This is a genomic window from Nocardiopsis sp. LDBS1602 (assembly GCF_035818715.1).
GTDB lineage: Bacteria > Actinomycetota > Actinomycetes > Streptosporangiales > Streptosporangiaceae > Nocardiopsis > Nocardiopsis alba.
Map to the genome: position 1 here is coordinate 1 of NZ_JAYLVW010000008.1, position 56417 is coordinate 56417.

Sequence of the window (56417 nt, forward strand, 5' to 3'; positions counted from 1 at the left end):
CCGATCGGGGTAAAGCCCGATTTCGCTTTTCTTTCGAGTTCCGCGTTTCCGCGTCCCTTTTCGGAAGAAGCGACTCTGCGAGTTTACATGCTCCGAGCACTGCTCGAACCAGGCTTGATCGAAGAGGGTGTCGAAGAGCGCGGCCCGGGTCCGAGTCGATCATCGAAGACCGCTCACCGTTCCGCAGCGACTCGGTGAGTCTAGGCAACCGGTTCGGAGACGTCAAATCCGCCCGAACCCCTGGAGGAGAACCCCGTCGTGCCCGGACGTCCCGCGCGCTGACGCGGTACGGCGCCCCGCTTCCTCCGGTCTCACGAGTACCGAGGTCGCATGCGCTCACTGGTCGTTCGACAGTCATCCTGCCCGGCGGCGAACCCGTCAAACACGATCCGGCGGATTTTTCTCAGGACCGTGGAACGCCCCGGGGGCGACGCGGAGTGAACTCCGCGTCGCCCCCGGATGGAACGATTCAGACCAGTGCCGCCAGCTCACGGGCGAGTGCTCGGAAGGCGATCCCCCGGTGGCTGATGGCGTTCTTCTCCTCCGGGGACAGCTCCGAGGTGGTGCGCTCCTCCCCTTCGGGGACGAAGACCGGGTCGTAGCCGAACCCGTTCTCTCCTCGACGCTCCCTCACCAGGCTCCCGCGGAGCACGCCCTCGGTCTCCCGCTCGGTGCCGTCGGGCATCACCAGCACGGCCGCGCAGACGAACTCCGCCCCTCGACGTTCGTCGGGGGTGTCGGCCAGCTGATCCAGCACCAGGTCCAGGTTGGCCCGGTCCTGGTCCCCTTCACCGAAGCGCCCCGCCCAGCGGGCGGAGAGGACACCGGGCATCCCCCGCAGTTCGTCGACGCTCAGACCGGAATCGTCGGCGACCGCCGGCAGCCCGGTGTGCGCGGCGATCGCCCGGGCCTTGAGCCGGGCGTTGCCGACGAAGGTGGCCTCGGTCTCGGGGACCTCGGGCGCGTCGGGGAAGGAGTCCAAGGCCAGGACCTCGGCCGTCACCCCCGCGTCGGCGAGGATGGCGCGCATCTCCGGCACCTTCTTGGCGTTGCGCGTGGCCAGGACGAGTTTCACGGTCTCTCCCCCTACTCCGCCAGGGCCTTCTTCTGGATACCGGACAGTTCCTCGCACCCGGTGGTGGCCAGGTCGAGGAGCTTGTCGAGCAGGGCGCGGTCGAAGGCCGCCCCCTGCCCCTCGGCGGTGCCCTGGATCTCGATGAACCTTCCATCCCCGGTGATCACGACGTTCATGTCGGTATCGGCGACCGAGTCCTCCAGGTAGTTCAGGTCCAGCCGGGGCTGGCCCTGGACGACGCCGACGCTCACCGCGGAGAGCGAGCCGGTGAGGGGGTTGTTCTTGAGCTTGCGCTTCTTGCGCAGGTACTTCATCGCGTCGGCGAGGGCGACGTAGGCACCGGTGATCGCCGCCGTACGGGTGCCGCCGTCCGCCTGGAGCACGTCGCAGTCGAGGGTGATGGTGTGCTCGCCCATCGCCTTGAAGTCGACCACGGCGCGCAGCGAGCGGCCGATGAGTCGGGAGATCTCGTGGGTGCGGCCGCCGATCTTGCCGCGGACCGATTCGCGGGCGCCTCGGGTATCGGTGGCGCGCGGGAGCATCGCGTATTCGGCGGTGACCCACCCTTCGCCGGTCCCTCGACGCCAGCGGGGCACACCGTCCTCGACGGTGGCGGCGCAGAGCACTCGGGTGTCTCCGAACTCGATGAGTGCGGATCCTTCCGCCTGGCGGAGCCAGTTGCGGGTGATGTTCACAGGGCGGAGTTGGGTCGGAACGCGTCCGTCAGGTCGGGCCATGGGTACGAGCGTATATCCGGACCGGGGCCCGCGCCGCTCAGGCGCCGACCCGGTGCACCTGTCCGCCTCGCGCCAGTTCGATGGCGCCGTCGAAGGTGGAGCGGGCCTCGGCCAGGGTGATGTCGTCGTCGTTCCACGGGACCAGGTGGGTGAGCAGGAGCTTGCGCGCTCCGGCCCGGTTCGCGTGCTCGCCGGCCTCGCTCCCGGTGAGGTGCATGTCCTTGGGGTGTTCCGTGTGGTCGTGGAAGGCGGCCTCGCAGAGGAACAGGTCGACGTCGCGGGCCAGTGCGACCAGGGAGTCGCAGGAACCGGTGTCGCCGGAGTAGGCGAGGCTGACGCCGTCGTGTTCGAGGCGGATCCCGAAGGCGTCGACGGGGTGGTTGACCCGGTCCACGCGCGCGGTCATCGGACCGATCGAGAATTCGCCCGGGGTGAGTTCGTGAAAGTCGAAGACCTCGGTCATCCCGGGTTCGGGGTCCAGGCCGTAGATCTCGGCCAGGCGGTCGGCCACCCCTCGGGGCCCGTAGACGGGGATGCGCGGTTTGGTGCCGTCGGGCGCGTACATGCGGGCGACCCAGTAGGCGCACATGTCGGCGCAGTGGTCGGTGTGCATGTGGCTGAGGTAGACGGCGTCGACGGAGTAGAGGTCCACATGACGTTGGAGGGCGCCCAGGGCTCCGTTGCCCAGATCCAGCAGCAGCCGGAAACCGTCGACCTCGACCAGGTAGCAGGAGGCCGGGCTGTCCGGACCGGGGAAGCTCCCGGAGGACCCGATAATCGTGAGTCGCACGTCGTCGTCGCCTTCTCGGTCGGCCGCGCTGCTTCCGGGCCCCGTCGGAGTGCTCGGGGAGGGCGGATGGCGGCTGGTTCTGCGGATGTCCCGTTGTTACGGGTGTACCCCAATGGCCGCCCGGGTGGTACAAAATGTGTCCTGCATCTCAGGCGACGTGCATCACGTGTGAATTTTTCACACCAAATGATCACATATGACCGTTTTGCTTGGTCCGAGTTCAGGACACTCCCCCACACTCAGACATGACCGGTTCGGGTGAACGAGACCTCTCGTGGGACTTCCGGGCACGACGAAGGCCGGTCGCGCGACGCGACCGGCCCCGTGTCGAGTGCTCTCTCGGCCTCAGGCCCAGAGCTGCCCCTCCAGCCGTTCCTCGGCCTCTTCGAGGGTGCCCTCGTAGGCGCCGGTGGACAGGTACTTCCATCCGGCGTCGGCGATGACGAACGCGATGTCGGCGGAGCGCCCCTCCCGTTCCGCCTTGCGGGCCATCCCCAGAGCGGCGTGCAGGGCTCCTCCGGTGGAGACCCCCGCGAAGATGCCCTCCTGATCCAGGAGTTCCCGGGTCCGTTTGAGGGCGGCGTCGGCGGGCACGGAGAAACGGGTCGTGAGCAGGGACTCGTCGTAGAGCTCGGGAACGAACCCCTCGTCGATGTTGCGCAGACCGTAGACCAGCTCGCCGTAGCGGGGCTCGGCCGCCACGATCCGCACGTCGGGCTTGTGCTCGCGCAGGTAGCGGCCCACCCCCATGAGGGTGCCCGTGGTGCCCAACCCCGCCACGAAGTGGGTGATCTCCGGGAGGTCGGCCAGCAGTTCGGGCCCGGTGGTCTCGTAGTGGGCCCGGGCGTTGGCCGGGTTGCCGTACTGGTAGAGCATCACCCAGTCGGGGTGGGCCTCGGCCATCTCCTTGGCGACGCGGACGGCCTCGTTGGAGCCGCCGGCCGCGTCGGAGAAGTGGACCTGGGCGCCCCACATGGCGAGGAGCTGTTTACGCTCGGCCGAGGTGTTCTCCGGCATCACGCAGACCATGCGGTAGCCGCGCAGCTTGGCGACCATGGCCAGGGAGATACCGGTGTTCCCCGACGTCGGCTCCAGGATCGTGCACCCCGGAAAGAGCAGGCCGTCCTTCTCCGCCTGCTCGATCATGAAGAACGCGGCGCGGTCCTTGATCGAACCGGTGGGGTTGCGATCCTCCAGCTTCGCCCACAGCCGGACCTCGGGCGAGGGTGACAGCCGCGGCAGACCGACGAGCGGTGTGCCGCCGAGGGAGTCGAGTAGGGAGTCGTAGCGCATGGCGTCCCTAGAGGCTTCCGCCGGCGACCGCCGGCAGGACGGTCACGTTGTCGCCGTCCTTGAGTTCGGCCTCCAGACCACCGACGAAGCGGACGTCCTCGTCGTTGAGGTAGACGTTGATGAAACGGCGCAGCTTGCCGTTCTCCACGATGCGGGCGCCGATCCCGGGGTAACGGCTGTCCAGGTCGGTGAAGAGCTCGGCGAGCGTGTCGCCCTTGCCCTCGACGACCTTGGCGTCGTCGGTCAGGTTGCGCAGGATGGTGGGGATGCGGACCTCGATGGCCATGAAGGTGACTCCGTATGACGGTCGTTGTTGTGCGTTCATGTCCAACAGGCGTCCCACCGCCGTCATTCCGGGCGGTGGACCTGCCGGGGGCGTTACGGGCGGGCGTCGGTCCCGACGATCTCCACCGGCTCCTCGGTGACCTCGCCATCGACGATCCGGTAGGAGCGGAACTCGACGGTGTCAGCCTCCCTGGTGGAGACCAGGACGTAGTGCGCGTTGGGCTCGGAGGCGTAGGAGATGTCGGTACGCGAGGGATAGGCCTCGGTCGCGGTGTGGGAGTGGTAGATCACGACGGGTTCCTCGTCGCGGTCGTCCATCCCGCGCCAGACCTTGAGCTGTTCGAGCGAATCGAAGCGGTAGAAGGTCGGCGACCGTTCGGCGTTGAGCATCTCGATGAACCGCTCCGGGCGGTCGGACCCCTCGGGTCCGGCGACGACACCGCACGCCTCGTCGGGGTGATCGCGGCGGGCGTGGGCGACGATCTGGTCGTAGATCGAGCGGTCAATCCTCAGCATGGCTCCAGGGTACCCGCGCACTCTTTTCTACCAACCAAGTGGGTATTGTTGCGTCCGCCTCTCCTCCGGACGGGCCCCGACCCTGGTGGGGCGACCGCCGACCGTCACTCCGCAACGCATAGGCTCGCCCCTATGAGCGAGGACAGCAGCAGCGCGCTGCTCACCGACCACTACGAACTGACGATGCTCCAGGGGGCCCTCCACAGCGGAGCCGCCGCACGCCGGTCGGTGTTCGAGATGTTCGCCCGACGCCTGCCGGAAGGCCGCCGATACGGGGTCGTGGCGGGCACCGGACGCTTCCTGGACCTACTGGAGCGCTTCCGCTTCGGCCCGGAGGAACTGGACTTCCTGGCCGAGAACGAGGTCGTGGACGAGACCACCCTGAACTGGCTCGCGGAGTACCGCTTCTCGGGGAACGTGTGGGGCTACGGCGAGGGCGATGCCTATTTCCCGGGATCACCGATCCTTGTGGTGGAGGCCACCTTCGCCGAGGCCGTGATCCTGGAGACACTCGCGTTGTCGGTGTACAACCACGACAGCGCGATCGCCTCCGCGGCCAGCCGGATGTCGGTGGCCGCGGGCGACCGCCCCCTCATCGAGATGGGGTCGCGCCGCACCCACGAGCGCTCCGCCGTGGCCGCCGCCCGCGCCGCCTACGTGGCCGGGTTCGCCACCTCCTCCAACCTGGAGGCGGGGCGCACCTACGGGGTGCCGACCGGCGGGACGGCCGCGCACGCCTTCACCCTGCTGCACGACAGCGAACGACACGCCTTCGAGACCCAGCTGGAGTCCATGGGCACGGGGACCACCCTGCTCGTGGACACCTACGACGTCGAACGCGCGGTGCGACACGCGGTGGAGCTGGCCGGCCCCGGCCTGGGCGCCGTGCGCATCGACTCCGGAGACCTGTCCACGACCGCCGCCCGGGTCCGTGCCCAACTGGACGGTCTCGGCGCCACCGAGACCCGGATCCTGGTCACCGGCGACCTGGACGAACACTCGATCCGCGCCCTGGCGGTGGCACCCGTGGACGGTTACGGAGTGGGTACTTCACTGGTGACGGGTTCCGGGGCGCCGACCGTGTCCCTGGTGTACAAGCTGGTCGCACGCGCGCGCGGCCTGGACCACGACGCCCCCTTGGAGCCGGTCGCGAAGCGTTCGGTCGGCAAGCCCAGCCGGGGCGGCCGTAAGTGGGCGGTCCGCCGACTGGACGAGAAGGGGATCGCGACGACCGAGGAGGTGTACCCCCACGACCCGGGCCGGGTGGTCGGAGGACGACCTCTGCTGCGTCCTCTCGTGGCCGACGGCGAGATCGTGGGGCGCGAGACGGTCCAGGACGCCCGCGAGCGTCACAGCGCGACCGTGGCCGAGCTTCCCGAGGAGGCGCTGCGCACCTCCCGAGGGGACACCGCCCTCCCGACGATCTTCCTCTGACCCGTGAACCACAGACCGACGTTCCGAGAAGGACGAGGTGTCCCGACATGACCAGAGCACTCATCGTGGTGGATCTACAGAACGACTTCTGTGAGGGGGGAAGCCTCGGGGTGAACGGTGGGGCCCGCACCGCGGCCGCCGTCACCGAGTACGCCCGCACCGGTGGCTACGACCACGTGGTGGCCACCCGCGACCACCACATCGACCCCGGGGACCACTTCTCCGAGAACCCCGACTTCGTGGACAGCTGGCCGCGTCACTGTGAGGCGGGCACCCCCGGGGCGGAGTTCCACCCCGAATTCGACTCCTCGGTGGCCGAGGAGGTCTTCAGCAAGGGGATGTACTCGGCCGCCTACAGCGGTTTCGAGGGCACCGCTTCGGACGGCGAGACGACGTTGGCGGCGTGGTTGCGCGACCACGGCGTGGACGAGGTGGACGTGGTGGGGATCGCCACGGACCACTGTGTACGTGCCACCGCGATGGACGCCGCCGAGGAGGGCTTCCGCACCCGGGTGTTGCTGGAGCTGACCGCGGGGGTGTCCGGCGCCGGCGTGGAGACCGCGCTGGAGCGACTGCGCGACGCGGGCGTGGCCCTGGAGGGCCGGCCGCCGGTCGGCTGAGCGCGGAGCCCGTCCTCGTGAACGGCCGTGTCCCTCGGGGCACGGCCGTTCGTGGTCCCACCGCCCGGGGTCATCCCCGGGACGCGGCCCGCCGTTCGAGCAGGGTGCGCAGGATCGACTCGGCGTGGGTCCACAGGACAGCGCCGCCGATCCCGGGAACGACATGGCGCACGGCCCCGGGTACACGCTCGGTGAGCGTCGCACCGAGGTCCGGGGAGTGGGACGCGTCCTGCTCTCCGTACCAGACGTCGACCGGAACGGTGATCGCGGAGAGGTCCAGGTTCCAGGGGCTCATGGCCAACACGGTGTCCCTCGCGTAACCCGCGCCGCCCTGGACGAAGGCCTCGGTCATCGCACTCCGATAGGCGTCGGCGAACATCGGGGCCTCGTAGACCTCCCGGTCGGACTCGGCGCTTCCCGCCAGGACCATCTCCTCCATGGCCGCGGGGTCGAACTCCGCGAAGAGCGCCTCGGCCCGGTCGGGGGCGGAGGCGGCCAGGGCGACCATGTCGCGCGGCCCCGGGGGGAGCACGTCGGCGAAGACGGGGGCGGCCACCTCGTCGGCGGCCGAGACCAGGGCGAGCGCGTCGGCCGCGCCCGAGGCCGCGCAGGCCAGGGCGAACGGCGCTCCCTGGGAGTTCCCGACGACCGCCGTACCGTTCAGGTCGCGCAGGGAACGGAGCTCGCGCACGTCGTCGGCGAAGTCGGCGAGGCTCCGCCCCGGCCGCGGGGAGGAGGCTCCCAGTCCGGGCCGGTCCACGGCCACCAGGCGTACACCGAGTTCGGCGAGCAGGTGCGTACCGAATCCGAGACGGCCGCTCGTGGCCGCGCCCGGGCACAGCAGGACGGGCACGCCGTCGGGCGCGCCCCACTCGCTCCATCCGAGAGAGCGTCCGTCGGCCAGTGTGCTCCGACCCCGACGTTCCGGGGCGGTGACTCCGAGTTCCATTCCCCGAACCCTAACGAAGGGTCCGGGGAGGGTGCCATCGATATTCGTCGAGGTCGGACCTGTTGATCAGTCGATGCCGATGGCGGAGCGGACGTCGCTCAGCACACGGCGGGCCCGCGAGCGGGCGCGCTCGGTGCCGGAGTCGAGGATCTCGTCGAGTTCGGTCTTGGAGGCCATGAGCTCCTCGTAGCGCTCGCGCTTGGGGCCGAGCTCGGCGTTCACCGCCTCGAACAACTCCTTCTTGAGGTCGCCCCAGCCCATACCGCCGGCCTCCAGACGTTCCCGCACCTCGGCGACCTTGGCGGCATCGGCGAAGTGGGTGAGCAGCTGGAAGGGGATCGAGGAGTCCGGGTCCTTGGGGTCCTCGACGGGGGTCGAGTCGGTGGGGATCCGGTTGATGGCCTTGCGGAGCCTCTTCTCCGGCAGGAAGAGGGGAATGTGGTTGTCGTAGGACTTGCTCATCTTGCGACCGTCGGTGCCGGGCAGGATGCTCGCGTCACTGTCGTCGATGACGCCCTTGGGGATCGGGAAAGCGTAGGAGTCCCCGTAGCGGTGGTTGAAGTATCCGGCCAGATCGGCGGTGTACTCGATGTGCTGGGACTGGTCACGGCCGACGGGGACACGCTCCCCCTCCATGATGAGGATGTCGGCGGCCATGAGGATGGGGTAGTTGTACAGCCCCATGTTGATCCCGGCGTCGAGGTCGGTGTTGCCGGCCTCGGTGTTGCGGTCGCGTGCGGCCTTGTAGGCGTGCGCGCGGTTCATGAGCCCCTTGGGGGTGAGGGTGCTCAGGATGGTGGTGAGCTCGAAGGTCTCGGGGATGCTGGACTGGCGGTAGATGACGGTGCGCTCGGGGTCGAGCCCACAGGCCAGCCAGGTGGCAGCGCCCGACCGGATACTGTGCCGGAGCTCGTCCGCGTCCTTGATGATGTTGAGCGCGTGGTAGTCCGCGATGAAGTAGAACGTCTCGGACGCCTCGGCCGCGGCGGCGGCGAGGGCCGGCTTGATCGCGCCGATGTAGTTGCCCAGGTGGAAGTCACCGGTGGGCTTGATCCCGGTCAGGTAGGTGTTGGCTGCCATGGGCCAAGCCTATCGGCGTCATCCACCCTTTTTCCGCCCGCCGATGAGCTCGACCAGCGCCGCCGCGCGGGCCTCGTCCTCTCCCGGCCGCAGCCGGTGGTCGCGCCGGAGGGTGACCAGACCGTGCACCGAGGCCCAGACCACCTCGGCAAGGGTCTCGGGGTCGCGGCCGTCGGCGTGGGGGGCGACGACCTCCAGGATCACCGCGAACGCGGCCTTCAGCGGCTCCGGGGTCTCCTCCACCGCGAAGGCCAGTGGGAGGTCCCTGCCGAACATGGCCTCGTAGACCGCGGGGCCCGCCTCGGCGAACCTCATGTAGGCGCGGACGACCGCGGACAGTTCCGGCTCTCCCTCGGGGACCTCGGACCGGGCCTCGTCGAGGACGTCGGCCAGTTCCGCGAAGCCCTCGACGGCGATGGCGGCGATGATGGCGTCACGGTTGCGGAAGTGGTCGTAGAGCACCGGTTGGCTGTACTCGATGAGGGTGGACAGGCGCCGGGTGGTGACGGCGTCCCACCCTTCGGTCTCGGCCAGGGCCCGGGCCTTGTCCAGGATGAGTCGGTGGCGCAGTTCTCGCTCACGCGCTCGGCGGTCCGTCGTGCTCACCCCTGAATCCTAGCGCCGCTGGATTTCCCCCTCTCAGGGATCTAGCATCGCTAGGAATGCTGTCGTCGCTAGGAGAGAGTCATGGGTCCACGGGACCTGGCGTGGTGGGTCGCGATCGTCGCGGCCGCCTGTATGTCCGCGGCCATCATCGTGATCGGAGCCCGTTTCCTCCTCGCCCCGGAGAGCGGAGCAGAGGGCTTCGGGCTTCCGTCCGAGGCGGGTCCCTTTCTCGCGGCGAAGGGGGTCCGCGACATCGGAACGGGTCTCGTGGGGGCGGTCCTCCTCACGACCCGGAGGTTCCGGGCCGCGGGGTGGGCCCTGATCGCCCTGGCCTGGATCCCCTTGGGCGACGCCGTGGTGGTCCTGGCCTGGGACGGACCGGAGATACTCGCCTACGCGATGCACGGGGGCACGGCCGCGGCCATGATCGTGGTCGGCACGATCCTCGTACGCGGGCGGGCGCGGGACCGGAGCCCTTCGACGGCCCGGGAGACGTCCGCGGACGCCGAAGGGTGAGCCCCGACGTGAGGACGGCGCCTCGCGGGGTGCGAGGCGCCGTCCTTCGAGCGGTGTGCCCGATCAGGCCCGGGCGGAGCCGCCGCGGAAGGCGGTCCAGTGCTCGGCCATGCGAACGGCCTGCCCCTGGGTGAAGTGGGTCATGCAGGCGTCGTCGCTGTAGTTCATGAAGTTGGTGACCGGGTCCTTGCCGGGCCGGTCTGGGCAGGTGTCGCGTCCCACCGGACAGCCGGAGGCGGCCTCGCGCTCGTAGGGGGTGTCGTCCACGTAGTCCCCCGGGCTCTCGCACCCGTTCTGGAACGTGTGGAACAGCCCCAGCCAGTGACCGACCTCGTGGGTGCCGGTGTGCCCCTCGTTGAAGCGGTCACGATCGCCGCCCGGAAGGGTGTCGTGGGCGATCGCGACCCCGTCCCGTTCCGGCGCCGCCCGATAGTCCTGCGGGAAGGTCGAGTAGCCGAGCAGTCCGCTGCCCAGGTCGGCGGTGTAGATGTTCAGCGTCTCGGGTCCCCCTTGACGCAGTTGGGAGCGGATCGTGTCGTCGTACTGCCTGAACCGGTGGAACCAGTCGTCGTTCACGCTCCGGGTGACATCGGAGAGTTCGAACCGGAAACCGGTGTCGGTGCCCTCCGACCCCTGCGCGTAGTCGCCCCGGTAGGCCCGGTTCATGACGTCGATCTGCTCGCGGACGCGGGCGTCGGTGACGTTCCCGCCGCCGTCCTCGGCGGAGATGACGTGCACGACCACCGGAACCGTGTAGGGCGGCGCGATCTGCCGGTCCCGTGAGGGACCCAATGCCTCACGGAGGCGTTCCTCGTACTCGGCCGCCTGTTCGGGGGTGACCTCCACCTCCCCCTCGGCGCCCACCCCCGGGTCGGCCACACGCATCGCGGCGGTCGACTCGGAGACGGGCTCCGTCCCGGGCGGACAGTGGGCGGCCTGCGCGACCGCCCCCGTCCTTTCGGGCTCCGCGCCGGTCGATGACACGGTCGGATCGGGCGGTGTGCCCACCACCAGGCCGGTCAACGCGAGCGCGCACAGGGACAGGCCGGACCAGAGCGCGGCTGAGCCGCCGCGAGAGCTTCGTCCAATCACCTCACGGACTGTAGTTATGTCAGAACGCAACGAAGTCGAACCCAACGCGGTCTTGCGAAGTATTTGCCCGATTCGACCGATCAGTGACTATTTCTGCCCTACGGCCCAGGCACGGAGCTTGGCGATCCTCTCCCGGATCTGAGGCGGGCTGGCCTGCGCGACCGGCGGCCCGCCACAGGCGCGCCGCAGTTCGTTGTGGATCACCCCGTGCGGCTTACCCGTCCGGTGGTGCCAGGCCCCCACCAGGCCACTGAGCTCTCGACGCAACTCGGCCAGGACCTCGTGCGTGGGACCCGACTCCTCCTCGGGCTCGCTCTCCCGCCTGGCCTTGGCCTTGAGCTCACTCGCCCGGATGTCCGCCTTGCGCTTGCGCAACAACTGCGAGACCTGGTCGGGTTCGAGCAGCCCCGGCAACCCGAGGAAGTCCTCCTCCTCACTGGAGCCGGCCGCGCCACCGCCGTACTCCAGACCGTCGTAGAGCGCGCGGTCGAACTCGGCCGCGGACTCCATCGTCTCGAAGGGGAGCTCCTCCCCCGCGTCCGGAGAGTCCTTCTTCTTGTTGGCCTCCCGGAGAAGGTCCTCCTCCGGGTACTCGTCGTCGGAGGGGGTCTTGTCCAGGACGTGATCGCGCTCGCGCTCCATCTCCCCCGCGTACTCCAGGAGCGTGGGGACCGAGGGCAGGAAGACCGAGGCGACCTCTCCCCTCTTGCGCACACGCACGAAGCGACCGATCGCCTGGGCGAAGAACAACGGTGTGCTCGTCGAGGTCGCGTACACACCCACCATCAGGCGGGGCACGTCCACACCCTCGGAGACCATGCGCACCGCGACCATCCACCGGTCGTCGCCCGCGGCGAACCGGGAGATCTTCTTGGAGGCGGTCGGGTCGTCGGAGAGCACCACCGTGGCGCCCTTGCCGGTGATCTGACGCAGGATGCGCGAATAGGCCCGGGCGTTCTCGTGGTCGCTGGCGATGACCAGGCCGCCCGCGTCCGGATGCGTCTTGCGCACCTCGGTCAGACGCCGGTCGGCCGCCTGGAGCACCTTCTTGATCCAGTCGCCCTTGGGGTCGAGCGCCGCCCGCCAGGCCTGGGAGAGGGCGTCCTGGGTCAGGGGCTCGCCCAACCTGGCCGCGAGCTCGTCACCGGCCCGGGTCCGCCAGCGCATCTCTCCGGAGTAGGCCATGAAGATGACCGGCCGCACCACCCCGTCCTCCAGCGCCGGCGCGTAACCGTAGCTGTAGTCCCACGAACAGCGCCGCACCCCGGCCCCGTCCTGGACGTAGTCCACGAACGGGATGGGGTTGATGTCGGAGCGGAAGGGGGTGCCGGTCAACGACAGACGGCGGGTGGCCGGGTCGAAGGATTCACGGACCGCGTCGCCCCAGGAGAGGGCGTCCCCCGCGTGGTGCACCTCGTCGAAGATCACCAGGGTCTTGCGGGCCTCGGTGCGGTTGCGGTGCAGCATCGGATGCGCGGCGACCTGGGCGTAGGTGACGGCCACACCGATGTACTGACGCCCCAGCGCCCCCTGCCCGTTCTTGAAGTCCGGGTCGATGGCGATACCGAAACGGGCGGCGGCCTCGGCCCACTGCTTCTTCAGGTGCTCGGTGGGACACACGATGGTGATGGCCCGTACCGCGTGCCTCTGCAACAGCTCGCTCGCCAGGGTGAGGGCGAAGGTGGTCTTGCCCGCGCCCGGCGTGGCCACCGCGAGGAAGTCGCGCGGCTGCCTCCGGAAGTACTCCTCGAAGGCCTCCCGCTGCCAGGCCCGAAGGCCGCTCAGGCGGTCCTCCATCGTGGTCTGCGTCACCGTCATGCGTCCTGTCCCCCGTTACTCACCTGCTCGAGATTAGCGGCCGTCGGGCACCACGCCGGGAGCACCGAGCGTGGTGCCCCGCACAGCCGACCACCATCTCACCGACCCACGACAAGCGGCACGGTGCCCCTCGCACCGCGCCGCTCCGAGATTCTCCGTTAAAGCCCCTCCTCCGACACCGGGGCCTCCTCGGCCCCGGTCCCGTCCTCGGTCCCGGGAAGCCCTCCGTCCGCGGGAACACCCTCCTCGGGTGTTCCGGCCGGCTCTTCGCCGCCGAAGCTCGACGTGTCCACCGCGCCGTCGTTGAAGGGCATGTGCGGGGAGATCGCCGGGAAGGCGAAGAACCACAACAGGGCCGCGGCCCCCGCCAGCAGGCCCAGCGCCATGATGAACTTCGAGATCCAAGGGCCCGGCAGAATCCGCCAGATCAGACCGTACATTCGCGTCCCCCTCCTAGGCTTCCGGCGCCATGTGCGCGATGGAGTCCGGCATGCCGTCGGACTTGGGCGTGGTCTCGGTCAACTCGGCCCAGACGATGAGTCGATGGGTGTTGTTGAGCTTGGGCGCGCAGGTGGTGAGGGTGAGCAGCGCACGTGCGGGGTCCTCCTCGGAGGCCTCTTCGAAGGGGTCGGGGGTGACCACCCAGAAGTCCTCGGGCAGGACGGTCTCCTCACGGAAGACCTCGTAGGTGTAGAAGTTCTCGCCGTCCTCCAGGACCATGACGTCGCCCTCGGCGAGCAGGTCCAGGTCCCAGAACAGGCCGGGGGTGCGGTGCGCGGCGATGCCGTAGTTGCCCAGTCCCCCGGGAGAGCTGTCGAACTGGGTGTAGCGGCCCGGGCTGTACCGGATGTCGTCGGGCTCGGTGCCGTTGACCACCACCCAGTCCAGGTCGAGGCTCGGGACGTACAGACGACTGTCCGCGCTCCCCGGGAGCGGCTCGGAGTCGGGCCCCCGCTCCTCGGACCAGGCGTCGTCGAGGCCGTCCGCCAACTGCTGCTGCTCGCGATCGGTCTCCCATTGAGAGCCGTACACCTCATAGGACGCGTAGAAGAGCATGAGCAGGCCGGCGGTCAGAAGGATCTCGCCGAAGAACCTGACGAACCCGCGGGCCACGTCTGCGCCCGTGGCCCTGCGTCGAGGGGCGCGCCGTCTTCCACCGCGTGACGGGCGGGGGCGGCGCCCTTCGTCCCCGGGACGGGGCTCGTCTAGCGACTGCCGTTCAGTTCTGGACACCAATACGACCTACTCCCGTGGACGCTTTCGTGCATCCGGGTGACCGGAGGGGGACGAGGAGCGGGACCCCCGAACGCGGATGCGGCAGGACTTCGACCTCATGTCGGATACACGGCGCCGGGCGACGGCACGGTGGACACGGGGTGTGGGGGCGCCCTGCCCGGCTACCTGTTCCTCCGGAGAGTACCGTCACACGAGGGGCGTACGCGGCGACGCGCCCCGAAACGCACGAGAACGCGGGGACCGTCCGCTCTCGTCCACGGCCGTCCCGGAAACGGAGCGGAACGGGCTCCCGAGGGAACGACCTCGACGAACGCCCTTCTCGGACACGACGAAGGCCCTGGCTCACCCGTGAGGGTGGGTCAAGGCCCCTCGTTCGCGATCACGGGGACCGCGATTACTTCATCATCTCCTCGTAGGCCTTCTTGCACTCCGGGCACACGGGGAACTTCTTCGGGTCGCGGTTGGGCACCCAGACCTTGCCGCACAGGGCGATCACCGGGTCGCCGGTCACCGCGCTCTGGGTGATCTTGTCCTTCTGCACGTAGTGGGCGAACCGCTCACGGTCACCATCGTCGTGCGAGACATCCGGCCGGGTCTCACTGTCCGGAAGCACCTTGTTCAGGACGTCCATCGACATCGTCCTCACACCTTTCAACGTCTGTTGTCCACGGTATAGGGTGCCGCGATCCGTCTCATCTCGTCACGTGGAACCCGTCAGTTCATCGTGGGATCGTCCGGATAGGTCGACAGCAGCGCCAGACGACCCCCTTGACGACGCAGCACCCGCGGCCACAACCCCTCGGGCGTCTCCCCGAAGAGGTCGCCGAGGTGGGCGTCGACCACGAACCAGGCACCCTCCTCGATCTCCCCGGCCAACTGTCCCGGCCCCCAACCGGCGTAGCCGGCGAAGACGCGAAGCCCGCTCAGGGAGGGGCCGAGCACCTCGGGGGGCGCGTCCAGATCCACCACGCCCACACCGTCCAGAACGCTCCGCCCGCCCGGGGCCTCCAACGGGACCCAGCCGGGAGGGGCCTCGTCGGGTGCGGCCCTCCCCAGCGCTATACCGGAGTCGGTACCCACCGGGCCGCCGGAGAACATCACCGCGGGAGAGCCGGCGTGGTCTCCCCAGCCCTTCATGACCTCGTCCACGGGCAGTTCCAGCGGACGGTTGAGGATCACCCCGAGGGCGCCGTCGGTGGCGTCATCGACGATGAACACCACCGAACGGCGGAAGGAGTCCTCCTGGAGCAGGGGCGCGGCCACCAGAAGGCGCCCGGTCAGTGTCGACTGGTCCATGCTCCACCTCTACCCGAAAAGAGGGGCGTGGGAGGCCCCTTCTCCTCGAAGGACGGGTACGGGATCAGTCCTGGTCGGCGACGCCGCGCTGGGCGACCTCGCGCACCGCGTTGGCCACGTGGTTGGAGAGGTCCGAGTGGAAGACGCTCGGGATGATGTAGTTCGGGCCCAGCTCGTCGTCGGTGACCACGTCGGCGAGGGCCTTCGCGGCGGCGACCATCATGTCGGAGGTGACGTTGTGGCTCTGGGCGTCCAGGAGACCGCGGAAGAAGCCCGGGAACACCAGGACGTTGTTGATCTGGTTCGGGTAGTCGCTACGACCGGTCGCGACGACGGCGGCGTGCAGGTGGGCGACGTCCGGGTCGACCTCGGGGTCGGGGTTGGCCAGCGCGAAGATGATCGAGTCCTCGTTCATCTCGGCGATGTCCTCGCCGGAGAGCAGGTTCGGGGCCGAGACTCCGATGAACACGTCCGCGCCGGCGACGGCGCCCTTGAGGTCACCGCTGTAACCGGTGGGGTTGGTGTTCTCCGCGATCCACTGGAGGTTGCTGTCCAGGTTCTCGCGACCCGCGTGCACGGCTCCGTGCACGTCGCTGACGATGATGTCGCGCGCGCCCGCGTGCATGAGCAGCTTGAGGATCGCGGTGCCCGCGGCGCCCGCGCCGGACATGGCGATCCGCACCTCGGACAGCTTCTTGTTGACCACGCGCAGGGCGTTGCGCAGGGCGGCCAGGACGACGATGGCGGTGCCGTGCTGGTCGTCGTGGAAGACCGGGATGTCCAGGAGCTCGCGCAGGCGGGCCTCGACCTCGAAGCAACGCGGGGCCGAGATGTCCTCCAGGTTGATGCCGCCGAAGCCGGGGGCGAGCAGCTGCACGGTGCGGACGATCTCGTCGACGTCCTGGGTGTCCAGGGCGATCGGCCAGGCGTCGATGTCGGCGAAGCGTTTGAACAGGGCCGCTTTACCCTCCATGACGGGCATGGCGGCCTCGGGGCCGATGTTGCCCAGGCCCAGGACCGCGGAGCCGTCGGTGACCACGGCGACGCTGTTGCGCTTGATGGTCAGGCGGCGGGCGTCGTCCTTGTTGGCCGCGATCGCCTGGGAGACGCGGGCGACACCCGGCGTGTAGGCCATGGAGAGTTCGTCGCGGTTGCGCAGCGGCACCTTGGACTTCATCTCGATCTTGCCGCCGAGGTGCATCAGGAAGGTGCGGTCACTGACCTTGTGGACCGTGACCCCGTCGACCGAGCCGAGGGCGTCGACGATGGCCTGGGCGTGCTCGGTGTCGCGGGCCGCGCAGGTGACGTCGATGCGGATGCGCTCGTGTCCAGCGGCCGCCACGTCCAGAGCGGTGATCATGCCGCCGACCTGCTCGACCGCGTTGGTGAGGCTGCCGACCGCGCTGCCTCCGGCGTCCAATTCGAGGCGGACGGTGATGGAGTACGAAACGCTGGGAAGGGTGGCCACGTATTGCTCCTTGGCTTTTGCTGGTGTCATGCGTCCGCGGGGCGCACCGGCGGCCCCTCCCGTGGACGTACCGGCCGACTGTCACCCCGGGTCCGGGGACGGCCTGCACTCCGTGGCCCGCCCGTCGGGTTGTCGTCGGCGTCCGCGCGCCGGTCCCGTGACGGTGGCGCATCCCGCCGAGAACGCCCGATGATCGGGTGTTCTGAACGCGGGCTCGGCTGACGGCCGGGGGCTGGCCGGGATCCCACAACCGAGTCGCCTCACCTTACCCGAGTCAAGGGAGTGACGTCAGCACAAGGTGACAATTACCGCCATCGGAAAAAATCGCATAAATTCCCGACTATTCCGCAGGGGTTTACCCCGCGAACCTCGCCACCCGATCGGTGGCCGCGCGCACCACCAGATCGGCGCAGGCCCCCGTGGACAGCGCCGTGGAGTCGATCACCAGGTGGTAGTGGGCCGGATCGGCGGCGTCGGCCCGGTAGAAGCGGCGGACGTAGGCGGACCGGGCCCGGTCGTTGTCGTCCAAGAGGCGTTCCGTGGGAGGCCCCTCCTCCCGGGCACCGACCGAGAGGCCCTCCCCGTTCCCGTCCTCCCACAGCCGTCGGGCCTGGAGCAACCGGGCCTCGCGGTCACCGTCCAGGCGGACGTGCAGAGCACCCGGGCGCTCGGCCAGGACCACCGCGGCCGCCCGGCCGAGGATCACGCCGCCCGTGCGGGCGACGTCCTGGATGACGCGCTCGGTCTGCTCCACGAACTCGTGGTCGTAGAGGAGTCGCCCTTCGGCGTCCGTGGCCCCCACGTACGGGGTGTCGACGCTGCCGAAGGTGACCGTGGGCAGCCGGGCCGCGCCGGCGAGAAGACGTTCGAAGCCGCCCGCGGAACGATCGTCGCGCTTGAGCGCCTCGGCGAAGGAACAACCGATCCGCGAGGCCACGACCGTCGGGATCGCCCGATCGAGGAAGGGGAGCTCCAAGGCGGCCGCCACGGCCGGACCGATCACGCTTCCGCCCGCCCCATAGGTGGCCGAGATCGTGACCACGGGGCCGTTCCCGTCGTTCGTCACCATGGGACACCTGCCCGATCACCACGCGGACCGCGCCTGCCGCGGGCCGCTGTCGTTGCTCTCCTACCCGGTGAGGCGACCACCACCCCACCCGTCTTCAAAACAGTAAATACGTGACGATTTATCACTCTTGGGCAGGAAAGACAGCAGATAACCAGCGGGTTTCCATCCACCAACATCTCGGTCGGCCGCGCGGACGGATCGACCCCTCGGGGTGAGGAAGGCCCTCACCCCGAGGGGTCGTGAACGATCGGACCTACGCTCCCGTCAGAACAGAGCCGAGGTCAGCCTGCGGCGGGCCGCGCCGACCCTCGGGTCGCCCGGGGGAAGGAGGTCGAACAGGGAGAGCAGGTGCTCTCGGACCTTGTTCCGATCATCGTCGGTGGTGCGCTTGACCGTGGCGATCAGACGGTCGAACGCCGCCTCGTAGTCACCGCCGTACAGGTCGATGTCGGCGACGGTGATCTGGGCGTCCACGTTCGCGGGGTCCTTCTCCGCCTCCTCACGCACGGCGGGCCCGTCCACGTTCTGAAGACGACCGATCAGCCGGATCTGGGCGATCTGAGCCTTGATCTCGGCGTTCTTCGGGTCCTCTTCCAGAGCCTTCTCGAAGACGCCGGCCGCGCCCTCGAAGTCCCCCTGGTCCAGGAACTCCCTGGCCCGCGCGGCGATCGGGTCGGCCTGAGGCTCGGGGACCTGCTCGTCCTCCTCCGGCAGGGCCGAGGGGTCGCCGTCGACCGTGCCGGGGTGGCCGGGGGGCAGCATGCCCTGCTGGGCGAGGGCTCCGAAGACCTGGGAGAGGCCGTCGCGGAGCTGCTCCTCGGTGGCGGGCCCCTGCATCAGGGGCATGACCTGCCCTTGGATGGCGATGATGATGGTCGGGGCTCCCTGGACACGGAGCGCCTGGACCAGCTGTGGGCTGGCCTCGCTGTCGATCTTGCCCAGGATCCAGTTGCCACCGGAGCTCTTGGAGAGCCGGTCGAGGGCGGTCTCGACCTGCTTGGACTGCTCGGACCAGCCGGCCAGGACCGCCAGCACGACCGGAGCGGACAGCGATTGCTCCAGGACCTGTTGGAAGTTGGCCTCGTCGACGTTGACGGCGTAGGGGTTCGTGCGACCGGCCGACTCGTCGGCACGCTGCTTGGCCTCGCGTTCCAAGGCCGCCTTACGCGCCGCGAGGTCGACCGCACTGTTCGGTGAAAAGTCCGAAGGCTGCATACCTCTATCCTGCCGTATTCCGGGGAGGTACGGAGACCCCGTACCTCCCCGGACCGACCGGCGCTAGAAGCGGGGATCCTCGGTATAGGTACCGAACTCCTCGCCCATGGTGCCGCAGATCTCGCCCAGGGTGGCCTCGGCGCGGGCCGCGTCCATGATGAGCGGGATGAGGTTGCCGTCGCCGGCCCGCACCCCTTCGAGGAGGCGGGCGAGGGCGCCGTCGACCGCCTCGCGGTCACGTCCGGCCTTGCGTTCGGCGAGGACGCGCTTCTGCTCGTGCTCGACCTCGTGGCTGATCTTGAGGATGTCGAGTTCACCGGAGACGGTGTTGGTGTGGCAGTTGACGCCGACGATGCGCTTGTCGCCCTTCTCCAGGGCCTGCTGGTACTGGAAGGCGGACTCGGCGATCTCGGAGCTGAAGTAGCCGTTGTCGATACCGGCGAGGATGCCGGAGGTCATCGGGCCGATGGGGTGTTCGACGTCGTCACCGCCGCCCATGTACCGGATGTGTTCGAAGACGCGCTCGGCCTCGGCCTCGATCTCGTCGGTGAGGGCCTCCAGGTACCAGGAGCCGCCGAGGGGATCGGCGACGTTGACGACCCCGGTCTCCTCCATGAGGACCTGCTGGGTGCGCAGGGCGATCTCGGCGGACTGTTCGGTGGGCAGGGCGAGCGTCTCGTCGAGGGCGTTGGTGTGCAGAGAGTTGGTGCCGCCCAGGACCGCTGCGAGAGCCTCGACGGCGGTGCGCACCACGTTGTTGTAGGGCTGCTGGGCCGTGAGGGAGACCCCGGCGGTCTGGGTGTGGAACCGCAGCCACTGGGCCTTCTCGGTCTTCGCTCCATAGACGTCGCGGATCCAGCGGGCCCAGATACGGCGGGCGGCGCGGAACTTGGCGATCTCCTCGAAGAAGTCGATGTGGGCGTCGAAGAAGAAGGACAGCCCCGGGGCGAACCGGTCGATGTCCAGCCCTCGGGACAGGCCGAGTTCGACGTAGCCGAACCCGTCGGCCAGCGTGTAGGCCAGTTCCTGGGCGGCGGTGGCCCCGGCCTCGCGGATGTGGTACCCGGAGACGGAGAGCGGCTTGAAGGCGGGGATGTTCTCGGCGCAGTACTCCATCAGGTCGCCGATGAGGCGCAGATGGGGTTCCGGCGGGTACAGCCACTCCTTCTGGGCGATGTACTCCTTGAAGATGTCGGTCTGGAGCGTGCCGTTGAGGGTGCCGATGTCGACGCCCTGGCGTTCGGCGGCCACCAGGTACATGCAGAAGGCGGGGATGGCCGGTCCACTGATGGTCATGGAGGTGGTGGTCTCGCCGAGCGGGATCCCGTCGAAGAGCAGGTCCATGTCGGCGACCGAGTCGATCGCCACGCCACAGTGGCCGACCTCGCCGAGGGCGTGCGGGGAGTCGGAGTCGTGGCCCATGAGGGTGGGCATGTCGAAGGCCACCGAGAGTCCGCCGCCGCCGGAGGCGAGGATCATCTTGTAACGCTCGTTGGTCTGCTGTGCGTTACCGAAGCCGGCGAACTGGCGGATGGTCCAGGCACGGCCTCGGTAACCGGTGGGGTAGAGCCCTCGGGTGTAGGGGTACTCACCGGGCCAGCCGATCCGCTCGAAACCGGGCACCTCGGCGCCCGGGCGGGGCCCGTAGACGGGTTCGAGGGTCCGTCCGGACAGGGTCGTGAAGTCGGCGTCACGTTTGCGGGCGGAGTCGTAGCGGCGCTGCCAGCGATCGCGGCCGGCCTCGATCTCCTGTGCTCCGCCACCGCCGGTGGGGTCGCCTGTGGTTGTCGCCATATCAAGATAGTAGGACGTCCAACTAATGATGTACAGCAGCGCGGGGCGCCGCCCCCGCCGCCGTGACCGCCATGGCCGGGGACGGTGACGCACCGTCAGGACGGACGCGCCCCCTCGGCGACCGGGGCCGGGAAGTCACCGAAGTCCACCCGGAGCCGCACGAACATCTCGTGCATGTTCCAGAGCTCCTCGTCGGAGTAGCAGCCCAACCCGAACTCCATGTCGAGCAGGGCCCGGGTGGCCTCCTCGGTGACCCGGCGCCCCGACTCGGTGATCTCCGCGAGCACACCGCGACCGTCGCTGGGGTTGGGGCGGCGGAGCACCAGCCCCTGCCCCTCCAACCGGTCGATGGTGTTGGTGACGCTGGTCGGATGCACCATGAGCCGCTCGCCGATCTTGCCGAGCGGAAGGGCTCCGGAGTTGCTGAAGGTGAGCAGGACCAGCGCCTCGTAGCGGGCGAAGGTCAGACCGAAGGGCTTGAGCGCGCCGTCCAGTTCCCCGATGAGGATCTGCTGCGCCCTCATGAGGGAGGTGACCGCCGCCATCGCGGGCGAGGCCCCCCATCTCTGGCTCCAGTTGTCATGAGCGCGTTCGATCGGGTCGAACGGAAGGTTCAAAGGGTTTCCCACGCCGTCACTCTAGGCCTTCCTCCCACCCCCGGAACCCGCCGTTCCGCCCTACCCCGGACGCTCCCCCTCGTCAACGGCCCGAACGTGGCCACAAGGGGACGCGACCTCGGAAACGGGTGGTCCGGTCCGCCAACTCGACAAAGCCGGTCGCTCCCCGGGTTCCGAGCCGGGAACACGAAGAAAGTCGCCTTGGGCTCATTGACGACCCAAAAACGGATAGTTAAGTTTCCTAATAATTTAATGGCCCACGTCACAGGCGCGATGATGCACTCTTCCCCCTCCTCCGCGCACGCCCGTGCCCCTCCCTTCCTCCGTCGCCCCGTTCTCTCACGGCCCGGCCCTTCGGCTCGGCCACCATCCCCCCTTTCTCCCCCACAGCGCAGGAGAACATCGACATGAGAGCACGACCCCTCCGACGACGGCTCGCGGTCCTGGCGACCGCCGCCCTCGCCCTCCCCCTCGCACTGGCACCCACCCCGGCCGCGGCCGAGTCCTCCGACGTCACCGTGACCTACGTCGAGACCAGCCGCTGGGACAACGGTTACGCCGGACAGCTCACCATCGAGAACGCCTCCGCGGCCGCTCTCGACGACTGGACCGTGGAGTTCACCCTCCCCGCGGGCACCTCCATCACCACCGCCTGGAACGCGACCCTGTCCGTCTCCGGCGGCGTCCACACCCTCAGGCCGCCCTCGTGGGGCGCCGTCGTCCCCGCCGGAAGCGGTTACTCGATCGGCTGGAACGGCGTCCACTCCGGAGGAGAGACGACCCCCGAGAACTGTCTGATCGACGGCTCACCCTGCTCCGGCGGCTCCGGCGAACCCGACGGGGAACCGCCCACCGCACCCGAGGGCCTGACCGTCACCGGGACCACGGCGACCAGTGTGTCGCTCTCGTGGGGCGAGGCCACCGACGACGTCGCCGTGGCCGGGTACGAGATCCTCTCCGAGGGCGGGGTGGTCCGCGCCGTCGACGCCGACACCCTCTCCGCCACCGTGGCGGGCCTGAACCCGGAGACCTCCTACTCCTTCACCGTCCGCGCCTATGACACCTCCGGCAACCGGGGGCCCGAGAGCGGCGCCGTCCAGGCCACCACGGAGGCGGACGACGGCGGGCCCTCCCTGCCGGCCGAGGACCTGCGGGTCGCCTACTTCACCCAGTGGGGGATCTACGATCGCGGCTACCTCGTGAACGATCTGGAGACCTCGGGCAGCGCCGAGAAGCTCACCCACATCAACTACGCGTTCGGCAACGTCAACGCGGGTGGCGAGTGCTTCATGGCCAACCAGGCCGGCCAGGGCGACGCCTGGGCCGACTACGGCCGCTCCTTCACCGCCGCCGAGAGCGTGGACGGGGTCGCCGACCAGTGGAGTCAGGACCTGCGCGGCAACTTCAACCAGCTCAGGAAGTTGAAGGAGATCCACCCCGACCTGAAGGTCAACCTCTCCCTCGGCGGCTGGACCTGGTCGGAGCACTTCTCGGACGCGGCTCTCACGCCCGAGTCGCGTGAACGCATGGTCTCCTCCTGCATCGACCTGTACCTGCGCGGCAACCTGCCGATCTTCGACGGCGCCGGCGGCCCCGGCTCCGCGGCGGGGATCTTCGACGGCATCGACCTGGACTGGGAGTGGCCCGGCTCCGAGGGGCACGAGCACAACACCGTGCGCCCCGAGGACAAGGAGAACTTCACCGCCCTGGTCCGGGAGTTCCGCGAGCAGCTCGACGCCCTGGAGGCCGAGACCGGGCGCGGGTTCGAGCTGACCGCCTTCCTGCCGGCCGACCCCGAGAAGATCGACCTGGGCTTCGAGATGGACCGGCTCATGCCGGACTTCGACTTCATCACGGTCCAGGGCTACGACTACCACGGAGCCTGGGAGGACACGACCAACCACCAGTCCAACCTGCTGCCGGACCCGAGGGACACCGGGGCGAACGTCTTCTCCACCGAGACCACCGTCCAGGCCTACCTCGACCGCGGGGTGGACCCCTCGGACATGGTGCTCGGGCTGCCCTTCTACGGCCGCGGGTGGACCGGCGTCGCGCCCGGCCCGGAGGGAGACGGCCTCTTCCAGCCCTCGACGGGTCCGGCCCCGGGGAGTTACGAGGACGGCATCGAGGACTGGAAGGTGATCAAGGACCTGCCCGGGTTCGATCTGTACCGTGACGACGACCTGGGCACCGCCTGGCTCTACGACGGGAACACCCTCTGGACCTACGATGACGAGGTCTCCATGGGTCAGAAGACCACGTGGGCCGTGGACAACGGCCTCGGCGGCGTCATGATCTGGTCCATCGACGGCGACGACACCTCCGGCAGCCTCATCACGGCGGTGGACGCGGCGCTCCGTTAGAGCCTTCTCGCACCGTTACGGGCCCCGGCCGCACGGCCGGGGCCTTTTATCTCCCCCGAAGTGAGGAGTCAATGGGTCGCCGTGGCCACAAGGGGACAATGTCCCCGCGGGCACTGGTCCGGTCCGTCAACTCGAAAGATCCGTCGTCCGCCCGGCGGCCTCGGCCGCTCCCCCAGAAACTTCCTCACGGGGCGTTGACGCCGCCGGTAATTATTAGTTAAGTTTCCTAAAAATTTATCCCCCCACGTCAGTAGGGCCCACCCCCGGGCCCGGCGCCTGACTCCGCCCCCTCCAGGAGACCCCCGACGTGAGCGCACGACGACTCAGGAAGACCCTCGCGGTACCCGCCGCGGCAGTGCTGGCGGCACCGCTCGCCCTGGCCGCCCCTCCCGTCGCGGCCGAGACGGTCGACACCGGCGACCTCACCGTGACCTACGTCGAGTCCGCCCGCTGGAACACCGGCTACAGCGGAGAGATCACCGTCCACAACGCCTCCGGCGCGGACCTCACCGACTGGACCCTCGAATTCGAACTGCCCGAGGGCGGCCGGGTGCACGAACTGTGGAACGCCACCGTCGAGGGCACCGCCGAGGAGGGATACACCGTCACGCCGCCGCGCTGGGGCGCCGTCGTCCCCGCCGGAGGGAGCTACGTCTTCGGCTTCAACGGCGTCCACGAGGGCGGCAACACCCACCTGCTCGACTGTTCCATCAACGGCGCGAACTGCGCGGGCACCCCTTCCCAGGGCCCCGAGCACGACGAGCTCAGTGTCGCCTACTTCACCCAATGGGGGGTGAAGGAGCGCGACTACCACGTCCGCGACCTCATCGACTCGGGCAGCGCGGACAAGCTCACCCACATCAACTACGCCTTCGGCAACGTGGGCTCCGACGGTGAGTGCTTCATGACCAACGACCCCGAGGACGGCGACGCGCTCGCCGACTACGGTCGCGCCGTCCCCGCCTCCGAGAGCGTCGACGGAGCCCCCGACGGCCCCGGCCAGCCGCTGCGCGGCAACTTCAACCAGCTCAGGAAGTTGAAGGAGCTCTACCCGGAGCTGGTCATCAGCATCTCCCTGGGCGGCTGGAACTGGTCGGAGCACTTCTCCGACGCGGCGCTCACCCCCGAGTCACGTGAACGCATGGTCTCCTCCTGCGTCGACCTGTACCTGCGCGGCGACCTGCCCGTCATCGACGGCGCGGGCGGCGAGGGCGCGGCCTACGGGATCTTCGACGGCATCGACCTGGACTGGGAGTGGCCCGGCTCCGAGGGCAACCCGCACAACACGGTGCGCCCCGAGGACAGGGAGAACTTCACCGCCCTGGTCCGGGAGTTCCGCGAGCAGCTCGACGCCCTCGGCGAGGAGACCGGCCGTCACTTCGAACTCAGCTCGTTCATGCCCGCCGGCGCCTGGCGTCTGGACAGCGGCTACGAGCTGGACGAGATCATGCCGGACTTCGACTTCATCACGGTCCAGGGCTACGACTACCACGGCACCTGGGAGACGACCACCAACCACCAGTCCAACCTGCTGCCCGACCCGAACGACCCGGGCGAGGTGATCTCCACCCTCACCAACGTGGAGGCCTACCTGGAGCGCGGCGTCGACCCGGAGAAGATCGTCCTGGGCGTGCCCTTCTACGGACAGGGATGGACCGGCGTCGAACCTGGACCCGCCGGAGACGGACTCTTCCAGTCCGCCTCGGGCCCCGCCCCCGGCCTCTACGCCGACGGGACCGAGGACTGGAAGGCGCTCAAGGAGCTGTCCGGTTTCGAGGTGCACCGTGACGACGACCTGGGCACCGCCTGGCTCTACGACGGCGAGACCTTCTGGACCTACGACGACGAGATCTCCATGGACCAGAAGACCACGTGGGCCATGGACAACGGCCTCGGCGGCGTCATGATCTGGTCCATCGACGGCGACGACGCCGACGGAAACCTCATCACCGCGATCGACGCGGCGTTGGGCCGGTAGGAAAGACCTCCGTCCGGCCTTCGGGGCGGACGGGAGAGAACGGCGTCGGTGCTCTGATCCGGGGAGCACCGCCGCCGGGGCGGGGTGGACCGACGTGCGACGGTCCGCCCCGTCCGCCTTGTGTCCCGGCCCCCTCAGAGGCCGGAGGTCGCGCCCAGCTCCTTGAGCAACAGGTCGGCCGCGCCGTAGGGGTCGCGCTCTCCGGAGGCCACCTCGCGGGCCAGGGAGTCCAGACCGCCGTCGGTCTCCACCCCGCCCAGACGGGAGCGCAGCAGGTCCAGCACGATCGCCTGGACCTCGTCACGGGCTCGGGCGCTCCGGCGCGCGGCGAGCTCCCCGGAGGACTCCAGGTGGGCGAAGTGTCCGTCGATCCGCTCCCACAGCTCGTCGACGCCCTTGTCCTCGGCGGCCACCGTCATGACGATCGGCGGCTTCCACTCCTCGTCGGTACGGTCCTTCATCGCGATCATCTGGCGGAGTTCGCGCAGGGTCACCCTGGCCCCGTCCCGGTCGGCCTTGTTGATCGCGAACACGTCCGCCACCTCCAGGACACCGGCCTTGGCCGCCTGGACCGAGTCGCCCATACCCGGCGCGCACAGGACCACCGTGGTGTCCGCCTGGCCCGCGATGTCGACCTCCGCCTGGCCCACGCCCACGGTCTCCACCAGGATGACGTCGAAACCGGCCGCGTCCAGGACCCGGAGCGCGTGCGGGGTCGCCCACGACAGCCCGCCCAGGTGGCCGCGGTTGGCCATGGAACGGATGTAGACGCCCGGGTCGGTGGCGTGCTCCTGCATACGGACCCGGTCGCCCAGCAGGGCGCCTCCGGTGAAGGGCGAGGAGGGGTCCACCGCGAGCACGGCGACCGTCCTGCCCTGGGCGCGCACCGCACGCACCACGGCGTTGGTGGTGGTGGACTTGCCCACCCCCGGGGAACCGGTGAAGCCCACCACCCGGGCCCGACCGGTGTGGGGCGCCAGCCCCGCCATGATGGGGCGCAACTCCTCGGCGCCGTTCTCCACCAGGGTGATCGCGCGGGCCAGCGCCCTGCGGTCACCGCCGTGGACCCGTTCGACCAACTCGGGGGCGTTCATGTGACTCCTCGACTCGACCGCTCGGGGCGGGGGCTCATGGCCCCCGCCCCGTGGGTTCAGGTGCGTCGTGCCCCTCCGGGGGTCTCCCGGAGGCACGGTGTTCTTCTCGGTTGGTGGGTGCTGCTCGGTCCCGGCCGCCTCTGCCCGGGCGGCCGGGGTCGTACTCGGGTGTTCGGCGGCTACTCGGCGGGCACCGAGAACAGCAGGGCGTCGCCCTGGCCACCGCCGCCGCACAGGGCCGCGGCACCGAGGCCGCCGCCACGACGGCGCAGTTCGTGGATCAGGTGCAGGGCGATGCGAGCCCCCGAGGCGCCGATCGGGTGACCGATCGCGATGGCGCCGCCGTTGACGTTGACGATCTCCTCGGAGACGCCCAGGTCCTTGGTGGACTGGATGCCGACCGCGGCGAACGCCTCGTTGATCTCGATGAGGTCCAGGTCCTCCACCGAGCGGCCCGCCTTGGTCAGGGCGTGCTTGATGGCGTTGGAGGGCTGGGAGTGCAGCGAGTTGTCCGGGCCGGCGACGTTCCCGTGCGCGCCGATCTCGGCGAGGACGGGCACGCCCAGCTCCTCGGCCTTGGCCCGGCTCATCACGACCACCGCGGCGGCACCGTCGGAGATCTGCGAGGAGGAGCCCGCCGTGATGGTGCCCTCACGGTCGAAGGCGGGGCGGAGCCGGCCCAGGCTCTCCTCCGTGGTGTCCGGGCGGACACCCTCGTCGTGCGAGAACACGATCGGGTCGCCCTTGCGTTGGGGGATCTCGACGGGGACGATCTCCTCGTCGAAGAGGCCCTTCTCCGCCGCGGCGGCGGCGCGCTGGTGGGAACGGGCGGCGAAGGCGTCCTGTTCGGGACGCAGGATGCCGAGCTTCCCGTTGTGCCGCTCGGTGGAGGCGCCCATGGAGTCGCCTTCGAAGGCGTCGGTGAGGCCGTCGTGCGCGGTCGCGTCGATGACCTCGATGGAGCCGTACTTGTAGCCCTTGCGGGACTTGGGGAGCAGGTGCGGGGCGTTGGTCATGGACTCCATGCCGCCCGCGACCACGATGTCGAACTCACCGGCGGCGATGAGCTGGTCGGCCAGGGCGATGGCGTCCAGACCGGACAGGCACACCTTGTTGATGGTCACCGACGGGACGTCCATGGGGATGCCGGCCTTGACCGCGGCCTGGCGTGAGGGGATCTGGCCCGCGCCGGCCTGGAGCACCTGCCCCATGACGACGTAGCCGACCTGATCACCACTGATACCGGCGCGCTCCAGGGCGGCCTTGATCGCGAAACCGCCCAGGTCTGCGGCGGAGAACCCGGCGAGGGAGCCGAGGAGTCGGCCGGTGGGGGTCCGTGCCCCACCGACGATGACGGAACCGGGCATCTTAACTGGCCTCCAAGTGATGGGTGACGCACCTGGTCTGCAACGATACCCACACAGCCCTCATCGACGTTCGGGAGGTTCGCCCCGTGAGCAACGCACCCAGCCCCACCGGCCCGTTCTCCGGCCTGACACGACTGGACCACGTCGGCATCGCCTGCCGGGACCTCGACGCCTCGATCGAGTTCTATCGGAGCACGTACGGCTTCGAGGTGGAGCACGAAGAGGTGAACGAGGAGCAGGGCGTGCGGGAGGCGATGCTCCGGATCAACGGCACCGACGACGGCGGCGCCACGTATCTGCAACTCCTGGAACCGACCCGGGAGGACTCTCCGGTGGCGAAGTTCCTGGCCCGGAACGGCGAGGGCGTGCACCACCTGGCCTTCGGCACGGGCGACGTCGCCGCGAGCGCCGCCGGGATCGGTGAGCGCGGGGTCCGGGTACTGGACTCCGAGCCCCGTACGGGGACCGCCGGTTCCCGGATCGTCTTCCTCCACCCGAAGGACTGTGGGGGTGTCCTCACCGAATTGGTACAGAGCGCACATTGAGGACACGCTGAGCCGTCGAACGGTCTCTCCACGTCACGAGATCATTCCGGACGGATCACATCTTGCACACTATAGGCGTGGTTGACCTTCGACCCCACCGGAAGTTACCCGAAACCCCCTCCCCCAGGGGCCTGTGCTTGATAAAGTCGGCTAGCCGCCGGATGTCTTTCCTCCGGCGTCGATCCGTGTCCCGCGGTCCGGTCGTGAACCGGGTCGGTCGCGCCCACCGATGTCATCACACGGGGGCGACCCATTGGAGGCGATCAGGGTCCTACCGTCGTATCGACCGCCCGTATCCCGGCTCTCACGTCCCGGACTCACCCGCCCGTCCACCAGGGGCGTGCAGCCGCCCTCCCGCCGCCTCCGGCAGTTCGCAAGTAGCCGTCTCGCACCCGTTCAGGATTCCGCCACATGTCGTCAAACAACATTGACACCCAGCTCAACAACATCTTCGACGAAGACAACACCCCTCAAGAATTCGACGTGGTGCTGCGTGGCTATGACCGCACCCAGGTAGACGACTACGCGGCCGGCCTCCGCAACGAGGTCAAGCAGGCCAACAAGAAGGTCGAGAAGCTCAACTCCGAGCTCGCGGCCAAGGACCGTCAGCTCCAGGAGCGCGAGCGCCCCTCCTACTCCGGCCTGGGCTCGCGGATCGAGGAGCTGCTGCGTCTGGCCGAGGAGCAGGCCAACGAGCTGGTCCAGAGCGCCCAGATCGACGCCAACGACATCCGCTCGGCCGCCAAGATCGAGGCCGCCGAGATGCGCGCCGCCGCCGAGTCCGAGGCCACCGAGGTGCGCACCCTCGCCCAGCGCGAGGCCGACGAGCAGCGCCAGTCCGCCGAGTCCGAGGCGGAGGAGATCACCACCACCGCCCGCCGTGAGGCCGACGAGCTGGCCTCCACCACCGAGCGCGAGGTGCAGAAGAAGCGCTCCGCCGTCGACCACGAGATCGCCGAGAAGCGCGCGACCTTCGAGGGCGAGATCGCCAAGCTGCGCACCACCACCGAGCGCGAGTGCGCCCAGGCCCGTGCCGCCGCCAAGCGCGAGCGCGACGAGACCATCCAGGCCGCCAAGAGCCAGGCCGAGGAGCTGCGCAAGAACGCCGAGCGCGCCTACGCCGAGTCCGAGGCCCGCCGCACCGAGGCCGAGGACCAGTTCGAGCTCCAGCTGGCCGACCGCCGTGCCGAGGTCGAGCGTCAGGACGCCGAGCGTCTGGCCGCCGCCCAGGCCGCCACCCAGCAGATGGTCAACGAGGCCGAGGAGCGGGCCCGCAGCGCCGAGGACCGCGCCACCAAGGCCAGCCAGCAGGCCGAGCAGACCCGCCGCGAGGCCGAGAACCACGCCAAGCAGCTCCTGGGCAACGCCAAGAAGAACGCCGCCCAGATCGAGGCCGACGCCAAGTCCAAGGCCGAGCACCAGCTCAACGACGCCAAGTCCGAGGCCAACCGGATCATGACCGCCGCCAACAAGGAGGTCGACGAGCTCAACCGCCAGCGCGACAGCATCCAGTCGCACCTTCAGCAGCTCCGTCAGCTGCTCGGTGGCGGTGCCGCTCCGGCCGCGGCCGCCCCGGCCGCCCCCGCGGCCATCCAGCAGGAGTCCGCTCCGGCGGCCCCCGCCGCTCCGGCCCCGGCCGCCGAGGAGCCGAAGCAGCCCGCGCACTCGGGCAAGGGCTCCGACGACGAGGACTGGTGGCAGGAGTAGGCACGGCCGACCCGGCGGTGTCCCTCCGACACATCGAAGGGCCCGGCACCCCGCGTGGGGTGCCGGGCCCTTCGGCGTACCGGGCCGGGGAGACCCTCGTCGAGGGTGCCCGGGCTCCGGGAAGGGTCAGACGACGTCCTTCTCCCAAGGGCCGTCCCACTCGGTGGGCAGCGGGTAGGCCTTCGGGTTGACCCGACGGACGATCTCGTCGAGGACCCGACGCACGTACGGCTCCCCCACCCACAGGTGCTTGGCCCCGTCGACCGCGATGATCTCCGCCTGGGTGAGGGGCGCGAAACGCCGCCGGGCCTCGTCGGGCTTGAGGTAGTCGTCGTGTTCGGGCACCAGCGCCACCACCGGCTTGCCCGAGTCCGCCCAGACCTTCATGTCGGCCTCTCCGGCACGGTGCAGCGGCGGCGACAGCAGGAGGGCGCCCATCACCTGGGGGTCGCAACCCCACTTGAGCGCCAGTTCGGTTCCGAAGGACCAGCCCAGCAGCCACGGGTTCGGAAGTTCCTCGAACTCGGTGAACTCGATGGCGGCGTGGACGTCGAACCGCTCGGTCTCCCCCTCGCCGAACTCGCCCTGGCTGGTGCCGTGACGTGAGGTCGTGCCTCGGGTGTTGAAGCGCAGTACCGCGACGTTGGCCAGGGCCGGCAGGCGGAACGAGGCCTTGCGCAGGACGTGGCTGTCCATCATGCCCTCGGCCGTGGGCAGCGGGTGCAGGCACACGAGGGTGGCGTCGGGGCGCCCGCCCTCGGGCATCGCCAGCTCACCGACCAGCTCCAGCCCGTCGGCGGTGTGCAGTGTGATGGGGCGGCGCTCGGCGGGCAGCACCGTGGTGGCTCGGATCTCCATGGCTCTTCTCTTCAGTGCGGGGATCAGTGACGGGGTGCCCGGGGCGAACGTCGCGAGCGCCGTTCCCAACAGGAGGAGTGCCAGTGCCGTCGGTCCTCGCCGTCGCCGTAGGGGCGCCAGGCGACCACGTGCGCCATCCCGGTGGGGATCTCCTGGGCACAGCCCGGGCAACGATAGGTCTTGGTGGCGGCCGCGCCGGGGATGCTGCGTATGACGTACTCGCCGTCGGGCCCGGTCTCTCGACGCTGGCCCCCGGTTATGCGCAGCATGAGGGCGTCCTCGTCGGCGGGACCGGAGGCGTCTTTGCGGCCTCGGGCGGACTTACGGCGTGAACTGTTACGGCGCGGACTCACCCTTCAAGGGTAGGAGAGGAGCACCAGTGCCCACCGCCGCGCCCCGGCCGCCGGGAGCGTGACCTCGGCGGCCCCGGCCCGTGTGGTCCTCCGGACATCGATCGGGCGCCGGCGGGATCACGTCCCACCGGCGCCCGGGTCCGGTCCGAGGAGCTAGTGTCCCTGGCAGGCGCAGCCTCCGCCGCCGTGCGAGTCGGACTCGTCGACGTCGGGCAGCATGTCCATGAGCAGCGGGGCGGGCACGGCGATCGTGGTGAGGCCGTACTCCGACATGGCGACCAGTGTGGTGATCACGGATTCGGCGCCGCGCTCCTCCAGCAACTCGGAGGGGCCCTTCGGGTAGCCGCAACCGAACCGCATGGCGGTGTCGACGTCCTTGGCGGAGGCGTACCCGTCGCCGATCATGCGCAGGGCGTCGTCGATCTGCGGGGCGATGAGCATCTCGCCGAGGTCGAGGGACTCCTCCTCGCGCACCATCTCCGCGAGACGGCCGGTGGGGAGCGGCTCGGGGGCGTCGTCGGCGGAGGTGTAGAAACCGCCACCGGTCTTGCGCCCCAGGCGGCCGGCGGCGACCATCCGGCGCAGCAGCGGGGAGGCCGAGTAACGCGGGTCGTGGAACTCGTTCCAGAGCACGTCCATGACGGCCAGGCACACGTCGAGCCCGACCAGGTCGGCCAGGGTGAGCGGGCCCATCGGGAGACCGGCGGCCTTCTTGACCGCCTCGTCGATCTCCTCGCGGGTGGCGATCCGGCGCTCGTAGAGGCGGATCGCGTCGTTGATGTAGGGCACCAGGAGGGCGTTGGCCACGAACCCGCCGCGGTCGGCGATGGTGATGGGCGTCTTACCGACGCGCTTGGCCACCTCGGTGACGACATCGACGGTCTCGGCGCTGGTGGAGACGGTGGTGACGACCTCGGCCAGCTTCATGACCGGGGCCGGGTTGAAGAAGTGCAGACCGACGACCTTCTCGGGACGGTCGGTCAGCGCGGCGATCTCGGTGACCGACAGCGACGAGGTGTTGGTCGCCAGGATCGTGCCGGGAGCGCAGATCCGGTCGAGGTCGCCGAACACGTCACGCTTGATGTCCATGCGTTCGGGGACGGCCTCGACAACGAAGTCCACGTCCGAGAGGTCCTCCCGGGACGTGCTGAACGTGAGGCGGGCGTCGATAGCGGCGCGCTCGTCCTCGGTGATCTTGCCCTTGTCGACCGCCCGTGTGAGGGACTTGTCCACGTGGCCCCGGCCGCGGTCGAGGGCGGCCTGGTCGATCTCGACCCCGACGACGTTGAAGCCCGCTCGGGCGAACACCTCGGCGATGCCCGCACCCATCGTGCCCAGTCCAACGACGCCGACCTTGTCAAATTCCTGCACCATGAGCCCCACCTTAGACGCCCGGTCCCCCCACGTCGCGCACGGGGACCGGGACTCCACCGCCGTCGGATCACACGTTCCCCCTTCCGTTCCGGTGCCCGACGGGGACGACGGCGACCGCGGCGGCCGCGAACAACGCGCTCACCGCGAACACCCAGGGAAGACCGGCGAACGTGATCACCACCGCCATGAGCAGAGGGGTGAGGGTGGTACTGACCGCCTGGAGCCAGTTCTGGACCGCCAGGGCCCGCCCGGCCCAAGAGGTGCCCGCGATCTCCGCCACCGAGGTGAAGGTGAGCCCGTTGTGCCACATCGTCAGGACCAGGCAGAGCGGGAGCAGCACCAGGGCGCTCCAGGGCAACGACGCGGGCAGAAGCGTCAGCAGGAGCAGGGCGACGGTGGCGACGATCGCGAGGAGACGGACGGGACGCATCCTCTCCCCGTCGCGGTCGGAGACCGCGCCCAGGATCAGACGGCCCACCGCACCGGGCACCTGTGCGACCGCGACCATCACACCGGCGGCGGGAGGACTCCAGCCCTGTTCCTGCACCAGGTAGAGCGCGGCGTAGGTCATGAGGGTGATCTGAGGAACGCCCAGGAGCATGCTCACGCCGTGCACACGCCAGATCGGCCACCGACGGTAGGGAGAACCGGTCTCCGTCTCCGAAGACGCCTCGGGCCCCTCTCGCGTCGGTCCTCGGTCCGTCATGATCGCGGGCGGTCGCGGCGGTGACGCGGGCACCGCGGCCACGAGCGGGACGGCGAGGAGCGCGAGGATCCCGGGAAGCGACATCGCCCCCACGAACCCCCACGCCTCGGCCGCCCGGGGCAGGACCAGCGCCGCCAGCCCCACCCCCAGGGGAAGCCCCGACTGGCGGATCCCCATCGCCAGCCCGCGTTCCTCCACCGAGAACCAGGTGAGGACCAGACGACCGCTGGCCGCGTTGACCGGGCCGCCGACCGCGCCCAGGAGCGTCAGAATCGCCGCCACCCCCCACAGGCCGGGCGCGACCCACAACAGTGCGAGCGTGACCGTCGTCGACACCAGGCTGATCACCATGGTGGTGCGTTCGCCCACCCGATCGATCACCACGCCCCAGAGGAGGAGGGTGAGCAGCAGCCCGAACGACGGGAGTCCGGCGAGGATCCCCGCCTGGGCCGTGCTCACCCCGAAGTCCTCGCGCAGGCTCGGCAGGACGACCGGGATCCCGAAGATCGCCGAGACCCCGGCCACCTGCGCGACCATGCCGATGGACAGGACCACCCAACGATTCCGCACGAGCATCCGGTCAGCCTAGATCGTCTCTGTCCGGGGAACCGTCGCCGGGATCCCACCGGAGGAGGTAACGTGACCTCCCGTGCGTCTCGTCATCGCGCGGTGCAGCGTCGACTATGCCGGCCGGCTCACCGCCCACCTGCCCATGGCCCCCCGTCTGATCCTCATCAAGGCCGACGGAAGCGTGTCCATCCACGCCGACGACCGGGCCTTCAAACCCCTGAACTGGATGAACCCCCCGTGCAAGCTGCGCGAGGAGATCGTCCAGGACGGACCCGACGTCTGGACGGTCACCCACAGCAAGTCCGGTGAGAAGCTCGTGCTGACGATGGAGGAGATCATGCACGACTCCTCGCACGAGCTCGGCAAGGACCCCGGCCTCCAGAAGGACGGGGTCGAGGCCCACCTCCAGGAGCTGTTGGCCGAGCACATCACCACGCTCGGCGAGGGCTACACGCTCATTCGGCGCGAATACCCCACGGCGATCGGCCCGGTCGACATCCTGTGCCGTGACGGCGAGAACAGGACCGTCGCCGTCGAGCTCAAGCGTCGCGGTGAGATCGACGGGGTCGAACAGCTCACCCGTTACCTCGAACTCCTCAACCGGGACCCCTCCCTGGCCCCCGTGACGGGCGTGTTCGCCGCCCAGGAGATCAAGCCGCAGGCCCGGGTCCTGGCCGAGGACCGCGGTATCGCGTGCGTCGTCCTGGACTACGACGAACTGCGCGGTATCGAACCCGACACGCTCCGGCTGTTCTGACCCCGACCCCTTCGGCGGGGGTGTGCGACCCCGACGTGTCCGCACGCCCCCGGGCGTCCTCCGATCGGAGGACAACGGTCGGTCTCCCCGACGGATACCCCCCGTGCCCCGGGCCCGGAATCCTGGGGGCATGAGCGGAACAGTCATCGAGGTCGAAGGCCTCACCAAACGCTACGGCGACAACGACGCGGTCGCCGGCATCGATCTGAGCGTCCCCCGAGGAGAGGTCTTCTCCTTCCTCGGTCCCAACGGAGCGGGCAAGACCACCACGGTCGAGATCCTGGAGGGCTTCCGTACCCGGACCGGGGGCTCCGCCCGGGTCCTGGGCCGGGACCCCGGCACGGCCGGTGCGGACTGGCGCGCCCGGATCGGGATCGTGTGGCAGAAGGAGACCATGGTCCCCAAGCTGCCGGTGCGCGACGTGGTGCGACACTTCGCGGGCTACTACCCGCTCGCCCACGACCCGGACGAGGTCGTGGAGATGGTCGGACTGGCCGAGAAGGCCAAGGCCATGCCGGACTCCCTCTCCGGAGGTCAGCGCCGCCGCCTGGACGTGGCCCTCGGCATCATCGGCCGTCCCGAACTGCTCTTCCTCGACGAGCCCACCACCGGTTTCGACCCCCGGGCCCGACGCGAGTTCTGGGAGCTGATCCAGGGGCTGGCCCGAGAGGGCACCACCATCGTCCTCACCACCCATTATCTGGAGGAGGCCGAGTTCCTCGCCGACCGGGTGTGCGTGATCGCCGCCGGCCGGATCAGGGCCCTGGACACCCCCGCCTCCCTGGGCGGGCGCGCCTCCGCGCAGGCCACGGTGGCCTGGTCGGAGGAGGGTGCGCGTCGGGAGGTCCGGACCGAGGAGCCCACCCGGACCGTCGCCGAGCTGAGCGCGCGCTTCCCCGGGGAGATCCCGGAGCTGAGCGTGCACCGCCCCACCCTCGAGGAGATCTACCTCGGGATGATCGAGGACGCCCACGTGCCCGAGGAGACCGCGGTATGAGCACCCCCACGACCGAGACCACCGCCGTCCCCTGCACCGAGGGGACGGTGGCCGACATTCCGCGAGGCCGTCCCGTGGGAGCGCTTCGCATCGGCCTGTCCCGGGGATGGATGGAGATCCGATCCTTCGGCCGTGAGTGGGAGAGCGTGGTCTTCACCTTCTCCCTGCCGACACTCATCCTGATCATGTTCGCGGCGATCTTCGACGGCATGTTCGACATGGGGATGCCCGCCGTCGACTACTACCTGCCCGGGATCATCGCCATGGGGCTGATGTCGGTGAGCTTCCAGACGCTGGGCACCGCGATCGCCGCCGAACGCGACCACGGGGCGCTGCGTCGTGTGCGCGGCACCCCGATGCCGCCGAGCTCCTACTTCATCGGCAAGACCGTCCTCATCATGTTCCTCGCGTCGGGGCAGCTGATCCTGCTGTTGGGCGTCGCGGCGCTGTTCTTCGACGCCTCCCTGCCCACCGACGCCTCCTCGTGGGCGACCATCGTCTGGGTGTTCGCTCTCGGCACCGTCGGCTGCGCCCTTCTGGGGATCGCCGTCAGCTCGCTGGCCCGCTCGGCCCAGGCCGCCTCCGCCGTGGTCGTCGTGCCCTTCCTCGTCCTTCAGTTCACCTCGGGCATCTTCGTCCCGGTCATGGCCCTGCCGGACTGGGTGCTGACCGGCGCCTCCCTCTTCCCGCTGCTGTGGATGGCCCAGGGCATGCGCGCCGGTTTCTTCCCCGACGCCATGGCCGAGATGGAACGCAACGGGGCCTGGGACCTCCACATGGTCGCCATCGCGCTGGGCGCCTGGTGTGTGGTGGGCTTGGTCGTGACCCTGGCGACGTTCCGTTGGAAGACCCGGAAGGACGGCTGACCACCATGACCGCACAGGCCCCGGAACACGGCACCGTGCCGGACCGGGAGGGGGAACACGACCCGCTCTCGGCCCCTCCGGAACGGCACGCCTGGGACGTGGGCCTCTGGTGGGACCTGTACTTCACCGGGACGATGCTCGCCATGACGGTGCTGGCTCTGCTGACCGGTCCGGAACGGTGGCGGTGGGCGACCGCGGGACTCATGCTCGCCGTCATCGCCCTCCACTACGCCCTGGTCCGGCGGTACTTCCAGACCGGCGGGGCCGAGCCCTCCTGGGTCGGTCCCTTTCCTGTGGCGCTCCTGCTGCTCCTGCCGACCCTGCCGGCGGTGATCCTGAACCCGGCCCTGACCTTCCTCCTCATCGCGCTCTCCCCGTTGGCCTTCATGACCCTGGGGAGCATGCTCGCCGTGCCGACCGTGGGGATGATCCTGATCGTCCCGACCCTGTGGTCCGGTCTGCTCGGCCGACAGGAATGGGGGGACGTCGGGATCTCCCTCCTGATCAACGGCACGTTGCTGGCCTTCGCGTTCTGGTTCGGGAGCTGGTTCGAGCGGATCGTGGAGCAGAGCTATGAGCGCTACTCCCTCATCGAACAGCTCCAGCACAGCCGGGAGGAGGCCACCCGCCTCTCAGAACAGGCGGGGGCGATGGCCGAACGGGAACGTCTGGCCCGGGAGATGCACGACACCCTCGCCCAAGGGTTCACCAGCATCATCACCCTGGCCCAGGCGGTCGAGTCGGAGATGGACACCGACCCCGACACCGCCCGCCGTCACCTGGTGCTCATGCGCGAGACCGCGGCGGAGAACCTGGCGGAGGCGCGGGCGATGGTGGCCGCCCGTCAGGCGGTCGGGGTGGAGGGCGGCGACCTGGGCTCGGCCCTGACCCGGATCTGCGGGCGGCTGGGCAGGGAGCTGGGCATCGAGGTGACCCCCACCGTGACGGGGACCCCCGAGGAGCTCCCCAACGACCTCCAGGTGTGTCTGCTGCGCACGGCGCAGGAGGCCCTGGCCAACGTCCGCAAGCACGCGGACGCGGACCGGACCGGGGTCTGTCTGGCCTACACCGACGTCGGTGTCTCCCTGAGCGTCTCCGACAACGGACGCGGCTTCGACACCGCCCTCCCCGGTCACGGCAACGGGCTCGCGAACATGCGGCACCGGGCCGAGTCGGTCGGTGGGACGCTCGACCTCGAAAGCGTTCCCGGGCAGGGCACCACCGTCCGTCTGACCATTCCGAGCGAGGAGACCTCGACATCATGATCAGAGTCCTGTTGGTGGACGACCACCCCGTGGTCCGCGAGGGCATCCGAGGCATGCTCAGCACCGAGCCGGACCTGGACATCGTCGGAGACGCCGGTTCCGGACCCGAGGCCGTGGTCCGCGCCGCCGAGCTGGCCCCGGACGTGATCCTGATGGACCTGAGGATGCCCGGCGGCGACGGCGTCGAGGCCACCGAACGGATCCGCGCCGCGCACCCCGGTGTCCATGTGCTCGTCCTCACCACCTACGACACCGACACCGACATCCTGCGCGCGGTCGAGGCCGGCGCCACGGGCTACCTGCTCAAGGACACCCCTCGGGGGGAGTTGGCGGAGGCGGTCCGGTCGGCGGCGCGCGGCGAGACCGTGCTCAGCGGACACCTGGCGGGGAAGCTGCTGACCGGGGTGCGTCGACGTTCCGAACCGGAGGGCCCCTCGCTCTCCCCTCGGGAGGTGGAGGTGCTGCGCCTGGCCGCCGACGGGCACACCAACGCGGTGATCGGGCGCACCCTGCACATCAGCGCCACCACGGTGAAGACGCATCTGATGCGCATCTACGAGAAACTGGGTGTGGGAGACCGCACCTCGGCCGTGACCCGGGCTCTCCGACGCGGACTGCTTCCGGAGCGTTAGGAAACCCCGAAATCAGGGCACTCTCAGGGATTTCCCGGGGTTCTCCAGGCCGTTTTCCACGGAAGAATCGTCATATGATGAAGCCGATGAGCGAGATCACCCCCAGCGATGACCCGAACCACCTGATCCGGGCCTCCGACGCCGACCGCGACGCCGTCGCGCACCGTCTGCGCGAGGGACTGGCCGAAGGCCGCCTGGACCCCGACGAGCACGGAGAGCGCCTCGACGCGGTCTACCGGGCCAAGACCCTCGGTGAGCTGGTGCCGCTCACCAAGGATCTACCGGACACCACCTCCGCCTCCGGTTCCGCCCCCGTCCCCGCCGACTTCCGTTCGCCGCGCCCCGTGTACGGGGCGGGACGGGTCGTGAACGGCTCCTCCACCAGTTCGTTGGCCGTGGCCTTCGTGGGCGGCGCCGACCGTTCCGGGGACTGGGTCCTTCCGAAGAACTTCTACACCTCCGCGGTGATGGGCGGCGTCGACATCGATCTGCGCGAGGCCCGGTTCACCCATCGTGAGACCACCATCTGGATCTGCGCGACCATGGGCGGGGTCGGGATCATCGTGCCCGACGACATCCAGATCCGCGTGCACGGGCTGCCGATCATGGGCGGCTTCGGGATCGAGGAGGGAGCTCCGCCCAGCGTCGTGGATCCGGAGGCTCCGATCGTGCACATCCGCGGTCTCGCGTTGATGGGCGGGGTGGGGATCAAGTATCGGCCTCGCCGCTACCAGGGTGAGAAGTAGTCCTCACGACCGGCACTCGGAATCGGACTCGAAGATCAAGACGATCCGTCCATTCCGGACCTAATATCCAATCACAGTGTGCATCACCACGTAAGACCTGTGGCTGATTGTGGCAATGTCCCTCGGACTCCCTTGCCGCCCTCCGCGGTGAATGCGAGGCTTCTCCGGTACCTCGTCCACCCCTGCGTCCATTCCCCCGCCATGGCGAGATGGACCCTTCTCAGCGGAGGAAGCATCGTGCGTCCGAGCCACCCCGGACCTTCCCTCACCGGCTCGTCCCCCAGACGTCGACGTACCACCACGGCGGGACTCACCGCCCTGGTACTGGCCGCCGGCACCCTCGCCGGCGGCCCGGCCCACGCCGACGAGATCCCGCTCTCCGAGCGGGTGACGGCCGAGGCGATCGAGGCCCATCTGCTGAACCTCGACACCATCGCCTCCTACAACGGGGGCAACCGGGCCAGCGGCACCCCCGGCTACGACGTCGCCGCCCAGTACGTCGAGAACCGTCTGGAGCGGGCCGGCTACGAGCCCTACCGTCACGAGTACGAGTACGAGGCCTGGCGGGCCGAGAGCCCCACCGTCCTGTCCCGTGTGGCCCCCGACGAGAACCCGTACCGGGAGGGGGAGCACTTCGAGACCATGTCCTACTCCGCCTCCGGCTCCGTCCGCGACGGCGAGATCGTCCTCGTCTCCACCGACACCGACGACAGCGGTTGCGCCCCCGAGCAGTTCGCCGACTTCCCCGAAGGCCGGATCGCGCTGATGAAGCGCGGAAGCTGCGCCTTCGGTGAGAAGGTGCAGAACGCCGCAGACGCCGGAGCCTCAGCCGCCCTCATCTACAACAACGAGGACGAGCTGCTCATGGGCACCGTCGAGCCCGGCTCCGAGATCCCCGCCCTCGGGCTCACCCCCGCCCTCGGTGAGGAACTGGCCGGCCAGGCCGACGAGCTGCGTCTGGACATCGAGGTGGACACCAGCCTGACCACCGAGCGTTCCTACAGCATCCTCGCCGACACCCCCGGTGGCAGCGACGACAACGTGGTGGTCGTGGGCGCCCACCTCGACAGTGTCGAAGAGGGCCCCGGGATCAACGACAACGGCAGCGGCTCGGCCTTCGTCCTGGAGAGCGCCGTCCAGCTGGCCCAGCAGGAGGACCCGAACAACAAGGTCCGCTTCGCCTTCTGGGGCACCGAGGAGTCCGGCCTGGTCGGCTCCAACGAGTACGTCGCGAGCCTCGACGAGGATCGACTCGACGACATCGCGCTCTACCTGAACTTCGACATGATCGGCTCGCACAACTACGGCCGTTTCGTCCTCGACGGCAGGATGGAACTGCCCGGTTCCGGCGGAGCGCCCTCCGGCTCCGGCGCCATCGCCAAGATCTTCGAGGACTACTTCGCCTCCCAGGGCCAGGTCAGCGAGCCGGGCGTACTGAGCGGACGCAGTGACTACCTGGCCTTCATGCAGGCCGGTATCCCCTCCGGCGGTCTGTTCAGCGGGGCCGACGGCACCAAGACCGCCGAGCAGGTCGAATGGTACGGCGGTACCGAGGGCGAGCTGTTCGACCCGTACTACCACACGGCCGAGGACACCCTGGAGAACATCAACATGGACTCCGTCGCCGAGCTGTCCGCGGCGGGCGCCCACGGCATCGAGTTCCTCGCCGAGAACACCCTGCCGGTCAACGGCGTCACCCCGCTCTCGCAGCCCGTCGTGGATCTGCCCCGTCTGGGCGATGCCTGGGTGAGGTAGGAGGAGCGGCGTCCGGCACGTCCTCTCGTTCGAGACGGACGACCGGCCCACCGGCACACTGAGGGGCGGGTGGCGTGAACCCCCCGGTTCCACGCCACCCGCCCTGTACGGTGTCTCCCCCCGCGCCCGTCCACCCGGGCGGCCCCCCTCTGTTCCGCCCGGGGGTGTCGCGGCGCGAACACCATGGAGAACTACTGTCCGTAGCTCCCTTGTCTCTCACTGTATCAGTGATACACATCACCAACACCATCCGATATCGAACGGTGATCCTCCGTGACGGAACGCACCACTCCGAGAACGGACGGCCCCCGGGGCATAGGCTGATCCCCATGACCAAACGGGACACGGACAAGCCGGTCGTGCTGTCGAAGATCTACACCCGCACCGGTGACGCCGGCACGACGGCGCTCGGCGACATGAGCAGGACCTCCAAGAACGACACCAGACTCATCGGCTACGCCGACGCGGAGGAGGCCAACGCGGCCATCGGCGTCGCCCTGGCCATGGGAGAACTCCCCGAGGACGTCCGCGCCCTCCTGGGCCGCGTGCAGAACGAACTCTTCGACCTGGGGGCGGACCTGTCCACCCCCATCGTCGCGGACCCCGAGTTCCCGCCCCTGCGCGTGCTTCCGGAGTACGTCACCCGGTTGGAGGAGGCCTGCGACACCTACAACGCGGACCTGCCGACGCTGCGCAGCTTCATCCTGCCCGGCGGCTCCCCCACCGTGGCGTTGATGCACACGGCCCGTATCGTGGTCCGTCGGGCCGAACGCTCCGTCTGGGCGGCCATCGAGGAACACGGTGACAGCGTCAACCCGCTCACCGCGCAATACCTCAATCGGCTCTCCGACCTGCTGTTCATCCTCGGCCGGTACATCGCGCGCGAGGGCGACGAGGTGCTCTGGAGGCCCGGCGGCGAACGCTAGGACGTCGGCCGCCGGGAGCGGATCAGGCCTGGTCTCCGAGTTCGCGTTCGACCGCCTCGACCTTGCCGCGCAGGCCGTCGGTGACGCCCTCACGGATGTCGGCCTTGAGGGTCAGACTCACACGCCCGGCCCCCTCACCGGCGGCCTCCACGGCGCGCTTGACCACGTCCATGACCTCGTCCCACTCCCCCTCGACCGAGGTGAACATGGAAGTGGTCTCGTTGGGCAGCCCGCTGTCCCTCACGACCTTGACCGCGCGCGCGACCGCGGGGGCCACGGACTCACCGGTACCGAGTGGGGACACTGAGAAAGCGACGATGGTACTCATGGGGCCATCGAAACACATGAGTCCACGACTGTGAACCTTCTCAGGCCTCCCACTGAGTGCCCGGAGGCATGGACTCGGTCCAGGACAGGAAGCCGGTGAGCTGGCGTTCGCCCATGGCGACCTCGTAGACCGGCTCCTCTGGGTCGCTTCCGTCCTCGGCGTACCAGCCGATCTCCAGGATGGTCAGATCGGGGGTGAGGGGCGCGTCGCCGGGGCCGGGCTCACGACGTCCGACAACGACGAGACCGCGGCGCGACAGTCGTACTGTCGGCCGCGGTCTGAGCGAGAGGACGGGGAACCAGCCGAGGTCGTCCGTGCCGTATCGGCCGAAGCCGACACGCCAGGCCCCTCGGCGGCCTTTGGCCCCGCGAGTCCGCAGGTAACACTCGATGGCGCCGCCGCTGCGCACCAGGACCAGACGTCGCAGCACACCGACGACGAGCGCCAGTGAGAGGGCGGCGACGAGCGCGAGGATCACCCACCACAGGGATCCCGACCACGGTGCTCCCGGCAGGAGTTCCACCACTCGTTCCGCCTTCCCGTTCGTTAGGCGACTTCCTCGCCTGCGGCGCGCAGACGGCTGCGGGCGCGCCCGATGGCGGCGCTGTCGCCCGCCTCGGTCGCGCTCGTCAGAGCCTGACGCGCACGGTTCACATCGATGTCCTCGGCGAGCTCGGCGGTCTCGGCGAGGATGGAGATCCGACCCTCACCCGAAACCGAGACGAACCCGCCGTGGGCGGCGGCCCTGACCTCTCCGGTCTCACGGGCCCCCAGCACGCGGACGACCGCGTCCTCGGCGAGCAGCGACAGCACCGGGACGTGCCCGGGCATGACACCGATCTCACCCTCGACGGTCTTCGCGATGACCATGTCGCCCTCGCCCGCCCAAATCTCACGTTCGGGAGAGACGATCTCGACGAAAAGCTTCTTCGACACTGCCACAAACTCCTCGGCTAGCGGGTGGGTTCGACGGGGCCGAGTACGAACCGATACCCGGCCCCGTCTGGGAACTAGCCCCGCCCGTCGCCCTCCACCTCACGATGGGGGGACACTGACGCGCAGTCCTAGCCTTCCTGCAGCTTCTTGGCCTTCTCGACGGCCATATCGATGTTGCCGACGTCGAGGAAGGCCTGCTCGGGCAGGTGGTCGTACTCACCCTCGCAGAGCGCCTTGAAGGACGCGATGGTCTCCTCCAGCGGCACGAACACGCCCGGGTTGCCGGTGAACTTCTCGGCGACGAACATGTTCTGCGAGAGGAAACGCTCGATCCGGCGGGCCCGGTTGACGATGATCTTGTCCTCTTCGGACAGCTCGTCCATACCGAGGATCGCGATCTGGTCCTGCAGGTCGTTGTTGCGCTGCAGGATCTCCTTGACGCGCTGGGCCACCTGGTAGTGCTCCTCGCCCACGTACTGCGGGTCGAGGATCCGGGAGGTGGAGGCCAGCGGGTCGACCGCCGGGTAGATGCCCTTCTGCGAGATCGGGCGGGAGAGCTCGGTCGTCGCGTCCAGGTGGGCGAAGGTGGTCGCCGGAGCCGGGTCGGTGTAGTCGTCCGCGGGGACGTAGATCGCCTGCATCGAGGTGATCGAGTGACCACGCGTCGAGGTGATCCGCTCCTGGAGGAGACCCATCTCGTCGGCCAGGTTGGGCTGGTAACCCACGGCGGAGGGCATACGGCCCAGCAGCGTGGAGACCTCGGAACCCGCCTGGGTGAAACGGAAGATGTTGTCGATGAACAGGAGCACGTCCTGGTTCTGAACGTCGCGGAAGTACTCCGCCATCGTCAGAGCGGACAGCGCCACGCGCAGACGGGTGCCCGGGGGCTCGTCCATCTGGCCGAAGACGAGAGCGGTGTCCTGGAGGACCTCCATCTCGTCCATCTCCAGGAAGAGGTCCGTACCCTCACGGGTGCGCTCACCGACACCGGCGAACACGGACACACCACCGAAGTTACGGGCGATACGGGTGATCATCTCCTGGATGAGCACCGTCTTGCCCACACCCGCGCCACCGAACAGGCCGATCTTGCCACCACGCACGTACGGCGTGAGCAGGTCGATGACCTTGATGCCCGTGACCATCATCTCGGTCTTGGACTCGAGCTGGTCGAAGGACGGGGCCTTGCGGTGGATCGGCCAGTACTCGGTCGCGCCGAGCTCGGCCGCGTCCACGTCCAGGGGCTGGCCCAGGGTGTTGAACACGTGGCCCTTGACGACGTCGCCGACGGGGACGCTGATCGGGGAGCCGGTGTCGCGCACCTCGGCGCCACGGACCAGGCCGTCCTGCGGGGCGAGGGAGATGGCGCGCACCAGGTTGTCACCCAGGTGCTGGGCGACCTCCAGGGTGATGACCTTCTCCTTGCCGCCGACCTTCACGTCGGTGTGCAGGGCGTTGTAGATGGCAGGCATGGAGCCGACGGGGAACTCCACGTCGACGACCGGCCCGGTGACCCGGGCGATCCGACCGGTGGCGGTGCCGGCGCCGGTCGTCCCTTCAACTGTCGCAGTCACTTCTGTTACTCACTTCCCGCGCTGGAAGCAGCGAGCGCGTCGGCACCGCCGACAATCTCACTGATCTCGTTGGTGATCTCGGCCTGACGTGCCTGGTTGGCCAGACGCGTCAGCTTCTTGGCGAGTTCCTCGGCGTTGTCGGTCGCGGCCTTCATCGCCGCGCGACGGGACGCCTGCTGGGAGGCGGCGGACTCGAGGAGGGCGAAGTAGATCCTGTTGGTGACGTACTGCGGGAGCAGCCGGTCCAGGACGTCCTCCGCGGAGGGCTCGAACTCGTACAACGGCAGAGCCTGGCCGCCGTGAGCCTCTTCCAGCTCCGCGGCGTCCACCTCTTCCACCTCCAGCGGCAGGGCACGAACGGCCGAGGCGCGCTGGGTCAGCATCGAGACGAACTCGGTGGAGATCACGTGGATCTCGTCGACACCGCCCTCGGCGGTGTCCTTGGAGAACCGCTCCATCAGCGCGGAACCGATCTCCTGAGCGTGCGCGTAGGTCGGACGCTCGGTGATGTTCTCCCACGTGGCCTCGACCTCACGGTCGCGGAACCTGTAGAAGTTCACCCCCTTACGACCCACCATGTAGGTGACGACCTCCTTGCCCTGCTCCTTGAGGAGCCGGGTGAGGGACTCGGCCTCCTTCAGGACGTTGGTCGAGAAGGCGCCCGCCAGGCCCTTGTCACTGGTGATGACCAGGACGGCCGCGCGGGTGGGGTTCTCGGCCTCGGTCAGCAGAGGGTGATCGCTCACCCGGCTGGCCAGGGCCGAGACGGCCCGCGTGATCTCCCGCGCGTAGGGTCCGGCAGCCTCGGCCGCACGCTGCGCCTTGGTGATACGCGTGGCGGCGATGAGCTCCATCGCGCGGGTGATCTTCGCTGTCGACTTCGTCGAGCGGATCCTCCGGCGATAGACGCGAAGCTGTGCACCCATGGGTTACTTCCCGCCCTTGGCGACCTTGATGGTCTCCTGGCCGACCTTCTCCTCGGAGAGTGCCTCGGCCTCGGCCTCGGTGCCCAGGAGGGTACCGGCGGAGGTCTGGAAGCTCTGCTTGAACTTCTCGATGGCGGTCTCGAGGGTCTGCTGGGTCTCGCTCTCGAACTTGCCGGTCTCACGGATGGTGTCGAGAACACCCTTGTGCTCGCGCTCGAGGTAGGCCAGGAAGTCCTCCTCGAAGCGACGCACGTCCTCGACCGGGACCTCGTCGACCTTGCCGGTGGTACCGGCCCAGATCGAGACGACGGTCTTCTCCATGGCGAACGGCGAGTACTGCCCCTGCTTGAGCAGCTCCATCATCCGGGCACCGCGCTCCAGCTGCTGCTTGGAGACGGCGTCCAGGTCCGAACCGAAGGCGGAGAAGGCCTCCAGCTCGCGGTACTGGGCCAGGCCCAGACGCAGGGTTCCGGACACCTTCTTGGTGGCCTTGGTCTGCGCCGCGCCACCCACACGGGAGACGGAGACACCGACGTCGATCGCCGGACGCTGGCCCTGGTTGAACAGGTCCGAGTTCAGGAAGACCTGACCGTCGGTGATGGAGATGACGTTGGTGGGGATGTACGCCGAGACGTCGCCCGCCTTGGTCTCGATGATCGGCAGAGCGGTCATCGAGCCCTTGCCCAGCTCGTCGGAGAGCTTCGCGCAGCGCTCCAGGAGCCGGGAGTGGAGGTAGAAGACGTCACCCGGGTAGGCCTCACGGCCCGGCGGGCGGCGCAGAAGGAGGGAGACCGCGCGGTAGGCCTCGGCCTGCTTGGTCAGGTCGTCGAAGACGATGAGGACGTGCTTGCCCTCGTACATCCAGTGCTGGCCCAGGGCCGAACCGGTGTAGGGGGCCAGGTACTTGAAGCCCGCCGGGTCGGACGCCGGGGCGGCCACGATGGTGGTGTACTCCATCGCGCCGGCCTCTTCGAGGGCGCCACGCACACCGGCGATGGTCGAGCCCTTCTGGCCGATCGCGACGTAGATGCAGCGCACCTGCTTGTCGGGGTCGCCGCTCTCCCAGTTGGCCTTCTGGTTGATGATCGAGTCGATACCGAGCGCGGTCTTACCGGTCTGCCGGTCACCGATGATCAGCTGTCGCTGACCGCGGCCGATCGGCGTCATGGTGTCGATCGCCTTGATACCGGTCTGAAGGGGCTCGTGGACCGGCTGGCGCTCCATCACGGTCGCCGCCTGGAGCTCCAGCTCGCGGCGGCCGGTCGAGGCGATCTCGCCCTTGCCGTCGATGGGGGCACCCAGGGGGTCCACCACACGGCCGAGGAAGTCGTCACCCACCGGCACGGAGAGGAGCTGGCCGGTGCGACGCACCTTCTGCCCCTCCTCGATGCCGTCGAAGTCGCCCAGCACCACGGCACCGATCTCGCCGACCTCAAGGTTCTGGGCCAGTCCCAGGGTGCCGTCCTCGAACTTCAGCAGCTCGTTCGCCATCGCCGAGGGAAGGCCACCGACGCGGGCGATGCCGTCACCGGAGTAGGTGACGGTTCCGACCTCTTCCGCGCGGGTGGCATCAGGCTCGTACGACTGGACGAAGCGCTGTAGCGCGTCCCGGATCTCGTCCGGCCGGATCGTCAGCTCCGCCATCTCTACGTTGTCCTTGCTCTCAAATGGCGCCGGGCCGGCGCCGTGCGTGCTTGCCTTGCGTTTATTCGCGTGTTCAACCGGCCAGACGACGCTGGACCTCGGCGATGCGCCCGGCGATGGTGCCGTCGATGACCTCGTCGCCCACCTGGATGGAGAGTCCACCCAGGATTTCCGGGGCGACCTCGATGTTCAGGTGGATGTCACGGCCGTACTTTCGGCTCAACAGGGCGCGCAGGCGCTCCTGCCGGTCCTCGCTCAGAGCGTGTGCGGTGCGTACCACGGCGATGTAGCGCTGCGCGCGCTCGGCCACCAACTGGCCGAAGTTGTCGAGCGCCTGCTCCAGGGTACGTCCCCGCGGGTTGGTGACAGCCTGGGCGACCAGGGCCGACGTCGCGGCGTTCACCTTGCCCGAGAGCAGGTTCTCGACCAGCGAGCGCCGGTGCGAGTGGTCGACACCGTCACGGGTCAGAGCCGCGCGCAGGTCCGGCTCGGCGACGACGATCCGCTGGAAGCGGAACAGTTCGTCCTCGAGCTCGTCCAGCCGGCCGCCCTCGACGGAGGCGACGGTCGCGTAGACCGCCATCCGCTCCAGGGCGTCCTGCATGTCACGCGCGGTGGACCACGGCTGGGCCACGACGTCGCTGACCACGATGACCGTGGACGGCGACACCTTGCCCTCGAGGATGCGACCGATCAGGGCGGTCTTGTCCTCGGAGGAGTTGGCCTGGTCCGCGAGCCAGCGGCGGAGCGTGTGCTCGCCGCCGAGCAGGGTGACGACCTCGAAGAGTTCGCCACCGAGCGAGAGCGCGTGCTGCGCGGCGTCGGCCGACGCCAGGACGTTCGTGTCCAGGCGCCGGGTCACCTCGGCCAGGGAGCTGCGGCTGATACCACGCATCAGCGCACCTCGGCTTGCTTCGCGCTCTCGTCCTGCTCCAGCTCCTCGAGGAACCGGTCCACCACCCGGGTCTGGGCGGCGCCGTCACTGAGCGTCTCACCGACGATGCGGCTCGCGAGCTCGGTGGACAGGGTGCCGATCTCGGCGCGGAGCTGGGCCACCGCCTGCTGGCGGTCGGCCTCGATCTGGGCCTTGGCGGCGTCGATGATCCGCTTGGCCTCGACCTGGGCCTCGTCGCGAGCCTCGGCGATGATCGCCGCGCGCTGCTCCTTGGCCTTCTCGATCTCCTGCGCGTACTCGCGGTGGGCCTCTTCGAGCTTCTCGCGGTACTGCTGGCGGATCTCCTCGGCCTCGGACTCGGCGTTCTTCGCCCGCTCGATGCCGCCCTCGATGGCGTCATGACGCTCGTCGAGGACCTTCATCACCTTGGGGACCGCCTTGCGGGCCACAAAGAAGTAGACCACGGCGAGCGCGATCACACCGAAGGTGAACTTCACCCAGTCGATCCGCAGAATGTTTGGTTCGGCTGCCAACTCGTGCAACATGGTCAGCCCTCCTTCACGTCGTCAGTAGCCATCGGAAAACGGTTGGCGATGGCTGTTTAGTTGACGGCGAAGGCGAGGACGAAGCCCAGGATGGCGAGGGCCTCGACCAGGGCCATACCCAGGTAGATGTTGGTCTGGAGCGGGCCGCGGGCCTCGGGCTGACGGGCGATGGCCTGCATGCCGAGACCGAAGATGATACCGACACCGATACCGGCGCCGATGACGCTGATGCCGTAGCCGACGGTGTTGATGCTGCCGGAGATAGCGGCGATGTCCATGGTGTTTCCCTTTACTCGACGTCCGGCGTTGCGGTTCGCAATTGGTCAGTGCGCCGGTGTGGACGGGTTTGAAGCACTCCTCGAGCCCGGTCCGATCACGGGATCGGGGGGACGGGGAGGGGGTCTAGTGGGCCGCCTCGAGCGACTGGCTGATGTAGAGGCTCGCGAGCAGTGTGAACACGAAGGCCTGGATCAGCATGATCAGGATCTCGAAGAGGAAGAAGAGGACGTAACCGATCAGCGCGGCGCCGGAGAAGAGGACCGAGACCGCGGCGAGCATCGGCTCCGCCGTCAGGTTCAGCATGTACCAGCCGCCGTAGGCGAACACGGCCAGCAGCAGGCTGCCCGCGAACATGGTCGCGAACAGACGCAGAGCGTGCGTCGCCGGGCGGATGAGGAAGACCGAGAGAAGCTCGATCGGGGTGACGATGATGTAGAAGATCTTCGGCATCCCCGGCGGGAAGAGCTGGTTGCTGAAGTAGCCCCAGCCGCCCTGGTTGCGGACACCGATGACGATCGTCATCACGTAGATCGTGAGAGCGAACATCGCCGTGAAGGCGAGGTTGCTGTTGACCGGGATCATGCCGGGGATGAGCCCGGTGAAGTTCATGGCCAGGATGAGCGTGAATACGGCCGTGAGGAACGGGATGAAGCTGTCGCCCTTGGCGCCCATGGTCGGGCGGGTGATGTTGTCCCGGATGAACAGGATCAGCATCTCGCCGACACTCTGCCTGCGGCCGGGGACGAGGCTCAGCTTCTTGCTGAACCACGACCACAGAAGCAGGACGGCACCGACCGCGACGAGCAACAGAACCAGGTACAGGTCGATGCCCGCACTACCAGGGATCCCATCGAACCAAGGTTCGGGGAAGAACATCTTGATGGTGGGTGCCTGGAACCCGCAACCGTTGTCGCCGAAGAGATGGCAACCCGGTTCGGCCGCGAGAATGCGCACGTCAGCACTCACGGCGAATCCTTTCGTCGTGACGCAAGAAAGCCTCGTTGATGGTTGTTACTGCTAGCGTCGTCGCGAGATGGGCGACGCGGGACTGCGGGGGGCTCAGAGGTGGCGTGTCCTGGTGACGATCAGATAGATCGCGCCGGCCATGCCGAGAACCGCCCCGATGGGCAGGAAGAGTGCCTGGAAACCCAGGAGCCTGTCCGCGCCCCAGCCGATCGCGCTCCACACGAGCACACCCGAGAGCAGAGTCGAGAAGAGTGCCCAGCCATCGGACTCTCGCGGCATGGGAGGCGCGCTGGAGCCCTTCTTCTCGGCTGGTTCGCTGCTCATCTCGCTCCGGAATATAGCATGTGGGGCTTGGCTGGAAGGTGGCCGTTCGCCTGCCGTGGAACAGGTTATTACGCCCATTTCGACGGGTCGCGGCGGGGCACCCCATCACGTGCTCTCCGAGCTCTCACTCGGGTCCACGTGGAGGATCTTCGCCCGGGAGGTGGCCCAGGTCTGCCCACCCAGCCAGACCAGCACCACCGCCAACGCGCTGTAGACGAAGGAGTTGCTGCTGAGATCGGCGATGAGGGGGCTACGGCCCAGTGTCACCAGCAGAATGCCCAGCAGCGCCATCTTCACGACGAAACCGAGCATGTTCGCGGCGAGGAACAGGTCCTTGTTCCGCCGGGTGACCATCATGACCGCCCACTGCCCCAGACCGAAACAGGCGAGGATGATGACCACCGCCAGGGCCGACCCGAGAGCTCCGGCCATACCCGCGAAAAGGGCCGAGACCGCGATGGCCAGGACCCCGCACGCGGCGCTCGGAAGCGCGGCGCCGCGGAGGATCCGGGCGTCGTGTTCCTGCATGACGAAGCTCCGTGGGGTTCAGTGGGTACCTGCTCGTGAAAGCTATCACAAGGTTTTCGGTACCAAATCCAGGGTCTCCTTAACGCGGCCTTAACGCCCTGCGAAAGCCCCGCCCTCGTACGGCTTCGGGCCTTGTGTCACTTTGCACACACTCTTTCCGGCCTTCACACCTGCGCACATACGGACCCCCTCTCGGGACCTCCGTCGTCAACGTGATCGGGCATTTATCCATCGGTTGACGGATGGTGATCTTTCGAGCGTTCCGTCCCCTTCTCCCGGTCCCAGGGGAGCAGCCCGCGACGGCGCAGTCGGGGCAGCGCGATGAGACCGACCGCACACGTGGCGACCAGGACCGTCACCGTCAGGACGATGAACGCCGAATCGAAGATCGACAGCGCCACCGCGGCGAAGGCGACGATGCCCGCCCACAGGTACATCAACAGCACCGCGCGAGCATGGGTGTGTCCCATGTCCAACAGACGGTGGTGCAGGTGACCGCGGTCCGGGGCGAACGGGGACTTGCCCGCCAGGGTCCGGCGCAGGACCGCCAGGACCAGGTCGGCCAGCGGCAGCGCGATCACCAGAAGGGGCAGCGCGATGGGCAGGAAGACGACCAGACCGGAGGAGTTGAACTCCTCGCGGGCCGTGTTCGCGTCGAACTGGCCGGTCACCGTGATCGTGATGGAGGTCAGCAACAGTCCCAACAGCATCGACCCGGTGTCGCCCATGAACACACGGGCCGGGTGGAAGTTGTGGAAGAGGAAACCGACACAGGTCCCGGCCAGGATGATCGCGATCATCGCCGGATAGGACTGACGCACGAACCCCTGCTCGACCGCGACCACGTAGTAGTACGCGAAGAAGGCCAGGGAGGAGATGCCGACGATCCCCGCGGCCAACCCGTCCAGCCCGTCGGCGAAGTTGACGGCGTTGATCGTCACCACGATGAGCAGGATCGAGACCATCGCGCCGAGCCAGGGGCCCAACGACAACTGGGTGCCCGGCAGTGGCAGCCACAGGAGCTGCACGCCCTGCCAGACGAGGATGCCGGCGGCCGCGACCTGACCGGCCAGCTTGCTCAGCGGGTCCATCCCCCACCGGTCGTCGACGACCCCGATGACGGTGATGAGCCCGCCGGCCAACAACAGACCGATCCAGGTCTTGGCGACGAACACGTTCTGTAGGTGCGGAAGCTGCGCGGAGATCAACAGCGCGGCCGCGAAGCCTCCATAGATGGCCAGACCGCCCAACCTGGGGATGGGCTCGGTGTGCACATCACGTTCACGTACCGGGGGTGCCGCGCCGAAGGCGATCGCCAACCGGCGGACCAACGGCACGAGCAGGTAGGTCACCGCGGCGGCGATGACGAAGGTGAGCGCGTACTCCCGCACGGGCCGGCCCCTCTAGCTCTCTGAGCGGTCTCCTCGAGGCCCCTCGGCCTCCGTTTCGGAAGCGGGACCCCGGGAGGTCTCCGCGCCGCTCTCCTCGGTCTGTTCCTCGGTCCCGGACTCGGCGGCCTCCTCGGCCCCCTCGTCCTTCTTGGGCTTGGTGCGCCCCTTGCGCAGCTCACCGATGACGGTGCCGCACACGGCGCGCAGTTGCTCGATCGACACGGCGCCGGAGCGCAGGACCCTGGGAACCGCGTAGGTCAGGTCGACGATGGTCGAGGGAACGGTGCTCTCGTTGCTCCCACCGTCCAGGTAGACCGCGACGTCCTCGTCACCGAGCTGTTCGATCGCCTCGCCGGCGGTGGTGGCGGCCGGCTCCCCGGACTTGTTGGCGCTGCTGACCGCCATGGGTCCGGTCTCCTTGAGCAGCTCCAAGGCCACCGGATCCATCGGCATGCGCACGGCCACGGTGCCCTTGGTGTCGCCCAGATCCCAGGACAGGCTGGGGGTGGCGGTGCACACCAGGGTGAGCGGGCCGGGCCAGAACTCCTCCATCAGGTCACGGCCGTGGTTGCCCAGGTCGTCGATGAGGGCGGTGGCGGCCCGGATCGAGCCCACCAGCACCGGCGGCGGCATGTCCCGCCCTCGTCCCTTGGTCTCCAGCAACCGCGCGACGGCCTTCGGGCTGAAGGCGTCGCTGCCGATACCGTACACGGTGTCCGTGGGCAGTACCACGAGTTCGCCTCGACGCACCGCGGACGCGGCGTCGGCGATGCCGTCCTTGCGCGCGGACTCGTCCGCGCAATCGTAGATACGGCTCACCCTGTGTTCACCTCGATCTCGAACGGGTCGACCGGCCTCGGGTGTCGGTTCGACGATGGGGATGTGGGTGGTGGTCCGAGGGCGACACGAGGGCCGTCAGTCGTCCTCGTCGGCCCGACGCATGACCACGAACCGGTCGCGTCTGGCCAGATCCTTACGGTTGAGGACGTCACGCCAGCCCTTGTCCTCGGGGAACAGCCGGGGGATGTCGATGCCCTGGCCGTCGTGGTGTTCGATCGCCATGGATCCGCCGGGACGCAGGAGCCGGCGACCGACCGCCTCCAGGTCGCGGATCATGTCCAGACCGTCCTCACCCGACCACAGCGCGGGGGCCGGATCGTAGTCCCGCACCTCGGGGGGGATGGTGTCGGCCTCCCGGGTGGGCACGTAGGGAGGGTTGCTGATGAGCAGGTCGACCCGGCCGTCGAGCTCGGGCAGCGCGGCGCGCATGTCCCCCTGGTGGGCGGTCACCCGGTCGCCGTGCCCGGCGGACTCGATGTTGCGCCGGGTCCAGCTCAGCGCCTCGGGGTCGATCTCCACGGTGTGCACGCGTGAACGCGGCACCTCCTGGGCGATGGAGATCGCGATGGCCCCCGAACCCGCGCCCAGGTCCACGACCAGGGGGTCGGCCACGTCCATGGCGCGCAGGGTCTCGATGGCCCAGTCCACCATGATCTCGGTCTCGGGCCGGGGCACGAACACCCCCGGCCCCACCTGGAGCTCGAGATAGCGGAAGTAGGCGCGTCCGGTGATGTGCTGAAGGGGCTCGCGGGCCTCACGGCGGGAGACGCACTCCCAATAACGGGCGTCGAAGTCGGCGTCGGCCACCGCGTGGAGTTCCCCTCGACGAACACCGTGCACGAACGCCGCGAGCTCCTCGGCGTCCGTGCGGGGTGAGGCCACGCCCGCCTCCGCGAGCCGGAGCGTGGCGCGGGCGACCTCGTCGAGTAGGAAGTTCATGATGACTGGGCCGCTTCGAGCCTCTCCTTGGTGTCCGCGTCCACCAGGGCCTTGATGACCCCGTCCAGTTCCCCGTCGAGGACCTGGTCGAGGTTGTAGGCCTTGTATCCGACCCGGTGGTCGGAGATGCGGTTCTCCGGGAAATTGTAGGTGCGCACGCGCTCGGAGCGGTCCACGGTGCGGACCTGGCTCTTACGCTCGGCGGAGGCCTCGGCGTCGGCGCTGGCCTGGGCCTCGGCGTAGAGACGGGCCCGGAGGATGCGCATGGCCTGCTCCTTGTTCTGGAGCTGGCTCTTCTCGTTCTGGCAGGAGGCCACGATGCCGGTCGGCACGTGGGTGATCCGGACCGCGGAGTCGGTGGTGTTGACGCTCTGTCCGCCGGGGCCGGAGGAGCGGTAGACGTCGATGCGCAGATCCTTCTCGTGGACCTCGATCTCGATCTCCTCGGCCTCGGGCACGACGAGCACGCCGGCCGCGGAGGTGTGGATGCGGCCCTGCGACTCGGTGACCGGGACGCGCTGGACGCGGTGCACGCCGCCCTCGAACTTGAGCTGGGGCCACACGCCCGAGCCGGGCTCGGGGGTGCCCTTGTTCTTGAAGGCGATCGTGACGTCCTTGTATCCGCCCAGGTCGGAGAGGGTGGAGTCGATGACCTCGGTCTTCCATCCCTGGCGCTCGGCGTAGCGCAGGTACATCCGGACCAGGTCCCCGGCGAACAGGGCGGACTCCTCGCCGCCCTCGCCGGCCTTGACCTCCATGATGAGGTTCTTGTCGTCGGCGGGGTCGCGCGGGATGAGCAGGAAGCGCAGGCGTTCGGTGAGCTGCTCGGCCTCGACGGTCAGCCGGTCGGCCTCCTCGGCGAAGGAGGAGTCCTCGGCCGCGAGCTCACGCGCGGCGTCGATGTCGTTCTCGACCTCTTTGAGCTGACGGTAGGTCTGGATGATCGGGGTGAGCTGTGAGTAACGCTTGCCCAGCCTGCGCGCCTCGGCCGGGTTGGCGTGCACCTCGGGGTCGGCGAGCTGCTGTTCCAGCTCGTAGTACTCCCCAAGTAGGTCGTCCAGCTTCACGTTCCCATTCCCGTCTTCTCGTCTGCCCTGTGCGTCGATCTCCCCGCTAGGGGTGCGTCCCGTCCGGTGGGGTCCCTCGCGGGAGCCCCACCGGACGGGAGGGCGGCGCTACTTGCGCTTGCCGAAGCGCTTCTCGAAGCGGGCGACCCGACCACCGGTGTCGAGGATCTTCTGCTTGCCGGTGTAGAACGGGTGGCACTCGGAGCACACCTCGGCGCGGATCTTGCCCCCGGTGAGCGTGCTGCGCGTGATGAAGTGGGCCCCGCAGGTGCAGGTCACCTCGGTGGCGACGTACTCCGGGTGAATGTCGGCCTGCATGTGTGTCTCCTTGTGTGAGCGCGACCGCCGGACGCATGACGACCGCACCACCGTCGGAGGGGTGGGGCGGTGTCGTGGCCATGCGCGAACCGGTGTCGCGGCGATCCAGGTAACGGACCGGCCTGCTCTCCCTCACGGGCGGACGGCCGTGTCCCGATACCAGTTTGCCAGACCGACAACCATGCCGGGACCAGTACCTATTCCCGGCTCCCCTCCGGCACCTCCCCGTCGCCCCTCGTCGCGGCCCGCGATGGGGCCGCGTCCCGACGTCGGATGAACAGGACCAGGCCGACCAGGGCCGCGAGGACGAGGGCCAGCGCGACCGTCCCGACGTTGGGTCCGAACCCGTAGACGAAGACCTGGCTCACCGCTCCCGCGAGGAGCACGTAGTAGGTCATCGGGATGATCGTCTGACGGATGAGGTCGCCCTCGCGTCCGGCCAGGCCCACCACGGCGGAGGCGGCGACCACGTTGTGCACGGTGATCATGTTGCCCGCCGCGCCGCCGACCGCCTGGGTGGCGACGACCGTCTCGGGGGTCACCCCGATGTGC

At 68.9% G+C, this 56417-nt stretch carries 59 protein-coding genes (1 of these 59 running past the window's edge); 15 read left to right on the forward strand and 44 right to left on the reverse strand.

What is annotated here, in order from left to right; translation table 11 throughout:
• Window positions 1-469 precede the first annotated feature (469 nt).
• From rdgB to U9J66_RS20545, 6 genes are all read right to left on the reverse strand, one after another.
• A complete protein-coding gene (gene rdgB / locus U9J66_RS20520) occupies window positions 470-1075 on the reverse strand; it encodes an RdgB/HAM1 family non-canonical purine NTP pyrophosphatase (protein WP_326338429.1) in 606 nt (201 codons plus the stop codon).
• An 11-nt stretch (window positions 1076-1086) separates the two neighbouring features.
• The gene (gene rph, locus U9J66_RS20525; protein ID WP_014912090.1) at window positions 1087-1770 is read right to left on the reverse strand and encodes a ribonuclease PH; all 684 of its coding nucleotides are present in this window, start codon (window positions 1768-1770) and stop codon (window positions 1087-1089) included.
• A 79-nt stretch (window positions 1771-1849) separates the two neighbouring features.
• Window positions 1850-2602: an MBL fold metallo-hydrolase gene (locus tag U9J66_RS20530; protein ID WP_017536365.1), complete on the reverse strand. Its 753-nt coding sequence runs from the start codon at window positions 2600-2602 to the stop codon at window positions 1850-1852.
• 345 nt (window positions 2603-2947) lie between these two features.
• Window positions 2948-3895 carry a PLP-dependent cysteine synthase family protein gene (locus U9J66_RS20535; RefSeq protein WP_326338431.1) on the reverse strand — a complete coding sequence of 316 codons (948 nt, stop codon included), beginning with the start codon at window positions 3893-3895 and terminating at the stop codon, window positions 2948-2950.
• A gap of 7 nt (window positions 3896-3902) precedes the next feature.
• Window positions 3903-4181, reverse strand: a complete 279-nt coding sequence (locus U9J66_RS20540) for a MoaD family protein (protein WP_014911846.1) — start codon at window positions 4179-4181, stop codon at window positions 3903-3905.
• A gap of 92 nt (window positions 4182-4273) precedes the next feature.
• Complete coding sequence (locus tag U9J66_RS20545) at window positions 4274-4696, reverse strand: Mov34/MPN/PAD-1 family protein (protein ID WP_014908175.1); 423 nt, start codon at window positions 4694-4696, stop codon at window positions 4274-4276.
• 132 nt (window positions 4697-4828) lie between these two features.
• Here U9J66_RS20545 and U9J66_RS20550 point away from each other — a divergent pair, with 132 nt between their 5' ends.
• Window positions 4829-6130 (forward strand): nicotinate phosphoribosyltransferase, encoded by a 1302-nt coding sequence (locus U9J66_RS20550; protein ID WP_161111367.1) that lies wholly within the window; start codon window positions 4829-4831, stop codon window positions 6128-6130.
• 47 nt (window positions 6131-6177) lie between these two features.
• Complete coding sequence (locus U9J66_RS20555; protein ID WP_014913165.1) at window positions 6178-6750, forward strand: nicotinamidase; 573 nt, start codon at window positions 6178-6180, stop codon at window positions 6748-6750.
• A gap of 70 nt (window positions 6751-6820) precedes the next feature.
• Here the strand turns inward: U9J66_RS20555 and U9J66_RS20560 are convergent, their stop codons facing one another.
• The 3 genes from U9J66_RS20560 to U9J66_RS20570 form a co-directional block, all read right to left on the reverse strand.
• On the reverse strand, window positions 6821-7699 hold the full coding sequence (locus tag U9J66_RS20560; protein WP_014909588.1) for an alpha/beta fold hydrolase: 879 nt from the start codon (window positions 7697-7699) through the stop codon (window positions 6821-6823).
• Between the two features lie 66 nt (window positions 7700-7765).
• Window positions 7766-8779, reverse strand: coding sequence for a tryptophan--tRNA ligase (locus tag U9J66_RS20565; protein ID WP_014913460.1), 1014 nt, complete (start codon window positions 8777-8779; stop codon window positions 7766-7768).
• A gap of 18 nt (window positions 8780-8797) precedes the next feature.
• Entirely contained in the window at window positions 8798-9385 is a 588-nt protein-coding gene (locus U9J66_RS20570; RefSeq protein ID WP_042282686.1) for a TetR/AcrR family transcriptional regulator, read from the reverse strand.
• Window positions 9386-9466: 81 nt separating this feature from the next.
• Between U9J66_RS20570 and U9J66_RS20575 the strand changes: the two genes are divergently transcribed.
• The gene (locus U9J66_RS20575; protein WP_326338434.1) at window positions 9467-9901 is read left to right on the forward strand and encodes a DUF4267 domain-containing protein; all 435 of its coding nucleotides are present in this window, start codon (window positions 9467-9469) and stop codon (window positions 9899-9901) included.
• A gap of 63 nt (window positions 9902-9964) precedes the next feature.
• Here the strand turns inward: U9J66_RS20575 and U9J66_RS20580 are convergent, their stop codons facing one another.
• The 11 genes from U9J66_RS20580 to U9J66_RS20630 form a co-directional block, all read right to left on the reverse strand.
• Window positions 9965-10993 carry a zinc metalloprotease gene (locus U9J66_RS20580; protein WP_326338435.1) on the reverse strand — a complete coding sequence of 343 codons (1029 nt, stop codon included), beginning with the start codon at window positions 10991-10993 and terminating at the stop codon, window positions 9965-9967.
• 87 nt (window positions 10994-11080) lie between these two features.
• Complete coding sequence (locus U9J66_RS20585; protein ID WP_026125340.1) at window positions 11081-12811, reverse strand: DEAD/DEAH box helicase; 1731 nt, start codon at window positions 12809-12811, stop codon at window positions 11081-11083.
• A 158-nt stretch (window positions 12812-12969) separates the two neighbouring features.
• The gene (locus tag U9J66_RS20590) at window positions 12970-13251 is read right to left on the reverse strand and encodes a hypothetical protein (RefSeq protein ID WP_014912374.1); all 282 of its coding nucleotides are present in this window, start codon (window positions 13249-13251) and stop codon (window positions 12970-12972) included.
• A gap of 13 nt (window positions 13252-13264) precedes the next feature.
• Entirely contained in the window at window positions 13265-14047 is a 783-nt protein-coding gene (locus U9J66_RS20595; RefSeq protein WP_187294463.1) for a class E sortase, read from the reverse strand.
• Between the two features lie 394 nt (window positions 14048-14441).
• Window positions 14442-14684 (reverse strand): DUF3039 domain-containing protein, encoded by a 243-nt coding sequence (locus tag U9J66_RS20600; RefSeq protein WP_014909169.1) that lies wholly within the window; start codon window positions 14682-14684, stop codon window positions 14442-14444.
• 77 nt (window positions 14685-14761) lie between these two features.
• On the reverse strand, window positions 14762-15343 hold the full coding sequence (locus U9J66_RS20605) for a YqgE/AlgH family protein (protein WP_014909303.1): 582 nt from the start codon (window positions 15341-15343) through the stop codon (window positions 14762-14764).
• A gap of 64 nt (window positions 15344-15407) precedes the next feature.
• The gene (locus tag U9J66_RS20610) at window positions 15408-16811 is read right to left on the reverse strand and encodes an NAD-dependent malic enzyme (protein WP_014913352.1); all 1404 of its coding nucleotides are present in this window, start codon (window positions 16809-16811) and stop codon (window positions 15408-15410) included.
• Between the two features lie 355 nt (window positions 16812-17166).
• Window positions 17167-17880, reverse strand: a complete 714-nt coding sequence (locus tag U9J66_RS20615) for a cytidylate kinase-like family protein (protein ID WP_017536370.1) — start codon at window positions 17878-17880, stop codon at window positions 17167-17169.
• A 264-nt stretch (window positions 17881-18144) separates the two neighbouring features.
• Window positions 18145-19095, reverse strand: a complete 951-nt coding sequence (locus U9J66_RS20620; protein ID WP_014908334.1) for a tetratricopeptide repeat protein — start codon at window positions 19093-19095, stop codon at window positions 18145-18147.
• A 63-nt stretch (window positions 19096-19158) separates the two neighbouring features.
• The gene (locus U9J66_RS20625; RefSeq protein WP_326338436.1) at window positions 19159-20889 is read right to left on the reverse strand and encodes an acyl-CoA mutase large subunit family protein; all 1731 of its coding nucleotides are present in this window, start codon (window positions 20887-20889) and stop codon (window positions 19159-19161) included.
• A gap of 95 nt (window positions 20890-20984) precedes the next feature.
• A complete protein-coding gene (locus tag U9J66_RS20630; protein WP_026125341.1) occupies window positions 20985-21506 on the reverse strand; it encodes a MarR family transcriptional regulator in 522 nt (173 codons plus the stop codon).
• Between the two features lie 407 nt (window positions 21507-21913).
• Here U9J66_RS20630 and U9J66_RS20635 point away from each other — a divergent pair, with 407 nt between their 5' ends.
• Together U9J66_RS20635 and U9J66_RS20640 are read left to right on the forward strand one after the other, a co-directional pair.
• Entirely contained in the window at window positions 21914-23869 is a 1956-nt protein-coding gene (locus U9J66_RS20635; protein ID WP_161111364.1) for a glycoside hydrolase family 18 chitinase, read from the forward strand.
• 307 nt (window positions 23870-24176) lie between these two features.
• Window positions 24177-25847 (forward strand): glycosyl hydrolase family 18 protein, encoded by a 1671-nt coding sequence (locus tag U9J66_RS20640; RefSeq protein WP_161111363.1) that lies wholly within the window; start codon window positions 24177-24179, stop codon window positions 25845-25847.
• Window positions 25848-25981: 134 nt separating this feature from the next.
• On the opposite strand, the gene meaB is transcribed toward U9J66_RS20640, so the two are convergent.
• Both meaB and U9J66_RS20650 read right to left on the reverse strand, forming a co-directional pair.
• Complete coding sequence (meaB, locus tag U9J66_RS20645; protein ID WP_014909551.1) at window positions 25982-26941, reverse strand: methylmalonyl Co-A mutase-associated GTPase MeaB; 960 nt, start codon at window positions 26939-26941, stop codon at window positions 25982-25984.
• A 179-nt stretch (window positions 26942-27120) separates the two neighbouring features.
• Complete coding sequence (locus tag U9J66_RS20650; RefSeq protein WP_014910138.1) at window positions 27121-28308, reverse strand: acetyl-CoA C-acetyltransferase; 1188 nt, start codon at window positions 28306-28308, stop codon at window positions 27121-27123.
• Window positions 28309-28394: 86 nt separating this feature from the next.
• On the opposite strand from U9J66_RS20650, the gene mce reads away from it, so the two are divergent.
• Together mce and U9J66_RS20660 are read left to right on the forward strand one after the other, a co-directional pair.
• Entirely contained in the window at window positions 28395-28853 is a 459-nt protein-coding gene (gene mce, locus U9J66_RS20655; RefSeq protein WP_014911239.1) for a methylmalonyl-CoA epimerase, read from the forward strand.
• Between the two features lie 411 nt (window positions 28854-29264).
• On the forward strand, window positions 29265-30560 hold the full coding sequence (locus U9J66_RS20660; RefSeq protein WP_014910537.1) for a DivIVA domain-containing protein: 1296 nt from the start codon (window positions 29265-29267) through the stop codon (window positions 30558-30560).
• Window positions 30561-30686: 126 nt separating this feature from the next.
• On the opposite strand, the gene U9J66_RS20665 is transcribed toward U9J66_RS20660, so the two are convergent.
• The 4 genes from U9J66_RS20665 to U9J66_RS20680 form a co-directional block, all read right to left on the reverse strand.
• The gene (locus tag U9J66_RS20665; protein WP_014908444.1) at window positions 30687-31418 is read right to left on the reverse strand and encodes an alpha/beta hydrolase; all 732 of its coding nucleotides are present in this window, start codon (window positions 31416-31418) and stop codon (window positions 30687-30689) included.
• Between the two features lie 23 nt (window positions 31419-31441).
• Window positions 31442-31771: an ATP/GTP-binding protein gene (locus U9J66_RS20670; protein ID WP_193789633.1), complete on the reverse strand. Its 330-nt coding sequence runs from the start codon at window positions 31769-31771 to the stop codon at window positions 31442-31444.
• Between the two features lie 153 nt (window positions 31772-31924).
• A complete protein-coding gene (locus tag U9J66_RS20675) occupies window positions 31925-33145 on the reverse strand; it encodes a 3-hydroxyacyl-CoA dehydrogenase (protein ID WP_017536375.1) in 1221 nt (406 codons plus the stop codon).
• 67 nt (window positions 33146-33212) lie between these two features.
• On the reverse strand, window positions 33213-34427 hold the full coding sequence (locus tag U9J66_RS20680) for an MFS transporter (RefSeq protein ID WP_161111362.1): 1215 nt from the start codon (window positions 34425-34427) through the stop codon (window positions 33213-33215).
• Window positions 34428-34500: 73 nt separating this feature from the next.
• Here U9J66_RS20680 and nucS point away from each other — a divergent pair, with 73 nt between their 5' ends.
• The 8 genes from nucS to U9J66_RS20720 all read left to right on the forward strand — a co-directional run bounded on the left by nucS (window position 34501) and on the right by U9J66_RS20720 (window position 42365).
• The gene (gene nucS, locus U9J66_RS20685) at window positions 34501-35178 is read left to right on the forward strand and encodes an endonuclease NucS (protein WP_017536376.1); all 678 of its coding nucleotides are present in this window, start codon (window positions 34501-34503) and stop codon (window positions 35176-35178) included.
• Window positions 35179-35308: 130 nt separating this feature from the next.
• Window positions 35309-36175: an ABC transporter ATP-binding protein gene (locus U9J66_RS20690; RefSeq protein WP_017536377.1), complete on the forward strand. Its 867-nt coding sequence runs from the start codon at window positions 35309-35311 to the stop codon at window positions 36173-36175.
• Window positions 36172-37041, forward strand: a complete 870-nt coding sequence (locus U9J66_RS20695) for an ABC transporter permease (RefSeq protein ID WP_326338440.1) — start codon at window positions 36172-36174, stop codon at window positions 37039-37041. The genes U9J66_RS20690 and U9J66_RS20695 overlap by 4 nt, the downstream gene beginning before the upstream one ends.
• On the forward strand, window positions 37017-38306 hold the full coding sequence (locus tag U9J66_RS20700) for a sensor histidine kinase (RefSeq protein WP_017536379.1): 1290 nt from the start codon (window positions 37017-37019) through the stop codon (window positions 38304-38306). Before U9J66_RS20695 ends, U9J66_RS20700 begins: the two co-directional genes overlap by 25 nt.
• Window positions 38303-38938 (forward strand): response regulator, encoded by a 636-nt coding sequence (locus U9J66_RS20705; protein WP_014908502.1) that lies wholly within the window; start codon window positions 38303-38305, stop codon window positions 38936-38938. The genes U9J66_RS20700 and U9J66_RS20705 overlap by 4 nt, the downstream gene beginning before the upstream one ends.
• A 74-nt stretch (window positions 38939-39012) precedes the next feature.
• A complete protein-coding gene (locus U9J66_RS20710; protein WP_014908248.1) occupies window positions 39013-39684 on the forward strand; it encodes a DUF1707 SHOCT-like domain-containing protein in 672 nt (223 codons plus the stop codon).
• A 237-nt stretch (window positions 39685-39921) separates the two neighbouring features.
• The gene (locus U9J66_RS20715; RefSeq protein WP_326338441.1) at window positions 39922-41439 is read left to right on the forward strand and encodes a M28 family peptidase; all 1518 of its coding nucleotides are present in this window, start codon (window positions 39922-39924) and stop codon (window positions 41437-41439) included.
• 329 nt (window positions 41440-41768) lie between these two features.
• Window positions 41769-42365 carry a cob(I)yrinic acid a,c-diamide adenosyltransferase gene (locus tag U9J66_RS20720; RefSeq protein WP_017536381.1) on the forward strand — a complete coding sequence of 199 codons (597 nt, stop codon included), beginning with the start codon at window positions 41769-41771 and terminating at the stop codon, window positions 42363-42365.
• Between the two features lie 22 nt (window positions 42366-42387).
• Here the strand turns inward: U9J66_RS20720 and U9J66_RS20725 are convergent, their stop codons facing one another.
• The 18 genes from U9J66_RS20725 to U9J66_RS20810 form a co-directional block, all read right to left on the reverse strand.
• On the reverse strand, window positions 42388-42693 hold the full coding sequence (locus tag U9J66_RS20725; RefSeq protein WP_020379975.1) for an MTH1187 family thiamine-binding protein: 306 nt from the start codon (window positions 42691-42693) through the stop codon (window positions 42388-42390).
• Window positions 42694-42733: 40 nt separating this feature from the next.
• Complete coding sequence (locus tag U9J66_RS20730; RefSeq protein ID WP_017536382.1) at window positions 42734-43219, reverse strand: DUF2550 domain-containing protein; 486 nt, start codon at window positions 43217-43219, stop codon at window positions 42734-42736.
• A 20-nt stretch (window positions 43220-43239) separates the two neighbouring features.
• Window positions 43240-43629, reverse strand: a complete 390-nt coding sequence (locus U9J66_RS20735; protein WP_014912009.1) for a F0F1 ATP synthase subunit epsilon — start codon at window positions 43627-43629, stop codon at window positions 43240-43242.
• A gap of 128 nt (window positions 43630-43757) precedes the next feature.
• Window positions 43758-45203, reverse strand: a complete 1446-nt coding sequence (gene atpD / locus U9J66_RS20740; protein ID WP_014911428.1) for a F0F1 ATP synthase subunit beta — start codon at window positions 45201-45203, stop codon at window positions 43758-43760.
• Between the two features lie 5 nt (window positions 45204-45208).
• Window positions 45209-46129 (reverse strand): F0F1 ATP synthase subunit gamma, encoded by a 921-nt coding sequence (locus tag U9J66_RS20745; RefSeq protein ID WP_026125344.1) that lies wholly within the window; start codon window positions 46127-46129, stop codon window positions 45209-45211.
• Between the two features lie 3 nt (window positions 46130-46132).
• The gene (gene atpA / locus U9J66_RS20750; RefSeq protein WP_014910078.1) at window positions 46133-47773 is read right to left on the reverse strand and encodes a F0F1 ATP synthase subunit alpha; all 1641 of its coding nucleotides are present in this window, start codon (window positions 47771-47773) and stop codon (window positions 46133-46135) included.
• A gap of 73 nt (window positions 47774-47846) precedes the next feature.
• The gene (locus U9J66_RS20755; protein ID WP_014908194.1) at window positions 47847-48668 is read right to left on the reverse strand and encodes a F0F1 ATP synthase subunit delta; all 822 of its coding nucleotides are present in this window, start codon (window positions 48666-48668) and stop codon (window positions 47847-47849) included.
• Window positions 48668-49213, reverse strand: coding sequence for a F0F1 ATP synthase subunit B (locus tag U9J66_RS20760; RefSeq protein ID WP_017536383.1), 546 nt, complete (start codon window positions 49211-49213; stop codon window positions 48668-48670). The genes U9J66_RS20755 and U9J66_RS20760 overlap by 1 nt, the downstream gene beginning before the upstream one ends.
• A 56-nt stretch (window positions 49214-49269) precedes the next feature.
• Window positions 49270-49491, reverse strand: coding sequence for an ATP synthase F0 subunit C (gene atpE, locus U9J66_RS20765; RefSeq protein ID WP_014911606.1), 222 nt, complete (start codon window positions 49489-49491; stop codon window positions 49270-49272).
• Window positions 49492-49615: 124 nt separating this feature from the next.
• The gene (gene atpB / locus U9J66_RS20770) at window positions 49616-50446 is read right to left on the reverse strand and encodes a F0F1 ATP synthase subunit A (RefSeq protein WP_014908986.1); all 831 of its coding nucleotides are present in this window, start codon (window positions 50444-50446) and stop codon (window positions 49616-49618) included.
• 105 nt (window positions 50447-50551) lie between these two features.
• Window positions 50552-50782 carry an AtpZ/AtpI family protein gene (locus U9J66_RS20775; RefSeq protein ID WP_026125345.1) on the reverse strand — a complete coding sequence of 77 codons (231 nt, stop codon included), beginning with the start codon at window positions 50780-50782 and terminating at the stop codon, window positions 50552-50554.
• Between the two features lie 105 nt (window positions 50783-50887).
• Window positions 50888-51310, reverse strand: a complete 423-nt coding sequence (locus tag U9J66_RS20780; RefSeq protein ID WP_014911135.1) for a hypothetical protein — start codon at window positions 51308-51310, stop codon at window positions 50888-50890.
• A gap of 224 nt (window positions 51311-51534) precedes the next feature.
• On the reverse strand, window positions 51535-52701 hold the full coding sequence (locus U9J66_RS20785; protein ID WP_017536385.1) for an MraY family glycosyltransferase: 1167 nt from the start codon (window positions 52699-52701) through the stop codon (window positions 51535-51537).
• A gap of 12 nt (window positions 52702-52713) precedes the next feature.
• On the reverse strand, window positions 52714-53520 hold the full coding sequence (locus U9J66_RS20790) for an L-threonylcarbamoyladenylate synthase (protein ID WP_014911858.1): 807 nt from the start codon (window positions 53518-53520) through the stop codon (window positions 52714-52716).
• A 96-nt stretch (window positions 53521-53616) separates the two neighbouring features.
• Window positions 53617-54480: a peptide chain release factor N(5)-glutamine methyltransferase gene (prmC, locus tag U9J66_RS20795; protein ID WP_014912582.1), complete on the reverse strand. Its 864-nt coding sequence runs from the start codon at window positions 54478-54480 to the stop codon at window positions 53617-53619.
• Window positions 54477-55547, reverse strand: a complete 1071-nt coding sequence (prfA, locus tag U9J66_RS20800; RefSeq protein WP_014911216.1) for a peptide chain release factor 1 — start codon at window positions 55545-55547, stop codon at window positions 54477-54479. Before prfA ends, prmC begins: the two co-directional genes overlap by 4 nt.
• Window positions 55548-55655: 108 nt before the next feature.
• Window positions 55656-55865, reverse strand: coding sequence for a 50S ribosomal protein L31 (gene rpmE, locus U9J66_RS20805; protein WP_014912523.1), 210 nt, complete (start codon window positions 55863-55865; stop codon window positions 55656-55658).
• Window positions 55866-56062: 197 nt separating this feature from the next.
• Window positions 56063-56417, reverse strand: the 3' portion of a protein-coding gene (locus tag U9J66_RS20810) for an L-lactate permease (protein WP_161111360.1). It continues 1469 nt past the right edge of the window; the window shows 355 of its 1824 coding nt (coding positions 1470-1824); its start codon lies beyond the right edge, outside the window; it ends in the stop codon at window positions 56063-56065.

Coding starts and splice junctions, on each gene's coding strand:
- U9J66_RS20605 (WP_014909303.1), bottom strand. CDS start 15,343: ATGGACCAGTCGACACTGACCGGGCGCCTTCTGGTGGCCGCGCCCCTG.
- U9J66_RS20585 (WP_026125340.1), bottom strand. CDS start 12,811: ATGACGGTGACGCAGACCACGATGGAGGACCGCCTGAGCGGCCTTCGG.
- U9J66_RS20535 (WP_326338431.1), bottom strand. CDS start 3,895: ATGCGCTACGACTCCCTACTCGACTCCCTCGGCGGCACACCGCTCGTC.
- U9J66_RS20550 (WP_161111367.1), top strand. CDS start 4,829: ATGAGCGAGGACAGCAGCAGCGCGCTGCTCACCGACCACTACGAACTG.
- U9J66_RS20555 (WP_014913165.1), top strand. CDS start 6,178: ATGACCAGAGCACTCATCGTGGTGGATCTACAGAACGACTTCTGTGAG.
- meaB (WP_014909551.1), bottom strand. CDS start 26,941: ATGAACGCCCCCGAGTTGGTCGAACGGGTCCACGGCGGTGACCGCAGG.
- U9J66_RS20725 (WP_020379975.1), bottom strand. CDS start 42,693: ATGAGTACCATCGTCGCTTTCTCAGTGTCCCCACTCGGTACCGGTGAG.
- U9J66_RS20615 (WP_017536370.1), bottom strand. CDS start 17,880: ATGGTGACGAACGACGGGAACGGCCCCGTGGTCACGATCTCGGCCACC.
- rpmE (WP_014912523.1), bottom strand. CDS start 55,865: ATGCAGGCCGACATTCACCCGGAGTACGTCGCCACCGAGGTGACCTGC.
- U9J66_RS20575 (WP_326338434.1), top strand. CDS start 9,467: ATGGGTCCACGGGACCTGGCGTGGTGGGTCGCGATCGTCGCGGCCGCC.
- U9J66_RS20695 (WP_326338440.1), top strand. CDS start 36,172: ATGAGCACCCCCACGACCGAGACCACCGCCGTCCCCTGCACCGAGGGG.
- U9J66_RS20625 (WP_326338436.1), bottom strand. CDS start 20,889: ATGGCGACAACCACAGGCGACCCCACCGGCGGTGGCGGAGCACAGGAG.
- U9J66_RS20590 (WP_014912374.1), bottom strand. CDS start 13,251: ATGTACGGTCTGATCTGGCGGATTCTGCCGGGCCCTTGGATCTCGAAG.
- U9J66_RS20680 (WP_161111362.1), bottom strand. CDS start 34,427: ATGCTCGTGCGGAATCGTTGGGTGGTCCTGTCCATCGGCATGGTCGCG.
- U9J66_RS20745 (WP_026125344.1), bottom strand. CDS start 46,129: ATGGGTGCACAGCTTCGCGTCTATCGCCGGAGGATCCGCTCGACGAAG.
- U9J66_RS20665 (WP_014908444.1), bottom strand. CDS start 31,418: ATGGAGATCCGAGCCACCACGGTGCTGCCCGCCGAGCGCCGCCCCATC.
- U9J66_RS20675 (WP_017536375.1), bottom strand. CDS start 33,145: ATGGTGCAGGAATTTGACAAGGTCGGCGTCGTTGGACTGGGCACGATG.
- atpA (WP_014910078.1), bottom strand. CDS start 47,773: ATGGCGGAGCTGACGATCCGGCCGGACGAGATCCGGGACGCGCTACAG.
- U9J66_RS20560 (WP_014909588.1), bottom strand. CDS start 7,699: ATGGAACTCGGAGTCACCGCCCCGGAACGTCGGGGTCGGAGCACACTG.
- U9J66_RS20720 (WP_017536381.1), top strand. CDS start 41,769: ATGACCAAACGGGACACGGACAAGCCGGTCGTGCTGTCGAAGATCTAC.
- U9J66_RS20755 (WP_014908194.1), bottom strand. CDS start 48,668: ATGCGTGGTATCAGCCGCAGCTCCCTGGCCGAGGTGACCCGGCGCCTG.
- U9J66_RS20780 (WP_014911135.1), bottom strand. CDS start 51,310: ATGCAGGAACACGACGCCCGGATCCTCCGCGGCGCCGCGCTTCCGAGC.
- U9J66_RS20620 (WP_014908334.1), bottom strand. CDS start 19,095: ATGCAGCCTTCGGACTTTTCACCGAACAGTGCGGTCGACCTCGCGGCG.
- U9J66_RS20565 (WP_014913460.1), bottom strand. CDS start 8,779: ATGGCAGCCAACACCTACCTGACCGGGATCAAGCCCACCGGTGACTTC.
- U9J66_RS20540 (WP_014911846.1), bottom strand. CDS start 4,181: ATGGCCATCGAGGTCCGCATCCCCACCATCCTGCGCAACCTGACCGAC.
- U9J66_RS20705 (WP_014908502.1), top strand. CDS start 38,303: ATGATCAGAGTCCTGTTGGTGGACGACCACCCCGTGGTCCGCGAGGGC.
- U9J66_RS20545 (WP_014908175.1), bottom strand. CDS start 4,696: ATGCTGAGGATTGACCGCTCGATCTACGACCAGATCGTCGCCCACGCC.
- prmC (WP_014912582.1), bottom strand. CDS start 54,480: ATGAACTTCCTACTCGACGAGGTCGCCCGCGCCACGCTCCGGCTCGCG.
- U9J66_RS20600 (WP_014909169.1), bottom strand. CDS start 14,684: ATGTCGATGGACGTCCTGAACAAGGTGCTTCCGGACAGTGAGACCCGG.
- U9J66_RS20690 (WP_017536377.1), top strand. CDS start 35,309: ATGAGCGGAACAGTCATCGAGGTCGAAGGCCTCACCAAACGCTACGGC.
- U9J66_RS20635 (WP_161111364.1), top strand. CDS start 21,914: ATGAGAGCACGACCCCTCCGACGACGGCTCGCGGTCCTGGCGACCGCC.
- U9J66_RS20710 (WP_014908248.1), top strand. CDS start 39,013: ATGATGAAGCCGATGAGCGAGATCACCCCCAGCGATGACCCGAACCAC.
- U9J66_RS20760 (WP_017536383.1), bottom strand. CDS start 49,213: ATGTTGCACGAGTTGGCAGCCGAACCAAACATTCTGCGGATCGACTGG.
- atpE (WP_014911606.1), bottom strand. CDS start 49,491: ATGGACATCGCCGCTATCTCCGGCAGCATCAACACCGTCGGCTACGGC.
- U9J66_RS20650 (WP_014910138.1), bottom strand. CDS start 28,308: ATGCCCGGTTCCGTCATCGTCGGTGGGGCACGGACCCCCACCGGCCGA.
- U9J66_RS20775 (WP_026125345.1), bottom strand. CDS start 50,782: ATGAGCAGCGAACCAGCCGAGAAGAAGGGCTCCAGCGCGCCTCCCATG.
- U9J66_RS20660 (WP_014910537.1), top strand. CDS start 29,265: ATGTCGTCAAACAACATTGACACCCAGCTCAACAACATCTTCGACGAA.